The sequence below is a fragment of the Pseudomonas karstica genome, assembly GCF_009707515.1.
Lineage (GTDB): Bacteria > Pseudomonadota > Gammaproteobacteria > Pseudomonadales > Pseudomonadaceae > Aquipseudomonas > Aquipseudomonas karstica.
Map to the genome: position 1 here is coordinate 1 of NZ_WLYI01000007.1, position 57,671 is coordinate 57,671.

50 protein-coding genes and 2 pseudogenes (1 of these 52 running past the window's edge) are annotated in these 57,671 nt (G+C 59.5%); 29 read left to right on the top strand and 23 right to left on the bottom strand.

The genetic code is table 11. The annotated features are described in order from the left end of the window. Positions 1–39 precede the first annotated feature (39 nt). The 3 genes from GIR22_RS06885 to GIR22_RS06895 all read right to left on the bottom strand — a co-directional run bounded on the left by GIR22_RS06885 (position 40) and on the right by GIR22_RS06895 (position 2,200). Complete coding sequence (locus GIR22_RS06885) at positions 40–309, bottom strand: DUF1652 domain-containing protein (RefSeq protein ID WP_154742604.1); 270 nt, start codon at positions 307–309, stop codon at positions 40–42. A 10-nt stretch (positions 310–319) separates the two neighbouring features. Further along, positions 320–571: a CsbD family protein gene (locus tag GIR22_RS06890; protein ID WP_154742605.1), complete on the bottom strand. Its 252-nt coding sequence runs from the start codon at positions 569–571 to the stop codon at positions 320–322. Positions 572–703: 132 nt separating this feature from the next. Continuing rightward, the gene (locus GIR22_RS06895) at positions 704–2,200 is read right to left on the bottom strand and encodes a helix-turn-helix transcriptional regulator (protein WP_154742606.1); all 1,497 of its coding nucleotides are present in this window, start codon (positions 2,198–2,200) and stop codon (positions 704–706) included. 217 nt (positions 2,201–2,417) lie between these two features. Between GIR22_RS06895 and GIR22_RS06900 the strand changes: the two genes are divergently transcribed. Both GIR22_RS06900 and GIR22_RS06905 read left to right on the top strand, forming a co-directional pair. Continuing rightward, complete coding sequence (locus tag GIR22_RS06900) at positions 2,418–3,386, top strand: hypothetical protein (RefSeq protein WP_154742607.1); 969 nt, start codon at positions 2,418–2,420, stop codon at positions 3,384–3,386. 132 nt (positions 3,387–3,518) lie between these two features. Further along, positions 3,519–4,139, top strand: a complete 621-nt coding sequence (locus tag GIR22_RS06905) for a transglycosylase SLT domain-containing protein (protein WP_154742608.1) — start codon at positions 3,519–3,521, stop codon at positions 4,137–4,139. Positions 4,140–4,177: 38 nt separating this feature from the next. Here the strand turns inward: GIR22_RS06905 and GIR22_RS06910 are convergent. From GIR22_RS06910 to GIR22_RS06920, 3 genes and pseudogenes are all read right to left on the bottom strand, one after another. After that, positions 4,178–4,531, bottom strand: a pseudogene (locus tag GIR22_RS06910) (hypothetical protein); the annotation flags it as partial. A 39-nt stretch (positions 4,532–4,570) separates the two neighbouring features. Next, positions 4,571–5,278 (bottom strand): endonuclease NucS domain-containing protein, encoded by a 708-nt coding sequence (locus tag GIR22_RS06915; protein WP_178122138.1) that lies wholly within the window; start codon positions 5,276–5,278, stop codon positions 4,571–4,573. Between the two features lie 387 nt (positions 5,279–5,665). Then, positions 5,666–6,007 (bottom strand): DUF6124 family protein, encoded by a 342-nt coding sequence (locus tag GIR22_RS06920; RefSeq protein WP_154742609.1) that lies wholly within the window; start codon positions 6,005–6,007, stop codon positions 5,666–5,668. Between the two features lie 396 nt (positions 6,008–6,403). Between GIR22_RS06920 and GIR22_RS06925 the strand changes: the two genes are divergently transcribed. From GIR22_RS06925 to GIR22_RS06940, 4 genes are all read left to right on the top strand, one after another. Continuing rightward, positions 6,404–6,748 carry an FKBP-type peptidyl-prolyl cis-trans isomerase gene (locus GIR22_RS06925; RefSeq protein WP_154742610.1) on the top strand — a complete coding sequence of 115 codons (345 nt, stop codon included), beginning with the start codon at positions 6,404–6,406 and terminating at the stop codon, positions 6,746–6,748. A 74-nt stretch (positions 6,749–6,822) separates the two neighbouring features. Further along, on the top strand, positions 6,823–8,043 hold the full coding sequence (locus tag GIR22_RS06930) for a putative DNA modification/repair radical SAM protein (protein ID WP_154742611.1): 1,221 nt from the start codon (positions 6,823–6,825) through the stop codon (positions 8,041–8,043). Further along, on the top strand, positions 8,040–8,873 hold the full coding sequence (locus tag GIR22_RS06935; protein ID WP_154742612.1) for a TIGR03915 family putative DNA repair protein: 834 nt from the start codon (positions 8,040–8,042) through the stop codon (positions 8,871–8,873). Before GIR22_RS06930 ends, GIR22_RS06935 begins: the two co-directional genes overlap by 4 nt. 56 nt (positions 8,874–8,929) lie before the next feature. Next, a complete protein-coding gene (locus tag GIR22_RS06940) occupies positions 8,930–9,823 on the top strand; it encodes a GNAT family acetyltransferase (RefSeq protein ID WP_154742613.1) in 894 nt (297 codons plus the stop codon). A 79-nt stretch (positions 9,824–9,902) separates the two neighbouring features. Here the strand turns inward: GIR22_RS06940 and GIR22_RS06945 are convergent, their stop codons facing one another. From GIR22_RS06945 to GIR22_RS06965, 5 genes are all read right to left on the bottom strand, one after another. Beyond that, positions 9,903–10,922, bottom strand: a complete 1,020-nt coding sequence (locus GIR22_RS06945) for a branched-chain amino acid aminotransferase (protein ID WP_154742614.1) — start codon at positions 10,920–10,922, stop codon at positions 9,903–9,905. 216 nt (positions 10,923–11,138) lie between these two features. Further along, positions 11,139–12,515: a dihydrolipoyl dehydrogenase gene (lpdA, locus tag GIR22_RS06950; protein WP_154742615.1), complete on the bottom strand. Its 1,377-nt coding sequence runs from the start codon at positions 12,513–12,515 to the stop codon at positions 11,139–11,141. A gap of 3 nt (positions 12,516–12,518) precedes the next feature. Continuing rightward, complete coding sequence (locus GIR22_RS06955; protein WP_154742616.1) at positions 12,519–13,787, bottom strand: dihydrolipoamide acetyltransferase family protein; 1,269 nt, start codon at positions 13,785–13,787, stop codon at positions 12,519–12,521. Further along, a complete protein-coding gene (locus tag GIR22_RS06960) occupies positions 13,788–14,846 on the bottom strand; it encodes an alpha-ketoacid dehydrogenase subunit beta (protein WP_154742617.1) in 1,059 nt (352 codons plus the stop codon). It abuts the gene before it with no gap. Between the two features lies 1 nt (position 14,847). After that, positions 14,848–16,083, bottom strand: a complete 1,236-nt coding sequence (locus GIR22_RS06965) for a 3-methyl-2-oxobutanoate dehydrogenase (2-methylpropanoyl-transferring) subunit alpha (protein ID WP_154742618.1) — start codon at positions 16,081–16,083, stop codon at positions 14,848–14,850. Between the two features lie 195 nt (positions 16,084–16,278). On the opposite strand from GIR22_RS06965, the gene bkdR reads away from it, so the two are divergent. Then, the gene (gene bkdR, locus GIR22_RS06970) at positions 16,279–16,764 is read left to right on the top strand and encodes a Bkd operon transcriptional regulator BkdR (RefSeq protein ID WP_154742619.1); all 486 of its coding nucleotides are present in this window, start codon (positions 16,279–16,281) and stop codon (positions 16,762–16,764) included. A gap of 67 nt (positions 16,765–16,831) precedes the next feature. On the opposite strand, the gene GIR22_RS06975 is transcribed toward bkdR, so the two are convergent. After that, positions 16,832–17,695, bottom strand: coding sequence for an MBL fold metallo-hydrolase (locus GIR22_RS06975; RefSeq protein ID WP_154742620.1), 864 nt, complete (start codon positions 17,693–17,695; stop codon positions 16,832–16,834). A 95-nt stretch (positions 17,696–17,790) separates the two neighbouring features. Here GIR22_RS06975 and GIR22_RS06980 point away from each other — a divergent pair, with 95 nt between their 5' ends. The 3 genes from GIR22_RS06980 to GIR22_RS06990 are packed head-to-tail and all read left to right on the top strand — an operon-like array spanning position 17,791 to position 20,237. Then, the gene (locus tag GIR22_RS06980) at positions 17,791–18,126 is read left to right on the top strand and encodes an ArsR/SmtB family transcription factor (protein ID WP_010166774.1); all 336 of its coding nucleotides are present in this window, start codon (positions 17,791–17,793) and stop codon (positions 18,124–18,126) included. A gap of 50 nt (positions 18,127–18,176) precedes the next feature. Next, entirely contained in the window at positions 18,177–19,421 is a 1,245-nt protein-coding gene (locus GIR22_RS06985) for an NAD(P)/FAD-dependent oxidoreductase (RefSeq protein ID WP_154742621.1), read from the top strand. Positions 19,422–19,430: 9 nt separating this feature from the next. Further along, on the top strand, positions 19,431–20,237 hold the full coding sequence (locus GIR22_RS06990; RefSeq protein WP_154742622.1) for a sulfite exporter TauE/SafE family protein: 807 nt from the start codon (positions 19,431–19,433) through the stop codon (positions 20,235–20,237). 244 nt (positions 20,238–20,481) lie between these two features. On the opposite strand, the gene pvdO is transcribed toward GIR22_RS06990, so the two are convergent. The 3 genes from pvdO to pvdM all read right to left on the bottom strand — a co-directional run bounded on the left by pvdO (position 20,482) and on the right by pvdM (position 24,031). After that, a complete protein-coding gene (pvdO, locus tag GIR22_RS06995; protein WP_246208097.1) occupies positions 20,482–21,309 on the bottom strand; it encodes a dihydropyoverdine dehydrogenase in 828 nt (275 codons plus the stop codon). A gap of 74 nt (positions 21,310–21,383) precedes the next feature. Continuing rightward, positions 21,384–22,658, bottom strand: coding sequence for a pyoverdine-tailoring periplasmic protein PvdN (gene pvdN, locus GIR22_RS07000; protein ID WP_154742624.1), 1,275 nt, complete (start codon positions 22,656–22,658; stop codon positions 21,384–21,386). Between the two features lie 20 nt (positions 22,659–22,678). Next, a complete protein-coding gene (pvdM, locus tag GIR22_RS07005) occupies positions 22,679–24,031 on the bottom strand; it encodes a pyoverdine-tailoring dipeptidase-like protein PvdM (protein ID WP_154742625.1) in 1,353 nt (450 codons plus the stop codon). Between the two features lie 182 nt (positions 24,032–24,213). Between pvdM and pvdP the strand changes: the two genes are divergently transcribed. Continuing rightward, positions 24,214–25,818 carry a pyoverdine maturation tyrosinase PvdP gene (gene pvdP / locus GIR22_RS07010; protein WP_154742626.1) on the top strand — a complete coding sequence of 535 codons (1,605 nt, stop codon included), beginning with the start codon at positions 24,214–24,216 and terminating at the stop codon, positions 25,816–25,818. A gap of 87 nt (positions 25,819–25,905) precedes the next feature. Further along, on the top strand, positions 25,906–26,994 hold the full coding sequence (locus GIR22_RS07015; RefSeq protein WP_154742627.1) for a hypothetical protein: 1,089 nt from the start codon (positions 25,906–25,908) through the stop codon (positions 26,992–26,994). A 15-nt stretch (positions 26,995–27,009) separates the two neighbouring features. On the opposite strand, the gene GIR22_RS07020 is transcribed toward GIR22_RS07015, so the two are convergent. From GIR22_RS07020 to GIR22_RS07030, 3 genes are read right to left on the bottom strand one after another with little or no spacing between them, the layout of a single operon-like run. Continuing rightward, the gene (locus tag GIR22_RS07020) at positions 27,010–28,398 is read right to left on the bottom strand and encodes an efflux transporter outer membrane subunit (protein ID WP_154742734.1); all 1,389 of its coding nucleotides are present in this window, start codon (positions 28,396–28,398) and stop codon (positions 27,010–27,012) included. Positions 28,399–28,405: 7 nt separating this feature from the next. Further along, the gene (locus GIR22_RS07025) at positions 28,406–30,379 is read right to left on the bottom strand and encodes a MacB family efflux pump subunit (protein WP_154742628.1); all 1,974 of its coding nucleotides are present in this window, start codon (positions 30,377–30,379) and stop codon (positions 28,406–28,408) included. Next, a complete protein-coding gene (locus GIR22_RS07030) occupies positions 30,380–31,552 on the bottom strand; it encodes an efflux RND transporter periplasmic adaptor subunit (protein WP_154742629.1) in 1,173 nt (390 codons plus the stop codon). 269 nt (positions 31,553–31,821) lie between these two features. Between GIR22_RS07030 and GIR22_RS07035 the strand changes: the two genes are divergently transcribed. From GIR22_RS07035 to cobF, 8 genes are all read left to right on the top strand, one after another. Then, positions 31,822–32,304 (top strand): sigma-70 family RNA polymerase sigma factor, encoded by a 483-nt coding sequence (locus GIR22_RS07035; protein WP_154742735.1) that lies wholly within the window; start codon positions 31,822–31,824, stop codon positions 32,302–32,304. A gap of 173 nt (positions 32,305–32,477) precedes the next feature. Further along, on the top strand, positions 32,478–33,812 hold the full coding sequence (locus GIR22_RS07040; RefSeq protein WP_154742630.1) for a lysine N(6)-hydroxylase/L-ornithine N(5)-oxygenase family protein: 1,335 nt from the start codon (positions 32,478–32,480) through the stop codon (positions 33,810–33,812). A gap of 488 nt (positions 33,813–34,300) precedes the next feature. Further along, positions 34,301–35,017 (top strand): MgtC/SapB family protein, encoded by a 717-nt coding sequence (locus tag GIR22_RS07045; protein ID WP_154742631.1) that lies wholly within the window; start codon positions 34,301–34,303, stop codon positions 35,015–35,017. Positions 35,018–35,331: 314 nt separating this feature from the next. Next, on the top strand, positions 35,332–35,964 hold the full coding sequence (locus tag GIR22_RS07050; RefSeq protein WP_154742632.1) for a response regulator transcription factor: 633 nt from the start codon (positions 35,332–35,334) through the stop codon (positions 35,962–35,964). A 37-nt stretch (positions 35,965–36,001) separates the two neighbouring features. Continuing rightward, a complete protein-coding gene (locus GIR22_RS07055; RefSeq protein WP_154742736.1) occupies positions 36,002–39,616 on the top strand; it encodes a transporter substrate-binding domain-containing protein in 3,615 nt (1,204 codons plus the stop codon). 149 nt (positions 39,617–39,765) lie between these two features. After that, entirely contained in the window at positions 39,766–40,188 is a 423-nt protein-coding gene (locus GIR22_RS07060; RefSeq protein ID WP_154742633.1) for an ANTAR domain-containing protein, read from the top strand. Between the two features lie 128 nt (positions 40,189–40,316). Beyond that, the gene (locus GIR22_RS07065; protein ID WP_154742634.1) at positions 40,317–40,919 is read left to right on the top strand and encodes a histidine phosphatase family protein; all 603 of its coding nucleotides are present in this window, start codon (positions 40,317–40,319) and stop codon (positions 40,917–40,919) included. Between the two features lie 24 nt (positions 40,920–40,943). Next, entirely contained in the window at positions 40,944–41,702 is a 759-nt protein-coding gene (gene cobF / locus GIR22_RS07070) for a precorrin-6A synthase (deacetylating) (protein ID WP_154742635.1), read from the top strand. Positions 41,703–41,711: 9 nt separating this feature from the next. Here the strand turns inward: cobF and GIR22_RS07075 are convergent, their stop codons facing one another. Both GIR22_RS07075 and GIR22_RS07080 read right to left on the bottom strand, forming a co-directional pair. Continuing rightward, positions 41,712–42,305: a DcrB/PsbP domain-containing protein gene (locus tag GIR22_RS07075; RefSeq protein ID WP_154742636.1), complete on the bottom strand. Its 594-nt coding sequence runs from the start codon at positions 42,303–42,305 to the stop codon at positions 41,712–41,714. 72 nt (positions 42,306–42,377) lie between these two features. After that, complete coding sequence (locus GIR22_RS07080; protein WP_154742637.1) at positions 42,378–44,186, bottom strand: monovalent cation:proton antiporter-2 (CPA2) family protein; 1,809 nt, start codon at positions 44,184–44,186, stop codon at positions 42,378–42,380. A 233-nt stretch (positions 44,187–44,419) separates the two neighbouring features. Between GIR22_RS07080 and GIR22_RS07085 the strand changes: the two are divergent. The 3 genes and pseudogenes from GIR22_RS07085 to GIR22_RS07095 all read left to right on the top strand — a co-directional run. Further along, positions 44,420–44,587, top strand: a pseudogene (locus GIR22_RS07085) (transcriptional regulator); the annotation flags it as partial. Between the two features lie 120 nt (positions 44,588–44,707). Continuing rightward, positions 44,708–46,261 (top strand): DUF726 domain-containing protein, encoded by a 1,554-nt coding sequence (locus tag GIR22_RS07090; RefSeq protein WP_154742638.1) that lies wholly within the window; start codon positions 44,708–44,710, stop codon positions 46,259–46,261. A 41-nt stretch (positions 46,262–46,302) separates the two neighbouring features. Further along, positions 46,303–47,622, top strand: a complete 1,320-nt coding sequence (locus GIR22_RS07095; protein WP_178122139.1) for an Nramp family divalent metal transporter — start codon at positions 46,303–46,305, stop codon at positions 47,620–47,622. Between the two features lie 106 nt (positions 47,623–47,728). On the opposite strand, the gene GIR22_RS07100 is transcribed toward GIR22_RS07095, so the two are convergent. Beyond that, positions 47,729–48,634: a LysR substrate-binding domain-containing protein gene (locus GIR22_RS07100; protein ID WP_343039637.1), complete on the bottom strand. Its 906-nt coding sequence runs from the start codon at positions 48,632–48,634 to the stop codon at positions 47,729–47,731. Between the two features lie 109 nt (positions 48,635–48,743). On the opposite strand from GIR22_RS07100, the gene GIR22_RS07105 reads away from it, so the two are divergent. The 3 genes from GIR22_RS07105 to GIR22_RS07115 all read left to right on the top strand — a co-directional run bounded on the left by GIR22_RS07105 (position 48,744) and on the right by GIR22_RS07115 (position 50,976). Then, positions 48,744–49,610 (top strand): pirin family protein, encoded by an 867-nt coding sequence (locus GIR22_RS07105; protein WP_154742640.1) that lies wholly within the window; start codon positions 48,744–48,746, stop codon positions 49,608–49,610. Positions 49,611–49,741: 131 nt separating this feature from the next. Continuing rightward, positions 49,742–50,368: an isochorismate family cysteine hydrolase YcaC gene (ycaC, locus tag GIR22_RS07110; RefSeq protein ID WP_154742641.1), complete on the top strand. Its 627-nt coding sequence runs from the start codon at positions 49,742–49,744 to the stop codon at positions 50,366–50,368. Positions 50,369–50,538: 170 nt separating this feature from the next. Beyond that, the gene (locus tag GIR22_RS07115) at positions 50,539–50,976 is read left to right on the top strand and encodes a carboxymuconolactone decarboxylase family protein (protein ID WP_154742642.1); all 438 of its coding nucleotides are present in this window, start codon (positions 50,539–50,541) and stop codon (positions 50,974–50,976) included. A gap of 95 nt (positions 50,977–51,071) precedes the next feature. Here the strand turns inward: GIR22_RS07115 and GIR22_RS07120 are convergent, their stop codons facing one another. Then, the gene (locus GIR22_RS07120; protein ID WP_154742643.1) at positions 51,072–53,246 is read right to left on the bottom strand and encodes a TonB-dependent siderophore receptor; all 2,175 of its coding nucleotides are present in this window, start codon (positions 53,244–53,246) and stop codon (positions 51,072–51,074) included. Positions 53,247–53,344: 98 nt separating this feature from the next. Continuing rightward, positions 53,345–54,256 (bottom strand): helix-turn-helix domain-containing protein, encoded by a 912-nt coding sequence (locus GIR22_RS07125; protein WP_154742644.1) that lies wholly within the window; start codon positions 54,254–54,256, stop codon positions 53,345–53,347. 150 nt (positions 54,257–54,406) lie between these two features. On the opposite strand from GIR22_RS07125, the gene GIR22_RS07130 reads away from it, so the two are divergent. The 3 genes in view from GIR22_RS07130 to GIR22_RS07140 are tightly spaced (at most 57 nt apart) and all read left to right on the top strand, a layout consistent with a single transcriptional unit that may run on beyond the window. Continuing rightward, positions 54,407–55,765 carry a glutamine synthetase family protein gene (locus GIR22_RS07130; protein ID WP_154742645.1) on the top strand — a complete coding sequence of 453 codons (1,359 nt, stop codon included), beginning with the start codon at positions 54,407–54,409 and terminating at the stop codon, positions 55,763–55,765. A 57-nt stretch (positions 55,766–55,822) separates the two neighbouring features. Then, positions 55,823–56,911, top strand: a complete 1,089-nt coding sequence (locus GIR22_RS07135; RefSeq protein ID WP_154742646.1) for a polyamine ABC transporter substrate-binding protein — start codon at positions 55,823–55,825, stop codon at positions 56,909–56,911. Next, on the top strand, positions 56,908–57,671 hold the 5' portion of the coding sequence (locus GIR22_RS07140) for an NAD(P)/FAD-dependent oxidoreductase (RefSeq protein ID WP_154742647.1). 532 nt of this gene lie beyond the right edge of the window; 764 of the gene's 1,296 nt are visible here — the first part of the coding sequence; it begins with the start codon at positions 56,908–56,910; the stop codon falls past the right edge of the window. Before GIR22_RS07135 ends, GIR22_RS07140 begins: the two co-directional genes overlap by 4 nt.

Sequence of the window (57,671 nt, forward strand, 5' to 3'; positions counted from 1 at the left end):
GGCGACTGCTACGCAGCCGATCGCAGGCTGCGCCAGCGGCTACAGGAGGGGTTGGGGCAAGTCATCCAGATTGACTCGGCCCATGGTATTGCTGTGCAGTTCGTAGCGCAGTTCCTCAACCATGGTCTCGACGTCCTCGGGGGTTTTCAGTTTGTTGACACTGATCCCCGTCACTACCAGATCCACCCGGCCGGTTTCGGCATCAAAGACTTTCAGGGTCAACGATGCATCCCGGCACAGGGTGAATTCGCAGGTCAAGGGCCGCAGAGCTTCTTCGATGCAGTTGCGCAGTTGCGAGAGGCTAAACATGCACGGCCCCTTAACGACGGCGCAGCAACAGGCCCAGTAGCAGGCCGACACCGGCAACAACGGCCACGGTAGCCAGGGGCTTGTTCCTGGCAAAGTCACCGACGGTGTCCAGCGCATCACCATAGGTTTGCTGCAACTGGCCGACGGCCTGGCGGGCCACGCCTTCGGCTTGTAGCTGTTCGTCACCGGTCAAGTCACCGAGAAAATCCTGGGCCTTGCCCGTTACTTTTTCGACGGCGCCTTTGACGTGTTCGCTTTTCATGGTGAGCTCCTTGAAGGTTATAAAACCGTTATGGCGCAGGACCCAAGGCCCTGTGCCCACCCTTCAAGGTTAAGCAGTGTGTATTCACTGGATAAGGTGAATTTGCACTGTGCGCACTGGTGCATTTGCACTCTATTTTTTTGGTTTTAGCTGCTGCTCTCCGGCAAACAAGCCTCGCTCCCTGGCCCAGACTATGGCCGCGCTACGGCTGTGCACACCCAGCTTGGAATACACCGTTGCCACATGGTTACGTACGGTGTTCGGCGCCAGTTGCAGGCGCGAAGCTATCGCCTTGTCGGCCAGCCCTTCGCAGATCAAACCCAGCACATCGCGCTCGCGGGCGGTGAGGTCGGTGAAGGACACGTTGGGCAGGTTGGGGCGGTTGACGCTCTTGGCGTTGGCCAGTTTCTCGATCAGCGTCTGACTGAACCAGGAAGCGTCCTGCATGACTTCTTCGATGGCCGCCACCAACTCCAGCTCCGAGCGCTTGCGTTCGGTGATATTCATCAACACCAGCAGGTAACAGGGCACGTCTTGGATACTGACGGTGTCGGCCGACAACACGCAGTCGATCACCTCGTTACCTTTCTTGCGGATCTTCAGGTCCAGGCTGTCCACATTGCCGGCTTTTTCAAGGGCCGCGAACACTTGGGTGCAGTTTTGCGCACTGTCGATAAAGTCGATCTCGGCGACGGATTTGCCGATCAGCTCTTCACTGGTGTAGCCGGTGGTGCTCATGAAGGCTTCGTTGACATCCACCACCTGCTGGTTGTCGGCGCTGCATACCAGGGTTGGCACCGGCGTCAGGCGGAAGGACTTGGCGAACCGTTCCTCGCTCTGGCGCAAGGCAGTTTCTGCTTTGCGCCGGGGCTCAAGGTCGGTGAAGGAAAACAGCATGCAATCCTCCTCGTTCATGTCCAGCGGCTGGCCGGCGACAATCACCAGTTTGCTGCCACCTTCGGGCAGTTTCAGTTCGGCCTGCATCTGCGGGATGGTTGCGCCTTCTCCCAGGCGCTGGATCGCCAGGTCCTTGCGTTCGGCCTGCTCCAGCACGTCCAGTTCATACACCGAGCGCCCAATTACCTGGTCGCGGTTATAGCCGGTCATCTCCAGGAAACCTTGATTGACCTTGATATAACGCAGGTCGCTCAAGCGGCAAATCACGGCGGGCGCCGGGTTGGCATTGAAGGTCTTCTCGAAACGCTGCTCGGCGCTGGCCCAGTCGGTGGCGTCGCTGAGGATCAGCACCAGCAGCTCCGGTTCGCCGGCGGCATCGTTGAGCACCAGGCTGCGCAGGCGGTGGACCCAGGTTTTTCCCTCGTCGTCGGTGGGCGTGACCTCCACCACCACATTACTGAACTCCTCACCGTCCGCTACCCGGCTCAGAGGGTAACTCTCCAGTGGCAATGGGTGATTGTTGCGGTAGCGCAAGGCAAAACGTGCGGCGTACTCCTTGGTATTGGCACCCAGTGCTTCAACGTTGTCCACCCCGTGCATGGCCAGGGCGGCTTCGTTGGCCCAGAGCAGCGTTTGGTCGACCTCGGCGAGAATCACCCCGTCGGACAGCCCGGAGATGATCTGCTGCAGTTGGCGGCGGTTGGTTTCTTTGGCGAGGACGGCCTGGCTCATGGTTTCTCCGAAAGGGGACGATCCTGACATCCCCAGCCCCCTACAGGGAGGGGGCTGGGGCGCATAGCGAGTACGACATCAGGGCTTCAGGATAGTGCAGAGAGAGTCCCGGGCGCGGGGTGCGAATGTACCATTCGATCTGGTGCATTTGTACCGAGACCGCAGAGGTACCGTCCCGACACACTGAGTTGGTATGTACTCACTCAAAGGATCGATCATGACCACTGTCTATGAAACCAACCGTTCATTGTTTCGCGTGTCCTGGGGCTCGGTATTGGCTGGTAGCGCAATTGCCCTGGTGACGTATCTGGTATTGAGTGTGCTGGGCACCGCCATTGGCGCCAGTGCCGTCGACCCCATGGCGGCTGGTAACCCGTTAAGCGGTTTCGGTACCGGTGCCGGGATCTGGCTGTTTGTCTCCACACTGCTGGCCGTTGGTGTCGGTGCGTTTGTCGCAGGACGCACGGCGCCGGACCGTGGTGGCCTGCATGGTGTCCTGAGTTGGACCATCACCACCTTGCTCACCACCTGGCTGTTGGCGGCATTGGCCACCAGTGTGGTCGGTGCGGCGGGTAATGTGGTCGGCAAGGGCCTGTCGGCCGCCGGCAGCGGCATTGCTGCCGTAGCGCCGGGTATCGGTGACAGCGTCAAGCAGCAACTGGACGAACAGGGCATCAGCCTGGATTGGGACAGCCTGCAAGGCCAGTTGGATACCTTGCTCAAGCAAAGCGGCAAGCCTGAACTGGCCCCGGCCACCGTCGAGCACAAAACTGAGCAGGCGGCGGCAGATGGCAAGCAGTCGGCTACCGATGCAGCGACCAACCCGGCACAGGCCGCGCAAGAGCTGAAACAGTGGTTCGAGCGAGTCAAGGCGTCTGGTGAGCCTGCGTTGAATGCAGCGGACAAAGAGGCGTTGGTCAACATCGTCGCTGCCCGTACTGGCAAGAGCCAGGCCGAAGCCACCCGGATCGTCGACAACTATGCCCAAGCCTATCAACAGGCCGTGCAGAAGGTTGACCAACTGAAGAAGCAAGCCGAGCAAAAAGCCCGTGAAGCCGGTGAAGTGGCGGCCAAGCAATTGTCCCATGCCGCGTGGAGTACCTTGTTGATGCTGCTGCTGGGGGCGGCGCTGAGCTTCGGTATTGGCCGGATGGCGGTTTCTACCCGTCGGGTGCCGTTGGCCTGATTCACCACTGTGCAGGAGCAGGGTTATCGGCTCCTGCACAGCGGGCCAGGCAAGCTGATGCCATCTCGGCATCAACGCTCGTGAACGCGTAAACTGTCGACTTTTTTACGCGCATCACGCAAAGGTGAGCTTTTGAGCCCGGTAAAAACCATAGCCCTCTTGTTACTGACCACCCTATTGGCAGCGTGCGGTACCTCGCCGCCGCGTACCCCCAACGACATCTGCGGGATTTTCCGGGAAAAGGATGATTGGTACGACGCGGCCAAAGTCACCCAGAAACGCTGGGGTGTACCGATCCAGGTGCCGTTCGCCATCATGTATCAGGAGTCGGGCTTCCGGCATAACGCCAAGACCCCACGCAAATATCTGTTGTGGATCATCCCCTGGGGGCGCGTGTCCACTGCTTCCGGCTACGCCCAAGCCAAGGACGAAGTGTGGAGCGACTACCAGAAAAGTACCGGGCGCAACTGGGCCAGCCGCCAGGACTTCGACGACGCCATCGACTTCGTCGGTTGGTACATGGACAAGACCTACACCATCAACGGCGTGTACAAATACGACGCCTACGGCCAGTACCTGAATTACCACGAAGGCTGGGGCGGTTATCGCCAACGAACCTACGCCAGCAAGGCCTGGCTGCTGCCGGTTGCTGGTAAGGTCAAGGCGCGTTCCGACCTGTATGCGCAGCAATATGCGGGGTGTAAAGCGGACTTGGAGCGAGGCTTCTGGAGTCGGTTCTGGCATTGGCTTTGAGTGGCCGGACGGTCCGTGTCCGGCGCAAGAACAATGGCCTAGGCAGCCAACCAACCTACCAATGGCACCACCATCAAGGTACTCAATGCCATCGATACCACATTGGCGATATAAGGATGAAAGTGTGGCGGCAACCGGCCGGCAATCGCGCAGGCCAGCGGGGGCGCGATCAATGCCCCGAGCAGGGCGCTCGAGCCTATCACCGCCCAACTGCCGCCATGGGTCAACACTGCTGCGGGGACCACTGACACCAGCGGAATGTAGGTGGGGTACCAGCCACGCTTGATCCACTGACGCCGCCAGATCACTACGCCCAATGCTGAAGTCAGCGTCTGCGCCGCTATCAAGTGCAAGACCAGGCCGGATCCATAGGCAGGGCTGACAATCCCCAGGACAACGACGCTTTTATCGACTCTTGGAGGCTATTCTCTTTATCTAAAGTTAGCAGGCCTGATCTCGTTCAGGATGAAGCTGATGTGATACTCGAAGAGCGAAACGTTTGGCACCGCGACAACAGCATGTTTGAGGTTGAGGCTAATATCCTTCGCGACAATGACTCCCTTGACCTTCGTTCCTTCCGATTTATTCGTAATCAGCCATCCCATATAGCGGCTAATCTGCCCAATAGCTTTATCTGCTACGCGCCCCCGTTTCAGCTCAAAGACTACATACGCACCATCGCTATCTAGAGCCAAAATGTCTATAGGGCCTACTCCTGTTGGGTACTCAATGCCGTCCCGACCTTGGTCATCTACATATAGTTGCAGTGCTTTACCATCAACCTTGATCGACTCGATGTTATGAGCGATGAAGTCTCGTAGCTGGTACTCAAGCTCAAAAACTGTTTCACGCTCGCTGTCTGGCGTATCCAGGTCGTTTAAGTCAGGATTTTTTTCGCCAAGAGTCTCTAAGGCTGATTGGGCGGTGCCGGGTTTGAAGAAGCGCACCTGTGAGTCGGTTTCCTCCACAGTCCATCCCAGACGGTCAAATCCCCTCCGAAGAGCCTGTGAGTTTGCTTCATTGGGGTTTAGGGCTGGTGCTTCGGTTGGGTTGGCCCTGCACCAGTTCTTCATCGGGTGAAATTCAACGGTGCCTTCTGCATTGACTTCTACAACGAGATACTGCTTTGGCGAGCGCATGAGCTTCCCTATTGGGTGCGTATGGATGCTAGCGAATCTACCATGGCGAATTATTCTCTGGTGTCTTTGAGTCGCCTTCAAGTTTGTAGACACGTTGAACACACAGCCTCTCTGATGAAGCGTGTTGAGTTCAAGGTCGCCACAATGCCTACGGCTTACACATTCCAGCTCCATCTATTCGCTTCCTTGGCAGAGCAGGAGAGGGCACTCATTAGCCAACGCACCAGAGACGCGCTGATGGCTCTACAGCAGCGTACTGACGATGGATGTACATTGAGAAGTTGGAGCGCCGTTTCAGTGGCCTTGTACAGGCTAGAGCAGCCAAGAAGGGTGGTAATGTTCAGAAGTCATAACCTGCGACAAGGGGCTTAGCCCCTTGCCGAGTCCTTAGCGCGGTTGCAAACAATCCAGCGATCGATCCACCATCATCCGTGCCATATCTACCAGATGCTGCACCGAAATGACCAATGCGCGCGACGTTCCATCCAGATGATTACCCGCTTCCTGCGCCGTCACGGATGCACACTGCAACATGCTGCTGGCGTGGGCCAAGGCGTCCTCAAAACTGATATCTGTGCTGACGATGAATGGTGTGGGTACTTCTGGGGCGGGCGGCGGGGCAGGGTTGAGATAATGATCCAGCGCACGCTTGAATGCGGCGTGATTTTTAAAAGAACCTGAGGAGGTATCGTAGGTGGTGAGTGGCGGGTCCGGAACGATTTTTTCCATGTGTTCAACTCCTAATCAATATTAGAGAGCCACCACCATCGCTACCAAACGACTTCTAGGGTGGTGACCGTACGCAGGTTGGTAGACCGGTGATTAGGACCCGGTGCACCCGAAGGTGCCCTACGCACGGCCACCATAACGCAGGGCCGAAAAAAAGCGCCTTGCAAAAGGGGGCGCTAAGCGCCTAATCACATCGTGGTCTACCAAACCCGAGTCACTGAATTGGCAGTGACCGGCGAAGATTAGCCACGTGATCTGAGCAGCGCAAGCGCTCGAGATTCTCTAGGAAACGTCCTGCTAGGGAAAGGGAAATGTCATGGAGTTGACCCTCTTCATACTTGCCAAAGCTCGTCGATTTTGGGAAAAACCTTCCGTGTGTATTCAGCGAGATCTCCTATGAGCAGCAACGAACTACAAATCACCGACACCCGCCTGGGCGACGGCAAGGCCGTGGTCAAGGGCGCGCTGATCACCACGCAGTACACCGGCACCCTGGAAGATGGCACGGTGTTCGACTCTTCCTGGGCGCGGGGCAAGCCGTTCCAGTGTGTCATCGGTACCGGGCGAGTGATTGCGGGATGGGACCGTGGGCTGATTGGCATGAAGGTCGGCGGCATCCGCACGCTGCTTGTGCCGGCGCATCTGGCTTATGGCGAGCGCAGCATGGGCGCGCATATCAAGCCCAACAGTGATTTGCGCTTCGAGATTGAATTGTTGGAAGTGCTGACGCGGGATGATTGAAGGGGTAACAAATAAGGTTGAACCAACGATGATTTGACTGGTACTGTACAAAAAACCAGTACTGGTAGCCCTCCATGCAGTTGATTGAAAAGCTCAGCATCCTTGCCGACGCCGCCAAGTACGACGCGTCCTGCGCCAGCAGCGGGGCGCCCAAGCGCAGTTCCGAGGGTAAGGCCGGGCTGGGCTCCACGGACGGCATGGGTATCTGCCACAGCTATACGCCAGACGGGCGCTGTGTTTCGTTGCTCAAGGTGCTGCTGACTAACTTCTGCCTCTACGACTGTCAGTACTGTGTCAACCGCCGTTCCAGCGATGTGCCCCGTGCGCGGTTCAGCCCGGAGGAGGTGGTGACCCTGACCCTGGATTTTTATCGGCGCAATTGCGTCAGCGGGCTGTTTCTCAGTTCGGGGATCATCCGTTCGGCGGACTACACCATGGAGCAACTGGTACGGGTGGCCAAGCTGTTGCGCGAGGAACATGACTTTCGCGGCTATATCCACCTCAAGACCATTCCCGAAGCCGACCCGGCGCTGATTGCCGAGGCGGGGCGGTATGCCGATCGCTTGAGTGTGAATATCGAACTGCCCACCGACAAAAGCCTGCAAACCCTGGCGCCCGAAAAACAGATTGTCTCGATCAAGCAGGCCATGCAGACCATTTTCACGGGTGAGCAAACCGTACTGAATGAACCCCGTGCACCGCGATTCGCCCCGGCCGGGCAAAGTACCCAGATGATTGTCGGTGCCGACGATACCGATGACAGCACCATCCTGCACAGTGCCGAGGCGCTATACGGCAACTTCAAGTTGCGCCGGGTGTATTACTCGGCGTTCAGTCCCATTCCCAACAGCCCGAAAAGCGTGCCGATGGCGGCGCCGCCCTTGATGCGCGAGCACCGCTTGTACCAGGCGGATTTCCTGTTGCGCAGTTATGGTTTCAGTGCCAATGAACTGCTCAAGGGGCCAGGCGACCTGGCGCTGGATATCGATCCCAAACTGGCCTGGGCCCTGGAGCACCGTGAGGTGTTTCCCCTGGACCTGAACCGCGCCGAGCCCACGTTGATCGCCCGTATTCCCGGGATCGGCCTGCGCACTACCCAACGCCTGGTGGAGCTGCGTCGCCAGCGCAAGATTCGCTTTGAAGACCTGGCGCGGATGCGTTGCGTGTTGACCAAGGCCAAACCGTTTTTTATCACCAGCGATTACCACCCGCAGCAGGCCGAAAGCACCAGCGTGCTGTTGCGCGAACAACTGCGGGATCGCCCGCAACCCCAGCAAATGGGGCTGTGGGGATGATCAGCCTGGAGTGTGACAACCTGTTCAGCACCTGGCGCGAACAGGCACGCTGGCTGCTCAGTCATCAGGTTGATCCTTGCCGGGTAAGCTGGGGCGCAGAACAAGTGGCAGACCTGTTTGCCACTGACGAACAGCTTGCGACGCAGAATGGCCCGTTCCAGGCGCGCATCCCCAAGGCGTTGCTGGCGCTGTTGGAGAGTGCCGCCTGTTATCGCGGCGAACAGCGTTGGAGCTTGCTGTATGAGGTGTTGTGGCGGGTCAGTCATGGTGACCGTACGGCGATGCTGGCGGGGGACAAGTTGGGCAGTGAATTACAGCGGCGCATCAAGCAGGTGCAGCGCGAAGCCCATCATCTGCATGCCTTTGTGCGCTTTATTGCACTGCCTGCGACGGAGGGGTCGGAGCTGCCCGAATACGTGGCCTGGCATGAGCCGGCTCATGACATTCTGCACAGTGCCAGCCAGCATTTTGTCGGGCGCATGGGGCAGCATCGCTGGATGATCGCTACGCCTTTGGATGGGGTGTATTACGACGGCGAGCAACTGCTTCATCAGCGCCGCTGTCCGTTGGAGTGGCAACAATTGGCGCAGAATGTCGACGACCCGCACAGCGCCATGTGGCTGACTTACTACAGCCATACCTTCAATCCGGCGCGGCTGAACCCCAAGGTCATGGAAGGACATTTGCCCAGTCGGTTCTGGAAAAACTTGCCCGAGGGCAAGTTGATTCCGGGGTTGATCAGCGAGGCGCGCACAGGCAAGCAGCGCGATGGGCAGGCGAAGATGATTGCGGCGAAACCGGGCAAGCGGATCTCAGGCGGGCACTGTTAATGTGGAGGTACCTCGGCAGCGGCTACAATTGATCGATACTGGAGGAAGGAGAAACCATGCCCACTGAAGTTCGTCTTGCCCAGACTGCCGATGCCGAAAGTATCAGCCAGGTCATCCTGGCGGCCTTGCATGACAGCAATGCCCGGGATTATCCGGCCGATGTCATCGCCCGTGTGGCGAAGAATTTTACGCCTGATGCTGTGTTGGCGTTGCTCGAACGGCGCACCGTGCTGGTGGCGATCCAGGACGAAGTGACTGTCGCCACTGCAGCCCTTGATGGCAATGTGGTGCGTTCGGTATTCGTCAACCCGGTGCTGCAAGGGCAGGGCATCGGTCGCCTGCTGATGATTGAAATCGAGCTACGTGCCCGGGAAGCTGGCGTCACGGTACTCAATGTGCCGTCCTCGCTGACTGCCGAGCCGTTCTACACCAAGCTGGGCTTCCAAACGGTACGTGACGTCTACCACGGTAACGAACGAACTCTGGTGATGGAAAAGGCCCTGTCGTCACGCCATCCCATCGACCAGTATCGCGACCGTCAGCACCGTGCCCAAGTGGTTGCGTTGTGGCAGGCAGCATTTGGCTATGACACATCGCACAACCTGCCGGCCCTGGCCATTGATAAAAAACTGGCAGTCAACGATGGCTTGTTCTTTGTCGCCACGGACGAGAAAACCGTGATAGGTACCATCCTCGCCGGTTATGACGGCCACCGTGGCTGGCTGTATTCGGTGGCGGTGCATGCCGACTATCGTCGTCAGGGGCTGGGCGCCTCACTGGTACGGCACGCGGAACAGGCATTGAGTGCCCTGGGCTGCATGAAGGTCAACCTGCAGGTCACGGGCAATGATGCGGTGGTGGGGTTCTATGAGGCGCTGGGTTATGGGGTGGAGCCGAGGATCAGCATGGGCAAGAAGATGCTGGAAAATATCCCGACGGATAAAAGCTGAACTCGATTTCCCAAATACCGGAAACAAATGAGGGAGCAGGCAAGCCTGCTCCCTCATTTGTTTTGTTCAGCTGTGGGGCTCAGACCTTGACGATCCAACCCTCAGGCGCTTCAACGTCACCGGACTGCACGCCTGTCAGCTCTTTATAGAGCTTCTGGGTGACCGGGCCGACGTCTTTTTCGCTGTAGAACACATGCAGCTTGTCTTGGTACTCGATACCACCGATCGGCGTGATCACCGCGGCAGTACCGCAGGCACCGGCTTCCTTGAAGTCAGACAGCTTATCGACGAATACATCACCTTCAACCACTTCCAGGCCCAGGCGGGATTTCGCCAGCTCAATTAACGACAGGCGGGTGATGCCGGGTAGCACCGACGGCGAGTTCGGGGTGACGAACTTGTTGTCATGGGTGATACCAAAGAAGTTGGCCGAACCGACTTCCTCGATTTTCGAGTGGGTTTGCGGGTCCAGGTAGATGCAATCGGCGAAGTTGGCTTTTTTCGCCTGGGAGCCCGGCATCAGGCTTGCGGCGTAGTTGCCACCGACCTTGGCCGCGCCGGTACCGTTGGGTGCCGCACGGTCGTAGCCGGAGATCAGGAAGTTGTGCGGGGTCAGGCCGCCCTTGAAGTAGGCGCCGACCGGGATGCAGAAGATCGAGAAGATGAATTCCGGCGCCGTACGCACGCCGATGTTGTCACCGGTGCCGATGACGAACGGGCGCAGGTACAGCGCGCCGCCAGTGCCGTACGGCGGGATGAAGCGCTCGTTGGCACGGACCACTTCCTTGCAGGCTTCTATGAAGGCATCGGTAGGCACTTGCGGCATCAGCAGGCGCGCACAGCTGCGCTGCATGCGCAGGGCGTTCTGGTCTGGTCGGAACAGGTTGATCGAACCGTCCTTGCAGCGATAGGCCTTCATGCCTTCGAAGCACTGCTGGCCATAGTGCAGGGCGGTGGAGCCTTCGCTGATGTGCAGCACATTATCTTCGGTCAGGGTGCCTTTTTCCCACTCGCCATTACGCCAGTGTTGGAGAAAACGCTTGTCAGTCTTGATGTAGTCAAAACCCAGCTTGTCCCAATTGATGCTTTCGTTACCCATGACACCCTCTATTTCTTGTCAACCGCCTGGTCGAAGGCAGGCTTGTGATTTATTTCTGGATGGGCGCAACAATACTTCATTCCCTGGTGCCTTCGCACCCCCTTGTAGGAGCGAGCTTGCTCGCGAAGAATGCAAGGGCACCGCGTTTAACCAGGGTGCCTGGGTTATTGTTGACGACTTTCGCGAGCAAGCTCGCTCCTACAGGGGGATTAGCCATTACAGGTGCAAGGCATGCCCCAATGCACGCAATGCCGCTTCCTGCACTGCCTCACCGAGTGTCGGATGGGCGTGAATGGTGCCGGCCACATCTTCCAGCCGCGAGCCCATTTCCAGGCTCAGGCCAAACGCCGTCGACAGTTCCGACACGCCAGTCCCTACCGCCTGCCAGCCAACAATCAGGTGATTGTCACGCCGCGCCACCACTCGCACGAAGCCGGTTTTCGACTCCAGGGTCATGGCCCGGCCATTGGCAGCGAACGGGAAGCTGGACACGATGCAGTCCAGGCCGGCGGCCTTCGCTTCATCCGGGGTCTTGCCGACCACTACCAGTTCCGGGTCGGTAAAGCACACGGCGGGGATTGCCGCCGGGTTGAATTCGCGGGATTTGCCGCTGATCAGCTCCGCGACCATCTCGCCCTGGGCCATGGCCCGGTGCGCGAGCATAGGCTCGCCACTGAGGTCGCCGATGGCCCAGACATTGCGCATGCTGGTTTGGCAGCGGCTGTCGATCTTGATCGCCGAACCGTTCATGTCCAGGCCCAGTGCTTCCAGGTTCCAGCCCTGGGTGTTGGGTTTGCGGCCGACGGCCACCAGTACCTGATCGGTTTCCAGGGACAAGGTGTCACCGTTGGGGTCGCGCACTTGCAGCGTGTCGTTGTCAAAGCCGGTGACGCTGTGTTTCAGGTACAGCTTCACCCCCAGTTGCTTCAAGGACTCGGCCACCGGTTGTGTTAGTTCTCCGTCGTAGGCTGGCAGGATCCGATCCTGAGCCTCGACCACACTGACCTCGGCACCCAGCTTGCGATAGGCAATCCCCAGTTCCAGGCCGATATAGCCGCCACCCACCACGATCAGGCGCTTGGGCACGCTTTTGGGGGCCAAGGCTTCGGTGGAGGAGATGATCGCACCGCCAATCGGCAGCATCGGCAGGTTGACGCTCTTCGAACCGGTGGCCAGCAGCAGGTGTTCGCATTGGATACGCTGGTCGCCGACTTCCACGGTCTTGCCATCGATGACCTTGGCCCAGCCGTTGATCACCTGCACCTTATGTTTCTTCAGCAGCGCTGCAACACCGGTGGTCAGGCGATCAACGATACCGTCTTTCCATTCCACACTTTTGCGGATATCCAGTGTGGGCACGTCGACCTCAATCCCCAGGTTCGAACCCTGGCTGTGATGCACGGTCTGCTGGAATTGTTCGGCGACGTGAATCAATGCCTTGGAGGGAATGCAGCCGATATTCAGACAAGTACCGCCCAACGACTGGCCCTCCACCAGAATGGTCGGGATGCCCAGTTGACCGGCACGAATGGCCGCCACGTAGCCGCCAGGGCCGCCGCCAATAATCAGCAGCGTTGTATTTAAAGCTTGCATGGCTTACTCCAGAAACAGGCTGGCGGGTTGTTCGAGCAGGCCACGGATGGCCTGGATGAATTGCGCCGCGTCCATGCCGTCGACCACCCGATGATCGAAGGAGCTGGAGAGGTTCATCATCTTGCGGATCACGATCTGGCCCTTGATCACCATTGGCCGCTCAACGATACGGTTGACGCCGATGATGGCCACTTCCGGCAAATTCAGTACCGGCGTACTGACAATTCCTCCCAGCGCGCCAAGGCTGGTCAAGGTGATGGTTGAACCCGAGAGCTCATCGCGGCTGGCCTTGCCGGCGCGTGCTGCATTGGCCAGGCGGGTGATCTCTTCGGCTGTGCTCCACAGGCTGCGGGCTTCGGCGTGACGTACCACCGGTACCATCAGGCCGACATCGCTCTGGGTGGCAACGCCCACATGCACCGCACTGAGACGGGTGATGAGCTGGGCTTCGTCGTCGTAGCGCGCGTTGATTTGCGGGAAGTCCCGTACAGCCAGGACCATGGCCCGTACCAGGAACGGCAGCAAGGTCAGCTTGCCGCGCGTGGCACCGTGTTTTTCATTGAGGTGCACTCGTAACTCGTCGAGGGCAGTGACGTCGATTTCTTCCACATAGCTGAAGTGGGCGGCACGCTGGGTGGCGTCCTGCATGCGCTGGGCGATCTTGCGGCGCATGCCGATTACCGGGATCTGCTGTTCGTCATTGCGCTCGGTGTACGGGTTGGTCGAGGACGAACTGTTCGTTGGGCCTTGCTGGAAATAGGCCTCAAGGTCTTCATGCAACACTCGCCCAGCCGGGCCTGTGCCCTGCACCAGGCGCAACTGGATACCGGCATCCAGTGCATGCTTGCGCACGGCCGGGGAGGCCAGCGGGCGTTCATCGGCATTGCGCACTACAGGGGCCTGAGCCACAACCGGCTTGGCCGCGGGTTTGTTTTCAACCACTGGCGTCTTGGGGTCAGCTTTCGCTGCTGGCGCTGGTGCTGCTTCTTCTACCACGGCCGACAGCGCAGACTCCTTGGTGTTGCCGGGGCCTTCCACTTCAATGCTGATCAGAATGCTGCCGACCGCCATGACTTCACCCGGCTCGCCGCCCAGGGAAATCACCTTGCCGTGCACCGGTGACGGGATATCGACCATGGCTTTGTCGGTCATCACATCCGCCAGTACTTGATCCTCGACCACCAAGTCGCCGACCTTGACGTGCCATACCGACAATTCAACTTCCGCGATGCCTTCGCCAATGTCCGGCATCTTGATAACGTGCGTGCCCATTCAGACCTCCATGACCCGATGCAAAGCCGCGCCCACTCGGGACGGGCCAGGGAAATACGCCCACTCTTGCGCGTGGGGATACGGGGTATCCCAACCGGTGACGCGCTCGATCGGCGCTTCCAGGTAATGGAAGCAGTGCTCTTGCACCAGCGCCACCAACTCGGCACCGAAGCCGCACGTGCGAGTAGCCTCGTGGACGATCACGCAGCGGCGGGTTTTTTTCACGGAGTTGACGATGGTTTCCAGGTCCAGCGGCCACAGGCTACGCAGGTCGATGACTTCGGCGTCGATACCGGTCTCTTCGGCGGCCACTTGCGACACATACACCGTGGTGCCATAGGTGAGGATGGTCACGTCCTTGCCAGGACGGGTGATGGCTGCCACATCCAGCGGCACGGTGTAGTAACCGTCCGGCACTTGCGCGGCCGGGTGTTTCGACCACGGGGTCACCGGGCGGTCGTGGTGGCCGTCGAACGGGCCGTTGTACAGGCGCTTGGGCTCCAGAAAAATCACCGGGTCGTCGTTTTCGATGGAGGCGATCAGCAAGCCCTTGGCGTCATAAGGGTTGGACGGCATCACCGTGCGCAGGCCGCAGACCTGGGTGAACACCGCCTCGATACTCTGGCTGTGGGTCTGGCCACCGTAGATGCCGCCGCCGCAAGGCATGCGCATGGTCAGCGGGGCGGTGAACTGGCCGGCCGAGCGATAACGCAGGCGCGCCGCTTCGGAAATGATCTGGTCACTGGCCGGGTAGACGTAGTCAGCGAACTGGATTTCTGCCACCGGCCGCAGGCCATAGGCGCCCATGCCCACGGCTACGCCGATGATGCCGCTTTCGGAGATGGGCGCATCGAACACACGCGAAGTACCGTACTTGTTCTGCAAACCTTCGGTGCAACGGAACACGCCGCCGAAATACCCGACGTCCTGGCCGAACACCACCACATTGTCGTCGCGCTCAAGCATCACATCCATGGCCGAGCGCAAGGCCTGGATCATGGTCATGGTGGTGGTAGTCATGGCGGTTTCCAACTGGATATTGTTGTTGTGATCGTTCATGTCAGATCCCCAACTGCTGGCGTTGACGCTTGAGGTGCTCGGGCATTTCCTTGTACACATCCTCGAAGATCGAAGCGGCGCTCGGGATCTGGCCGCCGGCGAGGGTGCCGTACTGCTCGGCTTCTTTCTGGGCCTTGATGACGTCGGCTTCAAGCTCGGCACTGACTGCCGCGTGTTCCTCTTCGGACCATTGGCCGATACGGATCAGGTGCTGCTTGAGGCGAGCAATCGGGTCGCCCAACGGGAAGTGGCTCCAGTCGTCGGCGGGGCGGTACTTGGACGGATCATCGGAGGTGGAGTGCGGGCCTGCGCGGTAGGTGACCCACTCGATCAGGGTCGGCCCCAGGTTGCGCCGGGCACGCTCAGCGGCCCAGGCGGAAGCGGCGTACACCGCGACAAAGTCGTTGCCGTCCACGCGCAGGGAGGCAATCCCACACCCCACGCCGCGTCCGGCAAAGGTTGTGGCTTCACCGCCGGCAATGGCCTGGAAGGTGGAAATCGCCCACTGGTTGTTTACCACGTTGAGAATCACTGGTGCTCTATAGACATGGGCAAAGGTGAGGGCGGTATGGAAGTCTGATTCAGCTGTGGCTCCGTCACCGATCCAGGCCGAGGCGATCTTGGTATCGCCCTTGATCGCCGAAGCCATGCCCCAGCCCACGCCCTGTACGAACTGAGTCGCAAGGTTGCCGGAAATGGTGAAGAAGCCTGCGTCTTTGACCGAGTACATGATCGGCAACTGACGGCCCTTGAGCGGGTCGCGCTCGTTGGACAGCAGTTGGCAGATCAGGTCCACCAACGGTACTTCCCGGGCCATCAGGATGCTTTGCTGGCGGTAGGTGGGGAAGCACATGTCATCGATGTTCAAGGCCAGGGCCTGGGCGCTGCCGATGGCTTCTTCACCCAGGCTCTGCATGTAGAACGACATCTTTTTCTGACGTTGGGCGACCACCATGCGGTTGTCGAAGATTCGCGTCTTGAGCATGGCGCGCATGCCGGCGCGCAGGATTTCAACGGGTACACCTTCGGCCCAGGGGCCAAGGGCCTGGCCCTGATCATCGAGCACGCGAATCAGGCCTTTTGCCAGGTCGGCGGTGTCGGCGGGTTCTACATCAATTGGGGGTTTGCGCACCAAGCCGGCATCGGTCAGACGCAAGTAGGTAAAGTCTGTCTTGCAACCGGGACGGCCCGAGGGTTCGGGAACGTGCAGGCGCAGTGGTTCGTACGGCTGGTTCATGGCTTTCTACGCTCTATCTTGTGAATTTCTTGTAGTGGGCGCGCTAGCTGACAGTCAGTCTCCGGGTGGGAGAAATCTTGTCCTACAACAATCATAGGCTCGGCGTAGAAGAATATTTATCTCTGTTTGATTGCGTTCGAGATCATTTGGGGATAAAAAATCTGCATAAGCATAATAAATAGGTGATTTTGTCTCATGCGCAAATTGGACCGTATTGATATCGGCATTCTCAACAGTCTCCAGGAGAATGCCCGCATCACCAACGCCGATCTGGCCCGCTCGGTCAACCTGTCGCCTACCCCGTGCTTCAACCGGGTCAAGGCCATGGAGGAACTGGGGTTGATCCGCGACCAGGTGACGCTGCTGGACGCCGACCTGCTGGGGCTGCACGTCAATGTGTTCATCCATGTCAGCCTGGAAAAGCAGAACGAGCTGGCGTTGCAGCAGTTCGAGGGGGCGATTGCCGATCGCCCCGAAGTGATGGAGTGCTACCTGATGGCCGGTGACCCCGACTACTTGATTCGGGTGCTGGTGCCGACCATCCAGGCTTTGGAGCACTTCATGATGACCTTCCTGACCAAGGTGCCTGGCGTGGCCAATATCCGCTCAAGCTTTGCCCTCAAACAGGTGCGCTACAAGACGGCGTTGCCGTTGCCGGCCAATGGCCTCAACCTGGGCTGATGAAGTTGTAGCCGCTGCCGAGGTACGAGGTATTGATCGTTCCCACGCAGAGTGAGGGAACGATCAATCAAAGTTGGTTCAGCGGGATCTTCAGGTACACCACACCATTATCTTCCGCCGGCGGCATATGTCCGGCCCGCACGTTGACCTGAATCGCCGGCAGCAACAGGGTTGGCATGCCCAGCCCGGCATCGCGTTGGGTGCGCATCGCGACAAACGCCGCTTCATCCACTCCGTCATGCACATGAATATTGTCCGCCCGCTGTTGCGCCACGGTGGTCAGGCATTTGGCCGTACGGCCTACGGGTGGATAGTCGTGGCACACGTACAGTCGGGTTTCGGCCGGGAAGGCCAACAGCTTGCGCATCGAGGCATAGAGCTGGTGGGCGTCGCCGCCGGGGAAGTCGCAGCGGGCGGTGCCGACGTCGGGCATGAATAAGGTGTCGCCCACCAGGATCAGTTGCCCTTCGATCAGGTAGGCCATATCTGCCGGGGTGTGGCCGGGTACGTGCAGGGCCTGGGCCTTGAGGTTGCCGATATGAAACACCTCGTCGGGGGCAAACAGGTGGTCGAACTGCGAACCATCGACACGAAATTCCGGTTCCAGATTGAACAAGTGCTTGAAGACGTCTTGCACCTTGCTGATGGATTGGCCGATAGCGATCTTGCCGCCCAATTCTCGGCGTAAATACGGCGCGGCAGAAAGGTGATCAGCGTGGGCATGGGTTTCCAGCAGCCATTGCACCTGCAAGCGATGTTCGCGCACAAAGGCGATTACCCGGTCGGCCTGGGCGGTGTCGGTGCGCCCGGCGGCGGGGTCGTAGTTGAGCACCGAGTCGACAATGGCACATTGGCCGGCGTCTTCTTCATAGACCACATAGGTGTAAGTCGACGACGCCTCGTCCAGAAAGGATTGAATCAACGCTGGCATAGCGGCTGTCCCAGGTGGCGTAAATAAGTAGTTACAATCACTTTATGTTTACACATAATGTTTTGAGCTTAAGTGAGAGAGAGAGTCTGAAGCAAATGGAATCGAACCTGAGTGAAGGTGAAGTCGCCCAGTTGCGTGCGTCGGCGTCCAAGGCTTGCGCCTTGCTCAAGGCCCTGGCCAATGAGGACCGTCTACTGATTCTCTGCCAGTTGACCCAAGGTGAACGCAATGTCGGTGAGCTGGAAACCATGACCGGCGTGCGCCAACCCACATTGTCCCAACAGTTGGGTATCTTGCGTGACGAAGGGCTGGTGGCTACCCGCCGCGAAGGCAAATACATTTTCTACGGGTTGGCCAGCCATGAAGTGATCCAGGTAATGAAGACCTTGTCCGGCCTGTATTGCGGGGCGGTGATCAAAAGCTGGGCGTGACGCCATACGGCAGCGACCCTTGTGTGCATTCATAAGAAAGGCCAAAGACCATGAACGACCAACACTGGGGACCCACCATCAGTGGCGATATCGTTGTCATCGGTGGCGGCTCGGCAGGCATCGGCCTGTTGGCCAGCCTGCTCAAGCGCGACCCTGACCTGAACATCACATTGATCGAACCCAACGATACCCACTACTACCAGCCGGCCTGGACCCTGGTAGGCGGTGGTGCCTATGACGTAAAGAAGACCGCACGGCCGATGACCGATGTGTTGCCCAGCGGCGTCTCCTGGGTGCAAGCGACCGTCACCGAACTGCTGCCGGATGAACAGACACTGGTGCTTGACAGCGGCCAGCGCGTGACTTGGAACAACCTGATCGTTTGCCCCGGCTTGCGCCTGGCCTGGGAGAAAGTCGAGGGCTTGCAAGAAACCCTTGGTCAACATGGCGTTACCTCTAACTACAGCTACCAGCACGCCGCCTACACCTGGCAATTGGTTCAGCAGCTCAAGGGCGGCAAGGCGATCTTTACCCAGCCGGCCATGCCGATAAAATGCGCTGGCGCGCCGCAAAAGGCGATGTACCTGTCCTGCGATCACTGGCTCAAGCAGGGTGACCTGAAAAACATCGATGTTGAATTCAACCTGGCCGGCGCCGCGTTGTTTGGCGTGGCGCACTTTGTGCCACCCTTGATGAAGTACGTCGAGAAATACTCGGCGCGATTGGCTTTTAACGCCAATCTGGTCAAGGTCGACGGCCCGGCACGCAAGGCCTGGTTCGAGGTCAAGGATGCTGATGGCAACGTTAGTGTCGAGGAAAAGTCCTTCGACTTGCTGCACGTTGTGCCACCGCAAGTCTCCCCGGACTTTATCCGCCAGAGCCCACTGGCCGATGTCGCGGGCTGGTGCGAGGTGAATCCCCACAGCCTGCAACACGTGCGCTATTCCCACACCTTCGGCCTCGGAGACGTGTGCTCCACCACTAATGCCAAGACCGCCGCCGCAGTGCGCAAACAGATTGTGGTGGTGGCCGAAAACCTGCTGGCCCTGCGCAAACAGGCACCGCTGCCCCTCAAGTACGACGGCTACGGCTCCTGCCCGTTGACGGTGGAGAAGGGCAAGGTGGTACTGGCCGAGTTCGGTTATGCCGGCAAACTGCTGCCCACGTTTCCCCTCGACCCAACCGTTGCCCGGCGTTCGGCGTGGTTCCTCAAGGCGACGCTACTGCCGTGGTTCTACTGGAACGGCATGCTCAAGGGCCGCGAATGGCTGACCAAACTGTCCAGGGTGGATTGAGAAAACCCTATGTTACTGGCAAGTTTCTTGGGTGTACTCATGGGGTTGGTCATGGGCCTGACGGGGGCCGGCGGTGGCATCCTCGGTGTTCCGGCCCTGGTGTTGGGGTTGGGCTTGACCATGACTGAAGCGTCGCCGGTGTCGTTGTTCGCGGTGGGCGCGGCGGCGGCGGTTGGCGCGATTGATGGCTTGCGCCATGGCCTGGTGCGCTACCGGGCAGCGCTGCTGATCGCCTTGCTTGGCGCACTGTTTTCACCCCTGGGGGTGTTCTTCGCGCATCAATTACCGGACAAGATCCTGATGCTCTTGTTCAGCGCTCTGATGGTACTGGTGGCCTGGCGTATGTTGCAGCGTGAGAAGGTCGAGGTTGGGCCCAGTGACCATGGAGCGGCTTCATGGGGCCAGAAGAATTGCATGCTTGATCAACAGACCGGGCGCTTCTCGTGGACCGCCAAGTGCACCGCCACCCTGGCTGCGTTGGGGGCGGTGACCGGGGCGGTGTCGGGCTTGTTGGGGGTAGGCGGTGGGTTTCTGATTGTGCCGGCGTTCAAGCAACTGACGGACGTGCAGATGCGCGGGATTGTCGCGACCTCGTTGATGGTCATCAGTCTGATTTCCCTGATCGGTGTGGTCGGTGCGTTCCATGCCGGGGTGACCATCGACCGGATGGGTTGGGTGTTTATCGGCGCGAGCATTGTCGGGATGCTGGTGGGGCGCAGGCTGTGCTCGCTGATCCGGGCGCGCACCCTTCAAATCAGCTTTGCCACGCTGTGCCTGGGGGTGGCGGCCTGCATGCTGTTGACCGCGGTGATGTAGCCGCTGTCGAGGCACGAGGCTGCGATAAGGGCCGCAGAACCTTCAGCAATTTCAAACCCCAAACGACTGCTGCGCAGACGATCGCAGGCTACGCCAGCGGCTACAGGTGATCGGCGTGGTCTTTGCCGCTGCCGAGGCACGAGGCTGCGATAAGGGCCGCCGGACCTTCAACAATTTCAACCCCCAGACGACTGTTGCGCAGCTGCTCGTAGGCTGCGCCAGCGGCTACAAAGGGCGTTGGCGCTCAAAGCTCCCGCGCCACCCTGAACCCCAACCAATCCCCGCGCGTGGTCGCCGGTCGATCATTGCGATTGCCCGAGCGGGAGAAAATCGGTGCCTCGCCCCAGTCGTTGCCGCGGATATGGCGGGTTTCACAGTTCTTGTCCTGCCAGGCGCTGCCATCGGTGGGCGCACCGACATAGCTGTCGTGCCAGCAGTCGGCAACCCATTCATACACATTGCCATGCATGTCATACACGCCAAAGGCATTGGGCGAGTAGCTGCCAGCCGGGGAGCTGAAACTGTAGCCGTCCTTGGGCCCATAGGTATTGGCGTGCTGACTGATGCCGTACTCGGTGTCCGGGTCCATGGGGAACGGGAAGGGCCCGGTACTGCCCGCGCGGGCGGCGTATTCACGTTCGGCTTCGCTGAGCATCCGGTATGTTTGGCCGGTTTTTTTCGACAACCAGGCGACATAGTGTTCGACGTCCTGGAAATCCATGCACACCGCCGGCTGCTTGGGCCCCTGGGTGTACGTCGGCTTGCCGGCCTTGCACGCACGGCCGGGGCGGGTATCTCCGTCGGCGATCTTGACCCCGCTTTGGCGGATATAGGCGTCCCACTCGCTGGCCTGGATCTGGAAGCGGCTGATAGCAAACGGCTTGGCGAAGGTCACGCTGTGCAGCGGGCCTTCATCCGGCTGGCGGCCGGGTTCGTCCTCCGGTGTGCCCATGATAAAGCTGCCAGCCGGCAATACCACCAACTCCGGGCAGCCGTCCTTGCAATCCTTGAAGACGTTGCCGGGCGCAGAGGTTGCGGCATGGGCGCTGCCTGCTGCCAACGTGGCCAGCATGACCCCAAGGGACAGGCGATACAGTGCGGTTCGAGACATTAGTTACAGCCTTCTCGTCAGTGTCAGGAAAGGGTTCAGTATGTTTTCGTCAGCACGGCCATGGCCCGATCGATCTCCTGCTCGGTGTTGAGCAGGCCCGGCGCCATGCGTACCACTGGCCCGACATCACGGTCTACGGCATCGACGACGATGCGGTTCTGGTTCAGGTGGGAGGCGACCGCGTCGACGTCCTGGCCCTTGACCCGGAAGAAAGTGAAACCTGCGGAGTATTGCGGGCTGTCGGGCGTCACCAATTCGATATTGGCGTGTTCTTGCAGGCGTTGTTTGAGGTAGGTATTGAGCTGGTGGATACGTGCTTGTACATCGGCCTTGCCCAGTTGCAGGTGCAACTCGAACGCCTTGCCCAGGGCCCAGCGATGTTCAAAGGCGTGATAGCCGCCGGGCGTCATGATGGTACCGAAGTCCTTGTTTTCCGAGAACGTCGGGAACGTCGGCGTCAGGTTGCTCATCTGTTGCGAGGCGGCGCAGATGATTCCGGTGCCCCGTGGACCAAACATCCACTTATGGGTGCCGGCAATAAAGTAGTCGCACTTGAAGTCGGCGAAGTTCATGTCCTCGACACCGAAGCCATGCACGCCGTCGACCACATAGATAATCCGGTCCTTTTCATCGCGCTGGCGATTGTGCTCGCGCACCAGTTCGCCTATCTCACCCACCGGCAACTTGACCCCACTGCCCGATTGCACCCAGGTCATGCCCAGTACCCGGGTGTGTGGGCGGATATTGCGCGCGATATTGCCCAGCACTTCATCACTGGAGACGCTGCGCGGGTTCTTGAACAGGCTGATCTTGCGCACCTGGGTGCCTTCGCGCTTGACCCGGAAATTCAGGGTGTTGCGGGTGGAGTAGTGCTCGTGCTCGGTGGTGAGGATCTCCTGCTTGGCAGTGACGTGCAGCCCGCCGTAGATCATCACCAAGCCTTCGGTGGTGCTGCCGGTAAGGGCGATCTGCCGTGGCTTGACGTCCAGGTAGCGTGCCGCCCAATCCCGTACTTCGCCTTCGCGTTTCCATTCGGCCTGGGTTTCCCAATCGACCCATTTGGCCGGGTTGAGATCCAGTTCGGCACGGTAACGGTCGATGGCATCCTGCACGGGTTTGGGATGCGAAGTAATCAGGAAGTTGGCGAAGTGCGCGTAATTCGGGTCGAGTTTGAACAACTGGCGCAGGGCTTGCCATTTGTCCGCGGCGACGGTCGGCATGGCGGCCGCCGCGGGCACCAGATGGCTGCTCAAAGGCAAGCTGGCCGCAAGCACGCCTGCGGTTTTCAGAAAGGTACGGCGATCGGTCATCACAAGGCTTCGCTGCGGATTCAAGGTTGGGTGAGGGCGACAGGTTGGGCGGCTTTTTGCACCTGGTCCCAGACCCTGAGGAAATTGCCGCCCCACAGTTTGGCGATGTCCGCTTCGGAGTAGCCACGGGTGATCAGCTCGGCGGTCACGTTGCGGATTTCGCTGACGTCCTTGAAGCCTTTCACGCCGCCGCCTTCGTTGAAGTCCGAACTGATGCCGACGTGATCGATACCGATCTTCGTCACTGCGTAGTCGATGGCGTCGCCCAGGTCCTTGAGGCTGGCCTGGGGTTCTTCGTCGAGGATGTCGTACAGCGCGCTGGCGTACTGGCCGAACTTCTGCGAGGGCCAAGCGGCGATGATCGGGTCGCCGGGCATCAGCGCTACGTGCAAGTTGGGCAGGGGTGGCAGATCGAATTTGGCCCGTAGGCGGTTGAGCTTGTCCTGTGTGGCTTGGGTCAGCGGGCGCAGGTAGGCGGAAAACGCCACGATCTGCACTACGCCGCCGCTGTGCTTGATCAACTGCATTTCCTTGTCGCTGAGGTTGCGCGGAATGTCCACCAGGGCCCGAGGCACCGAGTGCGAAGCGACCATCGGCGTGCGGCTGAGCTGGGCCACTTGTTCCAGGCCCTTGGTGGACATCTGCGAGACGTCGATGATCACCCCCAGGTCGTTGAGCCGATGCACCGCGCGCTTGCCAAGGTCCGAGAGGCCATCGAAGGCGTCGGGTGTGTCATTGAAAAACGGCAGCGGTCGCGAGGAGTCGGCCCATGGGTTATTGCCCACGTAGCTGAAACCGAACATGCGCATGCCGCGCGCGGTCCACAGGTCCAGTTGGCTGATGTCTTGCCCCAGTGGGTAGGCGTTGAGCATGCTGATAAACACCGCGAACTTGCCTTCACCATGCAGGCGCCGGAAGTCGTCCGGGGTATAGGCGATACCCACTTGGTTGGGGAAATCACGGACCATCCCGGTGATGGCCTTGTAGCGCACTTCCTGTTGTTGGCGGGACTGGTCGACAAAAGCCGCCGTGGGTTTATGCGGGGCATTGGGGCCGTTCCACATTTCCGGCCAGCCAAAAATCGTCAGGGCCGCACCCGACAAGCGTCCTCGCCGGGCCTTGACCAGGTCGAACTTGTCCAGGCCGTCCTTATCTGCCTCATCACCTTCGCTGCCGAAGCGCAAGGGCAGGGTGATGTGGCTGTCGAAGGAAATGATCCGGTCCTGAAGCTCATCGGCCTGCTTCATGACTTTGATCGGGTAGCCCGCGTTATTGAACAGGTACTTCCAACTGAGAAAACCGCCGCCAGCGGCAATCGCCAGCGCCAGGGGCAGGCCGATCAATAGAGCTTTTTTCGAGCGCGGTGTGGTCATTGCCATCTCAGTGTCGCTTTCCAGGGAAGGTGCAGGGTTGAGGTACGGGCGAGGCCTTTGCTATCTGGGAAGAACGAGCACGGGAGGTGGAAATTTAGGGCCGCCCGGTGCCCTAAATTTGTTCGGTCAATGCTCGTTCTAGCTTGGATAAAGCCTGCTCCATGGCTGACACAGGTAGGGCAATGACGATTTCTCGACGAGGCTTCATCGCGGGCCTGGCACTGACCGGCGCGGCAGTGCCAGCCGCCTATTACGCCCACCGTCAATTGACGCTACCGGACGAGCCTATTACGCCGGGTGAGGCCACGGTGGAGCTGCCGGACACGGCTGGCCAGCAGATGGCCAATACCCTGCGGGGTGTCTGGGATATTCGTCTCGAAGGGCGCGATGCCGGGCTTGATGGTGTGCCTCTCGAGGGGTTGGAACTGCTGCTCGACGTGGCTGCGCGCGGGCGTGGAATACGTGGTTATCTGGACCATGCCGAGGTGCTGCGCTCAGGCACGGCGCCTCGCTATGAGGTGCTGGGCGACATGGCTGACGTCAAGCAAGGGCAAATCAGTTGGCGGCTGGTGGACAACCATGGCGCAATGACGCGTTATCAGTTTGTGGCGACCCTTGATGAAGTCTGGGCGGCCTTCGGCAATGCCGGCACCGCATCCCTCAGCGGTCGTGTGCTGCGTATGGATCGCGCCCTCGACTTGCCAGAGGAAGATCACCGCTTTGTGGCTATCAAGCGGTTGTTCCCCGAAGCTCGTGAGCGAGCGCCGCTCAACCCAACCCTGGAAACCTGGCTGGTTGCCCCGCAGCATCGGCTGTTTCACCAGCTGTGGCATGCCTCCCGGGACAAGTGGCACAAGCTGCCCGAAAACAAGCGTGACGCCCTGCGAGGTATCGGCTGGCAGCCGGGCCCTCGGGACCGTGAACGCGATGCTCGCGGGCCGCGCAAGGACCGCAATGGCTCGGGAGTCGATTTCTTTTTCATGCACCGGCATATGTTGAGGACGGCGCGTTCGATGCAGGATCTACCGTCCTGGCCGCGCTTTCCCTTGCCGCAGCCGGAACTTGCGCGCGATCGCTTGGGGTTTATTCGTTACTTCGATAATTACGACGGTTTTTCGGTGCCGCCGACCTGGGTTTCTTCCGGGGATGACACCTTTACCCAGTGGGTCAGCGATATCAAAAGTGCCGAGACGTATGGCAGCAACTTTCAGGTGTGGGAGTCGCAGTATCGGGATCCGGCTTATCTGTCGCGCATGACCTTGGGGCAGTTTGGCTCGGAAGTGGAGCTGGGGTTGCACGACTGGCTGCATATGCGCTGGGCTTCGGTTGCGCGAGATCCATCCAATGGCGCACCGGCACCATTGGCCCGTGATCCGGCGGACTTTGCCGGGCGCTGGTTTGGGCCGCAGAATGATTTTCTCGGGGACCCGTTTTCATCTCATGTGAACCCGGTGTTCTGGCATTTTCATGGGTGGATTGATGATCGGGTCGAGGATTGGTTTCGCGCCCATGAGCGGTTTCACTCCGGTGAGGTTCAGCGCCTTGAGGTGAATGGGGTGCCATGGTTTGCGCCAGGGCGCTGGGTGGAAGTGGGTGATCCGTGGTTGGGGCCGGACACCCATGGGTGCAGTACCACGCCGGGGTTGCAGGAGGGGCGCTCGATGGAGATGGACCCGGAGACGATGAAGTTGGCGTTGCGGATTACCTTTGGGGATGAAGAAACGGTCAAGAGTCTGTTTCGCAAGGTGCCACGGCGGCCGTGGTATGCGCGGCACTTGAAGGTTTAGGCGGTGGGGCCTGTTCGGTAAAACGTCTTTTGTCAGCCGTTGCCGTAGGTCGAGGTTAGTAGTTGGACTTTAAATAATGTAACAATGATGGGTTCAGATCTCTTTCATTATGGGCGCGAACTCAATTCGGCGTTATGGATTATGCTTTCGAATCAACTCCTCTACCTGTTGTATGGCGACAAGACGGTTTACCGGCACGAAGCAAAATTCAGCATTTTGTCGGCGCTGCGCCACAGGAAGGATCCCGCCAGTTTCACCATTACCGTGATGACGGATCAACCGGATGAGTTTCGTGGCTGGCCGGTGACCGTGCTGGCTCTTGATGCTGAAACGCTCGATGCCTGGCAAGGAAACGGTGGTTATCATCATCGACGTAAGGCCTGCGCTATCCAGGCCGGTGTTCAGTTGGCCAACAAGACCATATTCATCGATACCGACACTGTCTTCCTCAAGGACCCCTCCGAGCTTTTCGGGAGGGTCACCGATGCCCAGTTCCTGATGGATGAGCTTGAGTGGGACTGGGCTGAAGGCTCTCAGCGTTCGGAGTACCGCGCATTTGCCGAGGAAATGGTCCTCAGGAATCAGGCGCCGGCGCCATCCCTGAAGCTCTTCAACAGCGGGATCTGTGGGATGACCAAGGCCAACGCAGGCATTCTTGAAGGCGCTATTGGCCTGATTGACCAATGGGCTCACCATGGCGCAACACTGATAACCATTGAGCAAATTGCAATGTCCTTCATGCTGGACGGGAGAAAGGTCGTCGAAGCCAAGGACTGTATCAATCACTACTTTTCGGTGAAGCGCTTCCACCATGCAATGTTCAACGTGTTTTTTGACGAAAACGGTGAAGCCTATCGCGATGGCCTGCCACAAATGACGCATTCGGTTCCAAACTACCTTCCCAGGAACTCGATCTTTAACAGATTGCGCTTGAAGTGGACATTCAAGGATCAAAGCGAGGCCTCCCGAAAGGTTGCCAAGTTCTATCTTTTGGGCAAGCAAGCAAAACAGTGCGTCTACCTTAAAGCCTGCAGGCTGCTCTGGTGGGAGAAAGCGATTGAAGAGCTGAAGGTGTTGAAGCCCGCCGGCAAGACGCTTGTAAAGCTGCGTTCGCTGTGGCACGCAGACGCTGAATTCCTGAGCTTCGCAAAGGAGCAGGGCGCAGAGGTAGGGTGATTGCCCTGTGGCGAACTACAGCATTCGCCACCCACCCCCAAGTGCCTTGTACAAGGCAACGCTCGCCTGTATCCGCGCCAAGCGCAGTTGCACATTCAAATCTTGCGCTGCATACAAAGTCCGTTGTGTTTCCAGTACCGTCAGCCAATCCTCCGCCCCGGCTTCATAACGGCTTTGAGCTATCTCAAACGCGGCCTGTGCCTGCCGCAACTCCTCGCCTTGCCACTGGCGCTGCTGGTCCAGTCCGGTAATGCTGCTCAGTGCCTTCTCTACATCGGCAAACCCGTTAACAATCGACCCACGATAAACTTCGAGCAACTCTTCCTGCCGTGCTGTGGCTCGATCCCGCTCCGCGCCCAGGCGACCGTTATTGAAGACCGGCCCCACCAATCCCGAAGTGAGGGTGTAGAACGGGCTGCGCAACACATCCGCCACCGTGCTCGACCCTGTCCCCAACGACGCCCCCAGGGTCACTGTCGGCAACATCGCCGCCCGGGCCACGCTGACATCGGCTCGTGCCGCCGCCAGTTGCGCCTCGGCGCGGGCAATGTCGGGGCGACGGCGCAACAGTTCGCTGGGGACCCCGGCGTCGATGCTCGGCCAAGTCAGGGCCTGGAAACCCTCGGTACCCAGGTTCAGCGCCTGCACCGGCTGGCCCAGCAGGGCGGCCAGGGTGATTCGGGACTCCTCGGCCAATTGTTGAATCAGCGGCAGTTGCCGTTGCTGGCTGGCCACCAGGCTTTTCTGCTGGGCCAGTTCCAGGGCGGTGGCTGAGCCCGCGTCGTAGCGGGTTTGCACCAGGCCCAGGACGTTGCGTGCGTTGGCCAGGTTCAGTTCGGCAATCTGCCTGCGTTGTAGCGCCGACAAGGCCTGTGCATAGCGGTCGGCGACGTTGCTGAGCAAGGTCAGTTCTACTGTGGCTTGATCAAACTCACTGGCGCGCACGCTCTGCAGTGCGCTGTCGCGGGCGGCCGCGCGGCCACCCCAGAAGTCCACTTCATAGCTGGCCGTGAGATTGGCGCTGTAGCTGTTGAGGGTGCTGCTGGTGTCAGACGTATCGGAGGTGCTACTGCCGCTGATGCGTTTCTGGCGGTTGGCCTTGAGGTTCAAACCCAGCTCCGGCAACAGCGGCGCCCCGGCAATCACGGCGCTGGCCTGGGCCTGGCGCACCCGGGCCATGGCGGCCGCCACGTCGTAGCTGTCGCGGCGGGCCTGGTCGATCAGGCGGTTCAGTTGCAGGCTGCCAAACTGTGTCCACCATTGCGTGTTAGTGGACTGGTTTGCCTGGCGCTCGGCGAATTGCCAGGCTGCAGGCGGCGCGATGCTGGTCTCGGAAGACGGTGCGGTGCCGGTGCAGGCGTTGAGCAGTAGGCACAGGCTGAGCAGGGACAGGTGTGAGCTCATGGATCGTTTATTCACTGGTCAACGCCTTTACCGGATCAAGCTGGGCGGCTTTGCGGGCTGGCATGAAGCCGAACACCACGCCGGTGACCAGTGCACAGCAAAAGGCACCGAGCACTGCCGCCAGGGAAAATTGCACCGCCACTTCGGCGAGTATCAGTACACCGCCCACCATCATGGCCAGGGCGACACCACACAGGCCGCCGACCACCGAAAGCATCACGGCTTCGGTGAGGAACTGGCGCAGGATGTCCCGTTGACGAGCGCCGGTGGCCATGCGGATGCCGATTTCCCGGGTGCGTTCGCGTACGGTCATCAACATGATATTCATCACGCCGATCCCGCCCACCAGCAAGGAAATGGCGGCAATCGAGCCGAGCATCAGCGACAGGGTATTCTGCGTGCGGGCCTCGGCCTGGATCATTGCCGCGTAGTTGGTCACCACGAAATCTCGCCGGCCGCTGTGCAAGCTCAACATCAATTCGTCGATGGCCTGTTCGGTCTGTTTGACTTGAGAGGCGTCGGCGGCCGCGATGGCCACGTACTGCGGGTCCTGGCTGCCGAACAGGCGAATGCTGGCGGCGGAGTAGGGCACGGCAATCCGGTCGTCGCTGTCCTGGTCGCCGGAGCTGGCGCCTTTTTCCTGGAGCACGCCGATGACTTGGAACGGGACGTTCTCGATCAGGATGTATTGGCCGATAGGGTCGCTGAAATCCTTGAGCAACTTGTCCCGTACTTTCTTGCCGATCACCGCCACGGCGGTGGCGCTGTCTTCGTCAGTCTGGGTGAAGTAGCTGCCCTCGACCACGGGCCAATTGAAGATTTCCGGGAAATTGATGCCGTTGCCACCGACATAACTGGCGTGGTCGGCATTGCCAAAGCGCACCGTGGCCTGGGCACCATTGACCGGCATGATCATTTTGACCTGGGGCAACATGGCCACGGCGGCGACATCGGTCAGGCTGACGATACCCCGGGGCGCCCGCGGGCTGGGGGACTGGCCGCTGAGGTAGAGAATGTTCGAGCCAAACGCCCCCATCTGCGCCATGACCTGGCGTTTACTGCCTTCGCCGACGGCCAGCATCACCACCACCGAGGCCACGCCAATGACAATGCCCAGCAGCGTCAGCGCGGTACGGAAGCGGTTGATCCACATCACGCGCCAGGCCGCGTGTACGGCGTCCACCAACTCGCCTTTCCAGGCGCCGTTGTGCTCGCTGCCATCCGCCAGGCGCTGGCGCAGGTCGACGGCTTGCAGGGCGTCGGTGTTGGCGCTGTGTTGCACTTGTGGGTTGTTGGCCGCGGTGTCGCTGATGATCAGGCCGTCGCGAATCTCGATGACGCGCTTGGCCCGTGCCGCGACTTCGCGGTCGTGGGTAATCAGGATTACCACATGGCCTTGGGCAGCCAGTTCGTCCAGCAGCGCCATGACTTCGGCGCCGCTGTGGCTGTCGAGGGCCCCGGTGGGCTCGTCGGCAAGAATGATGTGGCCACCGTTCATCAAGGCGCGGGCAATCGACACCCGTTGTTGCTGGCCTCCGGACAATTGATGCGGGCGATTGCCGGTACGCTCGCCCAGGCCCAGGCGTTCCAGCAGGGCGGTGGCCCGGGCGTGGCGCTCGGCGACGGGAGTGCCGGCATAGATGGCCGGCATCTCGACGTTTTCCCGGGCCGACGCGGCAGGGATCAGGTGGTATCCCTGGAACACGAAGCCGAAGGCCTCGCGTCGTAGCCAGGCCAGTTCGTCACTGTCCAGTTGTGCGACGTTTTCCCCGGCAAACAGGTACTCGCCGCTGGTGGGTCGGTCGAGACAGCCGAGGATATTCATCAAGGTTGATTTGCCGGAACCGGAGGCCCCGACAATGGCGACAAACTCGCCCGCGTGGATCGACATATCAATCCCGCGCAGTACCTCCACCAGCGGCGCATCGCCACCGCCGTAGGACTTTCGAATGCCCGACAGGGTGATCAAGGGCGTTTGCATTCAACCTCCGCTATGGGCGGTGGGGCCGATCAGCAGGTGTTCGCCTTCGGCGAGCCCTTCAAGCACCTGGGTCCGCAGCCGATCGCTGAGGCCGGTGCGTACCTGACGCTGTTCGATATCGCCATTTCTGGCCACCACCCGTGCCTGTTGCCGGTCGACCCCAATAGCGCCCTTGAAGGCAGCGACCGGTGCGGTCAAGACGTTTTGCACACGGCCAGCGACGAAGAACACCTGAGTGGTCATTTCGGCCATCAGCGCGTGATCCGGGTTATCTACATCCAGCAGCACGGTGTACAGCACCACGCGCCCGCTCCCGCTTTTACTGCTGCTGGCGGGGCTGCCGCTGCCCTGGCTGGCCTCGTTGAGGGGCTTGGGCGGTACCGGCAGTATCTGCCGCACGGTGCTGGTCCAGCGTCGGGTTCCGCCACTGAGGGTGGTGAAGTAGGCGTGCATGCCGGGTTTGACGTGGCCAATATCGGCTTCGGACACCTCGGCCCAGACGGTCATCGGTGACAGCTTGGCGATGCGCAGGATCAAGGGAGTCTGTTGCTGGGCATTGAGGGTCTGGCCTTCCCGGGCATCCACCGCCACCACGGTACCGCTCATGGGCGCGTAAATGCGGGTGTAGCCAAGCTCTGCTTCATCGCTGCGCAAGCTGGCCCGGGCCTGGCGGATCTGCGCCTGGAACATGTCGACCCTGGCCCGGGTAGCGCTCAGTTCGGCCTTGGCGGTTTGCACGTCCTCTTCACGGGTAGCGTTTCGTGCCGCGAGCTTTTGCTGGCGCTGGTACTTCTGCCGTGCCAGTTCATGCTGGGCCCGCTGCTCCTGCAACTGGGCCTGCAGGTTTTCGATGGCGTAGCGGCTGGCGTCCAGTTTGGCCTTTTGGGTGGACGGGTCGATCTCCACCAGCAGTTGGCCTTCCTTGACCTCGTCGCCTGCCTCTACATGGATTTGCTGGATCTGCCCGGACGCCTGGGCACCGACGTCAACGTAGCGTCGCGGTTGCAGGGTACCCAGGGCGGTGACGCTGCTTTCGATATCGCCACGGGTCACGGTGACGGTCGCCAGGTTGTCCCGGCCCGGTGGCAGGACCTGCCAGGCGGCGAGGGCGATAACAGGGACCAGGCACGTAATGACAAGCAGGGCGCGTCGGGCGGGTCGAGGACGTTGCATGCTTAGGTTCCAGCCAGGAAAAATCGGGCCGCAGGTGCGGGAAGCTGCAAGGTAAACGAGAAAAATGCCCGGCGATTTAGGCTGTTACATATGTGGTTACAGGTGTCGCAGAGAAATAAATGGGCCGTTGATACAAGTCTTCTTTAAAACTAGATGAGAATTACTATAAATTACACGTATTCAAACTGCCATCATCGGGACGTGTCCTGGAATCGGTTGCGGTCTTTGCACTCAAAGAGGTAATGCCGCCCTGCAGGCGGTCGGGAGCCCTGTTGGAAAACTACTATCGCGAGCTGGTGTGTTTCCTTAACGCCAAGCTGGGCAACCGTCAGGTGGCCGAGGATGTGGTGCATGACGCTTATGTGCGAGTGCTGGAGCGTGCCAGCGATACACCGATTGAGCAGCCCCGGGCCTTCCTTTATCGCACAGCCCTGAACCTGGTGATCGACGGCCACCGGCGCAATGCACTGCGCCAAGTGGAACCCCTGGACGTGCTGGATAACGAGGAGCGCTTCTCCACGGTCTCCCCTCAGGCCTGCCTGGATCACGGCCAACGCCTGGATATGCTGGAGCGTGCCTTGGCGCAGTTGCCGGCGGCCTGTCGTGACAGTTTCCTGCTGCGCAAGCTGGAAGGCTTGTCTCACCAGGAAATCGCCGAGCGCCTGGGTATTTCCCGCAGCCTGGTGGAAAAGCACATCGTCAATGCCATGAAGCATTGTCGGGGGCGGATGCGTGAGTGGGACGCGCACTGATCGCCTTGCGGCTAAATTTTGTTTGGTTGTCCTCGTTTCCTATCAACACACGACCTGGTGTTCCAGTGTCCTGTCTCTTGAATGCGATCCTTTTTTGACGAGACAAGACACTCGCGGCAGGTCTCTGAGCTTTCCTGCCCCATTGCCACGGGGCTTATCCAGAGGACACTGGAATGACACAGGCTATTGCATCGCCCGCGGTTCACGACCTGATTGGTATCGGTTTCGGCCCCTCGAACCTGGCGCTGGCCATCGCCCTGCAAGAGCGTGAGAAGGCCCAAGGCAAACTGGATGTGCTGTTTCTCGACAAGCAGGTCGACTACCGCTGGCACGGCAATACCCTGGTCACCCAGAGTGAATTGCAGATTTCCTTTCTCAAGGATCTGGTCACCCTGCGCAACCCCACCAGCCCGTACTCCTTCGTCAACTACCTCAAGGCCCATGGTCGCCTGGTGGACTTCATCAACCTGGGCACCTTCTATCCCTGCCGCATGGAGTACAACGACTACCTGCGCTGGGTCAGCGGGCAGTTCCAGGCGCAAAGCCGCTACGGTGAGGAAGTGTTGGCCATCGAGCCGATCCTGCATCAGCAGCAGGTCGAGGCACTGCGGGTGATTTCCCGCAATACCCAGGGTGAGCAACTGGTGCGCACCGCCCGCTCGGTGGTAGTCAGCGCTGGCGGTACACCGCGTATTCCGCCTGCGTTCAAGGGCCTCAAGGACGATGGCCGAGTGTTCCATCACTCCCAGTACCTGGCTCGTATGAGCCAGCAGCCTTGTGTTGAAGGCCGGCCGATGCGCATCGCGATTATCGGCGCAGGCCAGAGCGCGGCCGAGGCTTTTATCGATCTCAATGACAGCTTCCCGTCAGTACAGGTCGATATGATCCTGCGGGGCTCGGCCCTCAAGCCCGCCGATGACAGCCCGTTCGTCAACGAAGTGTTCTCGCCGGAGTTCACCGACCTGGTGTTCCAGCAGGCCAACAGCGAGCGTGAACGCCTGGTCAACGAGTACCACAACACCAATTACTCAGTGGTAGACCTGGACTTGATCGAGCGTATCTACGGCATTTTCTATCGCCAGAAGGTCTCGGGTATCGCCCGTCACGCTTTCCGTACCCTGACCACGGTGGAGAAGGCTGGTGCCAGCGCCTTGGGTGTCGAGTTGACCCTACGCAATAACGCCACCGGGGAAACCAGCCTCAACCATTACGATGCAGTGGTATTGGCCACAGGGTACGAGCGGCAGATGCATCGCCAGTTGCTGGCGCCGCTGCAGGAATACCTGGGTGATTTCGACGTCAGCCGGGATTACCGGGTGGCGACGGATGAGCGCTGTAAGGCGGGCATCTACATGCAGGGCTTCAGCCAAGCCAGTCATGGCTTGAGCGATACCTTGTTGTCGATCCTGCCGATCCGGGCGGATGAGATCGCTGCGTCTTTGTATGAGCATGACCGCAACAGAGGGCAGGGCAGGACGGTACGGGATGTATTACTCGCTGCCAGTTGAGCAATTGTAGCTGCCGTCGGGGCCGCTTCGCAGCCCATCGCAGGCTCGTGCCTCGACAGCGGCTACGACTCATTATTTTTCTGTGTAAATTTTCCTACGGTTTACTCTCCATAAAACGGGGCGTAAGCTTCGCGCGTTTTCATCAATAGCGGAGACCCTCAGTGGGTACTTGTTGGAGTGACAGTTGTCGGCCGGTTTCGGTAACCGGCACCTACTTGGCAAGATAACGCGCATTTTTCCGTGCCGTTGTCTCGCCAAAAAGCGAGAAGCGGCATTCCTATCACGGCCAGTCCTGGCCTGTGTCCGTTGCCCTCTCATCGACGCTGAACAGTACGTGATGCCATGCATTGCGCTACTACATACACGCCTGTCGTTTGTGCCAGGCGGGCTTCTGCTGTCGTGCCTGCGACGCTCTTGAGTTTGTGCGAGCGAGAACTGGGTGCCCCTGGTTCTTACACTATTTGTTGCAGTGTTAAAAAGAGTTTTCCATGCAAGCAATCAACAACATCAACCTCAATTCCCTGGTCGACACTCTGGTCAGCCTCAGTGCCGCGTTCATCCTCGGCGGGCTGATCGGGTTTGAACGTCAATACCGCCAGCGTACTGCTGGGTTGCGCACCAACGTGCTGGTGGCGGTGGGAGCGGCGATTTTTGTCGACATGGCCAACCGCCTGGGCGGTGCGGAAGGTGCGGTACGGGTTATCGCCTATGTGGTCTCGGGTATCGGCTTTCTCGGTGCCGGCGTGATCATGCGTGAAGAAGGCAATGTGCGCGGCCTGAATACGGCCGCCACTCTGTGGGCCTCCGCGGCCGTGGGCGCCTGTGCCGGTGCCGACCTGATTCTCGAAGCGTTGTTGGGCACGCTGTTTATCCTGGCGGCCAATACCTTGTTGCGCCCGATCGTCAACAACATCAACCGCCAGCCGTTGGATGTGGTGTCTGCGGAGGTCACCAACATCCTCTACGTAATCGCTCACCGTACCCAGCAAAAGGCCGTACTGGCTTTGCTGGAGGCGGAGCTGGCGCGCTGCAACTACCCGGCCAGTGACGTCGACGTGCGGCCTTTCGGTAGCGATGAGGTGGAAATCGAGGCAGTCCTGGCCGTGACCTCGGTGGATGGTGACGAATTGGATGCCCTGGTTTCCCGTATCTCGACATCGCATCTAGTAGTGCAGGCCTTCTGGAGCCCGAGCACCACCGAATAATCCGTGATCCCTGCCATGCCTTAATGGGGATAAATCCTACGCTATCGTAGGAGTTCCCCTTCATCCGAAAGCTGCATCCATTGTTAATGTGGCGCGATTGAGCCTCGTCTGGGCTGGAAGCGGTGTGCTTTCAATAGGACAGGGCCGACCTGATCTGGTTTTCCTTGGCGCCAGGCAGCCCCGTTCGTTGGAACTGCCATTTCTCACAGATAGATAGGCTCTGTTTGATGTGTAAGGGGGTTGGCGCCTTGATGAAGTCATCAAGCCGTCAGTGATGGAATCAATAAGGTGTGGTGTCTTCCCAGGGGAGTCGCATGAGCAAAGCATTAATAGTTGATGATCATCCATTTATTCGCGCAACGGTCAGGTACTTGTTGAGGCAGGAAGGTTTCGACAAGAGCGACATTTTCGAAGCAGGCAATGGCGCTGATGCCATGCAGATAGCCAGGGAAAAACGACCAGACCTGATCATTCTCGACTTGACCATGCCGAAGCTGGGAGGCCTTGAGGTGATCAACCGAATCAAGGCAATGGGCTTGCCCTGCAAGATTCTGGTGCTGACATCCTATATGGCGGTGTTTTTTTCTACCCGCTGCATGCGCGCCGGTGCCATGGGGTTTGTGGCCAAGACCGGCGAATTGGATGAGCTGCAAAAAGCCATCAAGGCCGTCATGTCCAACTACAGTTGCTTTCCCAGCTTGCCTACCAGTTCGGTACGTCGGGACGATTTGCAATCCACCGAGATGGAGCTGGTGGCCGCGCTCTCGGATCGCGAACTGACGGTGCTGCAGAAACTGGCCCTGGGCCTGGGTAACAAAGAAATCGCCGAAGATATGCTGCTTAGCCACAAGACCATCAGTACTTATAAAACCCGATTGAAGGAGAAGCTGCGGATGTCATCCGTGGTGCACTTGTCCAAGTTCGCCCAGCGCAATCATCTGATCTGATCGAGTGAACATCTTGCGACGTAGGTGGCTGCCAGCGATGGTGTTGCTGGCTGCCCTGTGCACCGTGGGCCCGGCCTTGGCCGAGCCCACGACGTTGAAATTGTTGGGCCGGTCCAGTGTCGAGGATTACAAGGTCAACCTGGATGAGGCGGACTGGCGCTGGCTGAGAGAGAAAGATCGCCTGCAACTGGGTATTTCTTCTCCCGACTATGCGCCGTTCAATATCACCATCCAGGGCCGCTATGGCCTGGAGCTGGAAGGACTGACCGCCGATTATGCGGCCCTGGTGGGGCAGTTGTTACACCTTGATATTGTGGTGCTTTGCTACGACTCGCGCACCGAGTTGTTGCAAGCCTTGAAGAACGGCCAAGTTGACCTGGTGGGCACGGCCAACGGTTTTGAGGCGGCGGATCCGGAACTGGCGATGACCCAGGCCTATGCCCAGGACCAGCCGGTGTTGGCTGATCGCAACCTGGGGCCCAACGCGTTGATGCCGGGCCTGGCCGCAAAACGTATTGCGATGCTCTATCACTACCGACCTCCAGAGCAGGTGCGCAGGTTTTACCCCAAGGCGCACTTGCAGCTCTATCCTTCGACACTGAGTGCCTTGGGCGCAGTGGCGTTCGGTCAAGCGGATGTTTACCTGGGGGACTCCATCAGTGCCAACTATCTGATCAACAAGAACTACCTGAACAATGTGAAGATGGTTGATTTCTCTGAAATGGAACTCAACAGCTTTGGTTTTGCCGTAGCGGCCGGCGACCAGCCCTTACTGCGCATCGTCAACCGTGCCCTGGCCGCGATCCCGGAAAACGAACGGGTGGCTATTCTACGGCGCTGGAGTGCGGGCGGTGTCAGTATGGTGGGCACCCAGTCACTGCACTTCAGCAAGGCCGAACAGCACTGGATCAAGGCGCATCCCCAGATCAAAGTGGTGATCAACGAGGGTTATTTACCGCTGTCGTTTTTTGATGGAGAAGGGCGCTTCAGTGGTATCAGCGCTGATGTCCTGGCCAGGGTCAGCCTGCGTACCGGTTTGACATTCGATGTCCAGCAAGCAGAGTCGGTGGAGGAGATGGTCCAGCGGGTGGCCACCGGCAAAGCGGACATGGTAGCTGCCATCACCTCGAGCATGGAGCGCGAAGAGCAATTGCGTTTTGCCCGTCCCTACCTGACCAACCCCTTTGTGCTGATCAGTCGTAACACCCGCAGCAGCCCGGATACACTGGATGACATGACGGGTAAACGTCTGGCCCTGATCCAGGGCAACCGCTTGACTGACTACATCACCGACTATTTTCCGCATGTTCAATTGGTACCGGCACAGGATGCGGCACACGCCATGGCCCTGGTTGCCCATGGTGATGTGGATGCCGCCGTCAACTCGCTGATCAGTGCCCGGTACATGATCTCTCGTGAGTACCGAGACCGATTGCACATTACCAGCACTGTGGGTACGGAACCTGCGGGCATCTCTTTTGGCGTGGGGCGTGGGGCGCTGGAGTTATATTCGATTCTGGACAAGGCGCTGCTAAGCATTTCACCGGAAGAAATGGACGAGTTGACCAATCGTTGGCGCAGTGACGTGGTGGTTGAAGACAGCTATTGGCGGCGCTATCGGGCTACGATTATCCAGGGCTTCGCGTTGGCCGGGTTGCTCTTGGTGGTGACCCTGGGTTGGGCCATTTACCTGCGCAGCCTGATTCGCAAGCGTGCCCAGGCCGAGCGGGCATTGAGTGATCAGATGCGCTTTATGAGTGTGCTGATCGACGGCACGCCCCATCCGATTTATGTCCGTGATCGCCTGGGGCGGTTGATGGCGTGTAACAGCGCTTACCTGGATGTGTTCGGTTTCAAGCTCGAGGACGTGATCGGCAAGAGCGTGGTCGAGACGAATACCGGCAATCTTCCCCAGGCCCAGGCCTACCATGATGACTACCTGCGATTGATGGAAATAGGTGAGCCGCAGATATGTGATCGCGTGCTCAAGGCCCCTGGGGGCGTGACCCTGACTATTTACCACTGGATGCTGCCCTACCGTGACGGTGATGAAAACGTGGTGGGCATGATTGCTGGCTGGGTGGATGTCAGTGAACGGCAGCAATTGCTGGGCCAGCTGCAGGAAGCCAAGGAGGGGGCCGATGCGGCCAACCGAGCGAAGACAACCTTTCTGGCGACCATGAGCCATGAAATCCGCACGCCCATGAACGCGGTGATCGGCATGATTGAGTTGGCCTTGAAAAATGCCGAACAGGGGCGAGTCGACCGTGATGCGCTGGAAGTGGCCTCCGATGCATCGCGGGGCATGCTGGAGTTGATCGGCGACATCCTCGATATCGCTCGCATCGAATCCGGCCACCTGTCCTTGACCCTGGAACCTTCAAGCTTGCGGCAGTTGCTGGAGTCGGTGAGCCGGATTTTCGAGGGGCTGGCCCGCGCCAAGGGACTGCTGCTACGGGTGGACCTGGACACGCGAATTGATCGTCATGTACTGATTGATCCGATGCGTTTCAAACAGGTGGTGTCCAACCTGTTGAGCAACGCGATCAAGTTCACCGACACCGGCCAGGTACGGCTCAGGGCTGACGTAACGCCCGCCGCGAATAACGGCTACCTGAACCTGAGCCTGAGCGTTGAGGACACCGGGATTGGTATCTGCAGCGAGGATCAGTCCCGTTTGTTCAGCCCGTTTATCCAAGGCCGCAATACCGAGCAGTCGGCACGCAGCGGTTCCGGCCTGGGGTTGGTGATCAGCCGCAGCTTGTGCCAGATGATGGGCGGGCAATTGCAACTGAGCAGCGTGCTCGGGCAGGGCACGCGGGTTGATGTCAGGTTGTCCCTGGCCATTGCGGCATCCGCACCTGCCTCGGTCGCACAGGTAGCATTGGGCACGCCTGTGGCGCATGCGCTGAGTATTCTGATAGTGGACGATTATCCCGCCAATCGTCTGCTGCTGGCCCGGCAATTGAATTTTCTGGGGCACCGAATTACCACCGCCGAGGACGGGGCTGAGGGTTTTGAACGTTGGCAGGCGGGACCCTTTGATGTGGTCATCACCGATTGCAATATGCCACTTAAAGATGGTTATGAGTTGGCCCGGGAAATTCGTTGCCAAGAGCGGGAGAGGAACATGGCCCAGTGCCTGTTGCTGGGGTTTACTGCCAACGCTCAACCCGAAGAAACCGAGCGTTGCCTGCGGGCCGGAATGGACGGCTGCCTGTTTAAACCCACCGGTCTTGAAGACTTGCACGCTGCATTGGCAGGCCGTACCGCCAGCCCCTCCGTGGCTGAGCCTGGCATACCGGCAAACACGCCGGGCTTTTGCTTGAGCACGCTGATGAAACTCACAGGTGGCAATGCCGAGGAGATTGAAGAACTGTTGGCGCCGCTGCTCGATAGCCTTGCGGCAGACCGGGTGCAACTGGCAGCCCTGCAGTCCGAGGCTGAGTTTTCCAAGCTGCATGACCTGGCGCATAGAACCAAAGGGGGCGCGTGCATGGTCAAGGCTCAGGCACTGATTACCTGTTGTGAAGCATTGGAAGCCGTCTGCGAACGGCGATCCGGTGACGGGTTGGCTGCAGCTGTCGAAGGGGTGGGCGAGGCCATTGATCATCTGCGGTGCGCCTTATCCACTTATTGCAAGCAGGATTGACCGACGCTCGGCCATTGTCGACAGTTGTTCGGGATGTTTGGGATACGTCCTACGTCAAGATGGAAAAAAGGCTGATTTTGTCTTCTGGATATGTCTGGAGAATGGGGTGCTCTTTCTTTCACCAAGCGATGCTTGCTCAGGGGTTTGCAATGCCAAACAAAGCACTGACCATCCTGATTGCCGATAAACAGCATTTGTCACGGCGGCACATTGAAAAAAAACTCAACCATCTGGGCTATTACCGCATCGTCCCGGTGCAAACCTTTGAAGAAGTGTTGATTCTCACGGCCGTCCTTGCCGAACCATTCGACGTGTTGATTTTCAACGCCGACCTGGCAGCCGGTGATGACGAGATAATGACCCTCCAGCAGGTTCGTCATGTACTGGTCTACGACGATCAGGAGCTTAATGCCTGCGCCGCTGCAACATCTTCACTCGTCGTGCGATTGCCGGGCGCTCTGGACAGCGTCAACCTTGAACATTTCATGGATATTATCGACCCACCGTCGTCATTGGCTGGTTTGCGGGTGTTGCCGTGGCTGCGGGAGTTGGCCCGCAGCTCGGCCAACTAATCCCACTTCGGCGCGATGCCCTTGGGGTTGCTTTGCAGGTTAGGCAGGCACCCACGTCGAGGCGGCTGCAGGGCGCTACCTTCCTGTGTCAGGATGCTTCCTTTCCTCTGATCCCCAGGTAACTTTCGATGCAGGCCACGCGCTTGACCCTTATTTCCCACGCCAGCACCCAGGCCCAAAAGCAGGCACGGTTTGCGCTGGATGAGCCGCTGGAGAAGGAGTGGCAGCCGGCGATGTTGTCGCAGGCGACGGGTTTCAAGCGTGCACCTCGTTTACTGTGTGGCCCGGAGGCGCGAACCCGGCAAACGGCCGCACTGTTTGGCGAGGCCTCGCAGGTGGAAGAGGCTTTGCGTGACTGTGATTTCGGGCGTTGGCAAGGGATGGGCGTCGACGAGGTTCAGCAGCACGAACCTGAAGCCTTGCAGGCTTGGCTGACGGACATCTCGGCAGCGCCCCACGGCGGTGAATCCATAGCGCAGGTGTGCGAACGGGTAGGGCAATGGTTACGCTCCCTTGAGCAAACTCCAGGGCATGTACTGGCGGTCACTCACCCCTTTGTGATCCGTGCTGCATTGCTGTACGTCATGCAGTACCCGCCGGCGATGTTCAATCGGATCGATGTGGAGCCGCTGTCATCCACTGAGCTGCGTTTCAACGGTGTCTGGCGCCTGCGCCTGGAAACTCACGCCACCAACTTGTGTGAACATGGCAAAATCGGCCCTCCGCACTGAGAACTTCCCCATGAAGGCTTTCCCATGAAGAGCATCCTGATCATCGGCATTGGCGCCGGCAACCCCGACTACATCACCATGCAGGCGGTAAAGGCGCTCAACCGTACCGATGTGTTTTTCCTGATGGACAAGGGGCAGAGCAAGGACAAGCTGATCGACCTGCGCCGGGAAATCTGCGAGACCTATATCCAAGCCGGTCACGCTTACCGCTTTGTCGAGGCCGATTGCCCCGAGCGGGTACGTGGCGAGATCGACTACACCACCGCCGTCCAGGACCTCAACCGCGATAAGCAGCAGACCTTCGAGCACATGATCAACGAGCAGATGGCTGACGGTGAGTGCGGAGCGTTCCTGGCCTGGGGTGACCCGGCCCTGTACGACAGCACCATCCGTATTCTGCAGGCGATTCTTGACAGTGGCCGCTGTGTGTTCGAGTTTGAAGTCATTCCCGGCATTACCAGTGTCCAGGCCCTGGCGGCCCAGCATAAAGTGCCGTTGAACCGCATTGGTCGCTCCATCGAGATCACCACGGGGCGTCGTTTGGCAGCCGGGCAGGCCAGCGATGCCGATACGTTGGTGGTCATGCTGGATGCCGAAGATTCCTACCGCACCGTGGCCGATCAGGACATGCACATCTACTGGGGTGCCTACCTCGGTACGCCAGATGAAATCCTGATCAGCGGCAAGGTAGCCGAGGTGGCCGATGATATCGAGCGGGTGCGCAAGGCGGCGCGCCAGGCCAATGGTTGGATCATGGACACGTACTTATTGCGCAAGCCCTAGGGGTTGCTCTCAATTAGTTTTCCCATCACGTCCGGTAATCTGCTTCACCAACACCTCATGGCCTTTCACATCATCCGCCCGGGAAATCGCCTGGATCACCAGCAGGTGATTGCCTGAACCTGCGAGGAATGTGGAGTTCAAGGTCTTGCCGCCACCCATGGTCGCGGTGCTGTCTACCCGGCGCAGGCCCAGACCCTTGATAGTCAGTTTCTGCTCTGCCTGTTTCTTGAAGTCCGGCAGGGCGGCACCTTGTTCCTTGACGAAGCCGGCGACTGCGCCATCGAGGAACTGCGGGTCGTTGTCCTTGATCGTGATGCCATCGTTACGCACGGTCTCGGCCACGATCACCACGCTTTTTGTGGCCTGGTTGGCGTACAGCGTCCCGCGGGTACCCGCGGTGCCGTCGGCCTCATTGCCCGTTGGCAAGGCATCGGCGGTGTAAGCCTTGGGCAGGGTAAAGGTGAATTTTCCGTCCAGGGTGGAGATGCTGTGTGGAGTGGCTTTTTGCGCGGCCGCAGGGCTGGCGGCAAACAATTGGCTGGCGCCGAACCCGGCGGTCAACGCGAGAGCCAAGAGGGCTGCGGTCTTGCTGAGGGTGGCCATGAAACTCTCCGGGAAAGAACGAAATTGCGGAACATTCTGTCAGAAAAACCGCAAAATCTCTCAGGCCTATCCTCAACTCTTGTCGGATTCCTCTTCCAGTCGATCCATTTCAAACAAACGCGCCAGTTCCGTCCGGGCTTCCTGGGCGCTCTGCATGACCTTGGTCGCGTCGTCGTACACCGCATGTTGGGCGGCCAGTAGTTGCAGGTCGTGGTTTTTGAAGCGGGTGATCCGGGCATCCGCCTGGACCTGGCTCAACCCCAGGCCCAGCAAGGTACGACGGCTCATCTCCAGGCTGGAGTAGAAGGTTTCGCGCACCGCTTGGGCATCGAGGTCCACCAGGCGATGGACATGCTGGCGGTTACGGGCGCGGGCGATGATCTTCATGTGTGGGTACAGCTTGCGCACCAGTTCAGCGGTTTTGATGTTGATCTCGGGATCGTCCATGGCAATCACGAAAAACTCCGCCTGGTCGACCTTCGCTGCGTGGAGGATTTCCGGACGCTGCGGGTCGCCATAGAACACAGGCATGCCGCCGAAGCTGCGAGTCAGTTCGATGGTTTCCACCGAGGTGTCCAGGGCAATAAACGAGATGTTTTGCGCCCGCAGGATCCGCGCCACAATCTGTCCCATTCGGCCCATACCGGCGATTACCACTCGTGGCGCATCGCCCTCGATGGCGCGGTATTCTTCAGGTACCTGCACCGGCTTGTTCTTGGACTTGAACAGTTTCGGGCACAGCAGCAACAGCAGCGGCGTCAGCGCCATGGACAGGGTGATGGTCAGCACCAGGATGTCGTACAGGTGGGGTTCGAACAGGCCCTGGTCGCGGCCGATCTTGAATACTACGAAGGCAAACTCACCGCCTGCCGCCAGTACCACACCCAGGCGCAGGGCGCTTTCGCGGTTGAGGTCTGCGGCCAGCCGGCCCACGAAAAACAACAGCGGCAACTTGATAGCGATCAGCAGCAGCGTCAGGCCCAGTACGATTATCGGCGCGCTGAACAGCAGGCTGATATTGGCGCTCATGCCCACGCTGATAAAAAACAGCCCCAGCAGCAGGCCCTTGAACGGTTCGATTTGTGATTCCAGCTCATGTCGATATTCAGAATCCGCCAGCAGCAGGCCGGCGAGAAAGGCGCCCAAGGCCATGGACACGCCCACCAGTTCCATCAACCACGCGGTGCCGATCACTACCAGCAAGGCGGTGGCCGTGGACACTTCCCGCAAGCCGGTCTTGGCGACGATACGAAACACCGGCCGCAACAGATAGCGCCCGCCGATGATGACCACGACGATGCTGCCCAACACCTGCAAACCGTGGTTGAGGTCCTGGGCCCCAGTGGTGGCGTGACTACTGCCGGCCAGCAACGGCACCATGGCGATCAACGGGATGGCCGCGATGTCCTGGAACAACAGAATGGCAAAGGCCTGGCGCCCGTGGGGACTGTTCAGTTCCTTGCGCTCGGCCAGGCTTTGCAGGCCGAAGGCGGTGGAGGAAAGCGCGAGGCCGAGGCCCAGCACAATGGCGCTGTTCCACGACTGGCCAAAGCCCCATAGCGCCACTGCGCCAATGATGGTGCCGGTGAGCAGCACCTGGGCCAAGCCGACGCCAAACACCGCCTTGCGCATCACCCATAAACGTTTGGGCGACAGTTCCAGGCCGATGATAAACAACAGCAACACCACCCCCAGCTCGGAGAACTGCGCGACACTCTGTGGGTTACCCACCAACCCCAATACTGCCGGGCCGATGATCACCCCAGCCAGCAGATAGCCCAGCACCGCGCCCAGTTGCAGGCGTTTGGCCAGGGGTACCGTCAGCACCGCCGCGAACAGGAACACCACGGCTGCTTGTAACAGGTTGCCTTCATGGGGCATTGCGTACTCCAGAATTTTTTACCGAACCAACAGGACACTATTAGAGCGTTTTTTTACATTATGAAATCTGAATTTTTGCCGAGGCAAGGTTTTTGCAGCCAGCACTTGTGGGTGCATCCCTCTGCGATGGAGAGGTCGAGTGGCCGAATACCCTCTGAAGCTCATACAGTTATGCCCTTGAGCTTATATTCCACGAGTGGAGTATTTGCATGAGCTGGGACAGGGCCGTAACCATGGCTAAGGAATTTGCTGAACTTCAAGCTCGCATGACGCCCGAATCTTGCGCCGATGCCGAGCAAATTTTTCAGCATCACCTGAAAGAAATGCCGTTGCATGAGCTACGCAAGGCCCAGCAGATGAGCCAGGACAACCTGGCCAAGGCACTGAATATCAACCAGGCGCATCGCTGATGCAGGCATGACTATCCATAGGTATGGACCGTCTCGTCGGTCAGTTTTCACAATTTCCGCACGTGCCCTTTGTTACCATCGCTTCCCACCGTCACCAGGAGTCACTGCCCCATGCAACACCAGTGGGAGGAAATGCACCGCACACGCAAGCCCACGTTCGTCCTGTGTGGCGAACCCCAAGGGGAAGTGCTCAATCTCTACGTTCACGGTTATTCTGCGTTTTTCAATCAGCAACAGTTGGGGCATTTCGCGGCGCAGTTGGCGACCATCGAGGGCTCGACCAACCTGATGCTGTTCTGGCCGGCGGGGCATTTTCTGGAGAACCTGTTTGCGCCGTTCAAGGATGTGATCGCCTCGATGCTCGGCGGCGGCAACCTGGGGGCGGCAACGATCGGTTTGGGCAAGGCGATCGCCTATTTTCTCGACCATTACAAAAGCGTCGAGGCACGGGTCGACGAAGTGGCAAAAGGTCTGTTGCCCGAGTTGGCCAACTACCTGCACCACGAGTCCATCAAGGTTCAACAGATCAACCTGATCGGCCATTCCCTGGGGGCCCGGATTCTGGTCAAGAGCCTGCTGGCGAACCCCGAGTCGGCCCGTGAATTACCATTGAACAACCTGCTGCTGATGGGCGGCGCCATTTGTACCTCCAGCCCCTGGCACCAGGTTTCGGCACCGCTCAAAGGGCGGGTGATCAACTGTCATTCCAGCAAGGACTGGGCGTTGGCACTCAAACCTGACACCGAGCGCTGCATCGGGCGTTATGCGATCCCTATCACGCCGGCGCTCAAGAGCAAGGTGGCCAATGTGCACTTGGCTTCATTCGACCACGCCGCCTACTGGCCACAGTTGAAGACGGTGGTGCAATACACCGACCTGTTGCAGGAACGTCGCGGCATGATCCGCGCCGACCTGCGTAGCAGCGAGGTGCGGTTTGCCGAGGACGATGTCGACCTGTTCCCGCTGCTGGTGCAAGCACGGGCGCAAGAGTTGAAGTTCCTCGCGGAGCTGATAGCGCAAAAACACAGTGCGACCATCGACACCACGGTACGAGAACCACTGAAACTGGCCATCGAGCTGCAGCGCATGGGCGGCGATACCTTCATGAATCTGGCGCGAGGCCATGGTGTCAGCTACCGCGAAATGGCCCAGGATGTGGCCCGGCGGGTGGGGGTCAAGTTTGAGCAACCCATCGAGGCGGTCGCCCTGGCCGATCTGGAAGCCCAGGTTGCCGAGCGGTTGATCGAACAGTACAAGGACAAACTCAGCCTGGAGGACCGACAGGTATTCGAGGCAGAACTCAAGGCCGCCGCGCAAAAGGAGCAGGGCTTTTTCAATCGTTTCGATGTCGGGCGCACGGCGGCGACGGCCTTGAGTGGTACGGCGCTGGCGGGCTTGACCGGCTTTATCCTGCGCCGTGGCGCCGCCACCGCGATCCCGGTCGTGGGCCAGGCCTTGGCGGCAGCGATGTTGCTGGTGAGCGGCGTGCGGGCCTTTTCCGGGCCGGCGTATTCCATCACCACGTTGGCGGTGCTGGTGGTCGGGGTGATTCGCGAGCGCATGGAGCGTGAGGCGTTGAATCAGGAAATGGACCTGGTTGTGAAAGTGGTGGAGACGTTTGATTTACCTAGGGAGACGGTGATGCGCACGATCGCGTCGGGCTGATAAGCTGCAGCCTTGTCTTGTGCGTTTGCCGGGTACCCTGCGTGAAATTCAGCCTGCCGAAAATCGCTACCGCTCCGTTCTGTCCTCCGGAGGTGGCCGGCTCCATTGCCGTCGACCCCCGTGCATCGTTTTTCAAGCGGATCCTGGCATTCGCCGGTCCCGGCCTGCTGATCTCCATCGGCTACATGGACCCGGGCAATTGGGCCACCGCCATTGAGGCCGGCTCGCTCTACGGCTATAACCTATTGTTTGTGGTGCTGTTGGCCAGCCTGGCGGGGATGGCGGTGCAATGCCTTTGCTCGAGACTGGGCATCGCCACCGGCAAGGACCTGGCGCAATTGAGCCGCGAGCGCTACAGCAAACGCGCGTCGTTCACCCAATGGATATTGGCGGAAATCTCGATCATCGCCACCGACCTCGCCGAAGTCCTCGGTTGTGCCTTGGCTTTCCACCTGTTGCTTGGGGTGTCCCTGACCACAGGTATCGTCATCACCGCCTTCGACACACTGTTGATCCTGGCCCTGCAAAATCGCGGTTTCCGCCGGCTGGAAGCGATCATGCTGGCGCTGGTGGCGACCATTGGCGTGTGCTTCTTTATCGAACTGGTACTGATCAAGCCTTACTGGCCGGACGTGTTTCGCGGGTTCACACCGTCGCTGTCAGCCATCAGTGATGCCGCGCCGTTGTACCTGGCCATCGGCATTCTGGGGGCCACGGTGATGCCCCATAACCTGTACTTGCATACCTCCATCGTACAGACGCGGCTGTTCGGCAAAGACCTGGCCAGCCGCCAGGATGCGGTCAGGTTGGCGCGAATCGACACCATCGGCTCCCTGGCCCTGGCGCTGCTGGTCAATGCGGCGATTCTGGTGCTGGCCGCTGCAGCCTTTCACCAGAGCGGGCACACCAGCGTGGTGGAAATCCAGGACGCCTACCACCTGCTGGACCCCTTGGTAGGTGGCGCCTTCGCCAGCATCCTGTTCGGCATCGCCTTGCTGGCGTCCGGGCAGAGCTCCACCTTCACCGGCACCATCGCCGGCCAAGTGATCATGGAGGGCTACCTCAATCTGCGGATTCCCTGCTGGCAACGGCGCCTGATCACCCGTGGCCTGGCGCTGATCCCGGCGTTTCTCGGGGTGTGGCTGATGGGGGACGATGCCATTGGCAAGTTGCTGATCCTCAGCCAGGTGGTGCTCAGCCTGCAGTTACCGTTTGCGTTGTACCCGTTGATTCGCATGACGGGTGATAAAAAACTCATGGGACCGTTCGTGAATAGCCTGCCGACGCGGCTGTTGGCCTGGACACTGTTTGCGGTGATCAGCGGGGCGAATGCCTGGTTGATTGGGCAGTGGGTGTTCTGAATGGGAACTTTCAAATAAGCCCTTTAGCGGCTGTACTAAAATCGTCACTTTCGCAGTTTTTGGAGCCTGAGGTTTTTAAGGGCGGGAAGTCGAGGTTAGCTGGCGATCACGCCATATCGCTCTGGGCAAACTCCTCTGCGAGAAAATCAATCAACGTACGTACCGAGGGCAACAACCCACGACGCGAGGGGAAAACCCCATGGACAATCCCGGTCCTCGGTGACCAGCCAGGAATCAGGCTCACCAAGCGTCCTGCGCCAATGTCTTCACGCACCACCACGCTGGGCAAGTGCGCGATGCCCACCCCGGCGCACACCGCATGCCGTAGAGCCAGCAAGTCATCAGTGATCATTCGCGGAGAATGCCGGATCACCACGCTGGCACCGTTTTCGGAAAACAACTCCCATTGGTATTCCCGTTGCGCAGCCCCCCAATGCAGGCTCGGCAAGCCGTTCAGGTCCACCGGTGAGGGCGGGTTCGACAGGTGTGCCACAAACTGCGGGCTGCCCACCAGGCACTGGGTGCTGTTGCCCAGGACCTTCATTACCAGGTCAGTGTTTTCCAAGGGTGGAAAGCGAATCCGCAGGGCGATGTCAAAGCCTTCATGAATCACGTCCACTCGACGGTTGGTGCTCTCGATATGCAGTTCTACCAGCGGATATTGGAGCATATAGCGGGTGAGCATTGGCCCTACCCAGGAGTTGAGCAGGGCGGTGGGGCAGCTCAGGCGCACGATGCCTTGGGGTTCCGAGCGGTTGCGCTCGATCACCTCGGCGGCGCTTTCGGCTTCCACGCGCATTGCCAGGCAACGTTGGTAGTAGGCCTGGCCGATCTCGGTGAGGGAGCAATGGCGGCTGGTGCGATTGATCAGGCGCACGCCCAGGCGTTCTTCCAGTTCGCTGATACGTCGGCTGAGTTTGGACTTGGGCATGTCCAGCGCCCGCCCGGCGGCGGCGAAGCCACGGTGCTCGACCACCTGGGTGAAGTAGTAGAGGGTGTTGAGGTCTTCCACTATCGTTCTCCAAATAGAACGCTAAGGGTTATTTTTGCCGTCTAGTGCTGCAAAGGTAACGGATTTAAGGTGTGTCCATGAATTGGTTTCACCCATTTGGAGACACACCATGAAAAATATCATCGGTATCTACACCAGCCCACGAGGCCATTGGGTGGGCGACGGCTTCCCGGTTCGCACTCTGTTTTCCTACGACACCATGGGCAAACACATCAGCCCGTTCCTGCTGCTGGACCACGCCGGTCCCGCTGAATTCACCCCGACCGAACAACGTCGTGGTGTTGGACAGCACCCCCATCGCGGTTTTGAAACGGTGACCATCGTCTACAAGGGCGAAGTCGAGCACCGTGATTCTACCGGCGCTGGCGGCACCATCGGCCCGGGGGATGTGCAGTGGATGACCGCCGCCAAGGGGATTCTCCACGAGGAATTCCATTCCAAGGCTTTCGCCCGCCGTGGCGGTGCCCTGGAAATGGTCCAGCTGTGGGTCAACCTGCCGGCCAAGGACAAAATGACCGATGCCGGTTACCAGACTATTCTCGACAGCGACATTCCATCACTGGCCCTGGCCGATAACGCCGGCAGCCTGCGCCTGATTGCCGGGGAGTTTGCCGGCACCAAAGGCCCGGCACGCACCTTCACGCCGATTGACGTGTGGGATGTGCGGCTCAACGCTGGCAAGGCGGTGACCCTGGATCTGCGCGAAGGGCGTAACACTGCCCTGGTGGTGCTCAAGGGCACGGTGCAGGTCAACGGTGTGGAATTGGTTCGCGAAGGGCAGTTGGCATTGTTTGAGCGTGACGGTGACCAACTCAGCCTTGAGTCGAACAACGACGCCACGTTCCTGCTGCTCAGCGGCGATCCCATCGACGAACCTATTGTCGGTCACGGCCCGTTCGTGATGAACACCGAGCAGGAAATCCATCAGGCCTTTGCCGACTTCCAGTCCGGCCAGTTCGGCCAAATGCACGGATAAGCGTTCGCCTGGCCACGGATGGCCTCTACTCATGGATTACGTGCGCTTTTCCCTGGAAGGGCGGCACAGGCTGCACCCGATTGACCCACGCCGAACTGACTCGGCATACCTGAAGAAGCGAGGACTACCCCATGACTACTCCCTACAAACGTCTCGACAAGGACAACGCTGTCGTTCTGCTGGTTGATCATCAGGCTGGCCTGCTGTCGCTGGTACGTGACATCGAACCGGACAAGTTCAAGAACAATGTGTTGGCCCTGGCCGACCTGGCCAAGTACTTCAAACTGCCCACCATCCTCACCACCAGCTTCGAAACCGGCCCCAACGGCCCGCTGGTACCGGAACTCAAGGCGCTGTTCCCGGACGCGCCATACATCGCTCGCCCTGGCCAGATCAATGCCTGGGACAACGAGGATTTCGTCAAGGCGATCAAGGCTACCGGCAAGAAGCAACTGATCATCGCCGGGGTGGTCACCGAGGTGTGCGTGGCGTTTCCGGCGCTGTCGGCCATGGCGGAAGGTTTTGAAGTATTTGTGGTGACCGATGCTTCCGGCACGTTCAACCCCATCACCCGCGACGCCGCCTGGGACCGCATGTCGGCCAACGGCGCGCAATTGATGAACTGGTTCGGCGTGGCCTGTGAACTGCACCGCGACTGGCGCAATGATGTCGAAGGTTTGGGCGAGTTGTTCTCCAACCATATCCCCGACTACCGCAACCTGTTTACCAGCTACAACGCATTGACCGGCGCCAAATAAACCCACTGATTTAGGGGGAGGGCAGGGCTTGTATGGGGGCTTGCCGTGGTTGCACAACCGGGCCTGACGGCGAGGTATTGGCTACCTGTTCTTCCCTCGAATTGGCTATTTGTCCGGGGCAGTGGGGTGACTATGCTGGTCACCAATCCCTACTGACCTGGAGTATCACCATGCAAGCCCGTACCGACTTCTACACCGCGTCCCCTGATGCCATGAAAGCCATGCTTGCGCTGGAAGCGGCTGTCGGCAAACTGTCTATCGAGTTACCCCTGCTGGAATTGGTACGCCTGCGAGTGTCGCAAATCAATGGCTGTGCCTTTTGCCTGGACATGCACACCGCCGATGCCCGCAAGGGTGGCGAGACCGAGCGTCGTCTGTATACATTGTCGGCCTGGCGTGAAACGCCGTTCTTCACCCCTCGCGAGCGTGCCGCCCTGGCCTGGGCCGAGAGTTTGACGTTGATCAGCCAGACGCATGCCGGCGACGCGGATTATGCTTTGCTCAGTGCTGAATTCAGCCCGGCTGAACAAATCGACTTGAGCGTGGCGATTGCCGCCATCAACAGTTGGAACCGCCTGGCGGTGGGCTTTCGCAAGATGCCTAAATAGGACGTGGCGGGCTGGTAGCCGACCTGGCGGTTAGTTTTATTGAGTGCATACCCGTTACCGACGCAACGGATATGCACACAATCGATCAGCCCTCGTCAAAAGTTGACCGAAGCACTCAACCGCGCCGTCAACGGCGCGCCCTGGAACAGGTAATCATCCCCCAGGTACTCGCCCGCGTCGCGCCAGTAGCGCTTGTCGAACAGGTTATCGACGCTCAGGCGAAACACCGTTTCATAGCCATCGATGCGTGTGCTGTAACGGCTGCCGACGTTGAAGATCGCATAATCCCCCACCTCTACCTGGCCAGTGCGATTGGCGTATTTGCTGGCGCTGTATTGCACACCGCCGAGTACCGCCAGGCCATTGACCCAGGGCAGGGCGTAGTCGGCATACACACTGGCGCGCAATTTCGGCACATTGATCGCCTGATGGCCTTCGTATTCCTGTGTACCACTGTCGCTGACCCGGGCTCGAATGACGGCTGCACTGGCAGCGACCTGCAAGCGCGAAGTCACCCAGCCGTTGGCGGACAACTCCAGGCCAGTATTTTTCTGTTCGCCCTGTTGCACGTAGGTGTAGTCGCCGTTGGCCTCGGGTTTAGCGTACTGGTAGGCCTGGCGGGTCTGGAACACGGCGACGGCGAAGCTGATGCGGCGCCAGTCGTATTTCACGCCGGCTTCGATTTGGCGAGAGACGGTGGGAGCCAGGGTTTCAAAGCTGTTGAGGGCGAACCACGGGGCTGTGCCGCCCAGGGACAGGCCCTTGCTGTAGCGGGTATACAGCGACAGGTTCGCCAGCGGTTTGTAGATCAGCGCCGCCTGGGGCAAGAACACGTACTGCTGGGTGTGGCGTGCCGGATTGCCGTCTGTGTCGAAAGCGTGCTCGTCGAGGCGTACCTCGCGGCCACCCAATACGGCCTGCCATTGCTCATTGAAACTGATGAGGTCAGTCAGGAACAGCCCATACTGGCGGCTGTCGAGGCTGCGATGGCTGTCCTTGAGCTTGCCGTTATAGCGGGGGAAACTTTCCGGGTCTTGATCGATATTGCCGGTGCCGATGAATTCGTTGATCGGCTCTCGCAAGTCCACTACCCGGCGAAATGCACTCGTGCCAAACGTCAGCTCATGACCCAGGCCACCGGTATTGAACATCCCGGTCATCGCCGCCTGCACTTCGTCAGTGCGCCGAGTATCATCGGGGCTGCGGAAGTCGTAGATGTCGTAGTTACCTTCCGGGCTGAAATGGTTCGGCACCTTGGTCGACGCACAGCTTGGTGAACCGTAGCACCCCCACGCAAACGAACTGTAATCATCGATCACCACCTTGCTGCGCGAAGCACTGACACTGCCTTTCCACTGATCACTGAAGCGATACTCGAAGGTGCCATTGAGGTTCAGCGAATCAATGCTTACCTGATTGGCACCGCTTTGATGCCCAAGCAGTTTTTTCGGCGAAGCGTGATGCGGCAACTCAGTGCCGCCCAGCAATTGATAGCCCGGCACCGAACGCTGCTCTTTGTTCTGATACTCGGCATCCAGTTGCAGCACCGCATCCGGGCTGATGTTCCAGTCAAAGGCCAGGGACAGGAAATCCCGCTGGCCGTTGGCGTGTTCGACATAGGAATTCAGGTCTTCATGGGCCACGTTGGCTCGCAGGCCGAATTGCTGCTCGCTGCCAAACCAGCCGCCCACATCGGTGGCGATGTAGCCGCTGCCGCGATCATCGGTAGACACCGTCACCGAACGTACCTCTTCCGGGCGCTTGGTCACGTAGTTGATCACACCGCTGGGCTCGGAAATGCCGCTTTGCAGGCCCGATAATCCCTTGAGCAATTCCACCCGCTGCTTGTTTTCCAGGGCGACGTTTTGCTCGCCGGTGATGGTGCGGCCATTGATCTTGTAGCTGCTGGCTGCGTTCAGGGAGAAGCCGCGCACCACGAAGTTTTCGTAGTAGCCAATGGGCGCATAGCTTTCACCCACCGAGGCGTCGTTGCGCAGCACTTCACTGAGCAGGCGTGCTTGCTGGTCCTTGATCAGTGACTCGTTGATCACCGTGATCGAGGCCGGCGTATCGAGCAAAGGCGCTTCGTTGAAACCGCCTACCGAAGCGCTGTCGGATTGATAGCCTGAGGCGTCCAGGCCCTGGACCTTGACCGCTGGCAACTCGATGTCGGCGGCAACGCTCGTTGCGCCGCTACCCATGAGCAGGCCCAGGGCGAGCAGGTCGAAAGTAAAACGCGAGGCAACGGCGGGGCAAAAACGCAAAACCATGGGAAAAGGCCTGAAAGCGCAGAGCGGGGGGCGCATAAGCTAGGCATAACCGCGGGTTTTTACAAGTTATTGAGAATGGTTCCGTCAAGGCGTCGGTTTCAACGCAGCTTCTGATGGTGTTTCAGGGTCTCGCTGGGTAACTCCTGGAACAACGCCCAATAGCTATGGGAAAACCGCCCCAAATGCCAAAACGACCAATTCATCGCTACCTCGGCCACCGTCGTCTCTGCTGACGGTGGATTCAACAACTGCCGCCGCGCACCGTTCAATCGACGCAACCTCAACCACTGCGCCGGACTCATCCCGGTGTAGGTCTTGAAGCCATGTTGCAATTGGCGTAACGGCACGCCGGCAATCTGCGCCAGTTCCAGCAGGTTGGCCGTTTCATCCGGCACATCCGCCGCCCATTCGCCGATGCGGGCCATGAGGGTTCGCTCCTCGGTGCGCCGTTGTAACGACCCCGGGTCCAGGCACACGCAGGCGTTGTCGAGGATGAACAGGCAATCGTCCAGCAACTGTTGGGTCAGGGCTTCGCGACTGGGTGGGTCCGCGACGGCAGACAAGCGCGTCAACGTGCCGCTGAGCCAACGGCTGAACAGCGCATTTTGCAGCGAAGTGAGGGGGGCCATGAACAGCCCTTCCAGTTTTGCCACATCCAAGCCATGACGCTGGACGAACTGCGGGCCGAACACCACCGCCACTTCCCGATAGTTTTCCGGAGTGATCCAGGTGTTGCGGCTTTCGCCGTTGAGCACATACAGCGCGTTATCACTGCCGTCGAAGCAGAACACCAGGGAGCCGGGAGGCGCGTTGAAATGCTGCTCCACCCGAGTGTTCATGCATTCTTCATAGACCTCGACACCTTGCAGGTCGAGGTAGCGGATTTGGCCGGCAAAATGCCCAGGGGACATTTGCTGGTACTGCTGGACCCAACCCGGTGTGGCGCTGCATTGGGCGGCCACATCGCCGGTAGCGAAGGCCTGTACACGCAAGGGTGCTGCCTGTGTCATGGGAAACCTGATCGCACTCTATTGGTGCGTTATGGGTGGCGCAAAGTGGATAGATGCCGTCCAGCGGCACGCCCAAGATAGACCCCAATGCGCTGCGAGGGAAGCCTGCCCCAACGGCTGGCGCATTATCCAACCCATGACGAGGTCCTTATGAATGCTCCCTTCGATCAGCTGTCCGCCTGGCTGAAAGAACACAAGATTACCGAAGTCGAATGCGTGATCAGTGACCTGACTGGCATCGCCCGCGGCAAGATTGCGCCCACCAATAAGTTCCTGCATGAGCGAGGCATGCGCCTGCCGGAAAGTGTGTTGCTGCAAACGGTAACCGGGGGCTTTGTCGACGACGGTATCTACTATGACCTGCTGGACCCGGCCGACATCGACATGATCTGCCGCCCCGCAGCCAACGCCACTTATGTGGTGCCCTGGGCTATCGAGCCTACCGCCATCGTCATCCACGACACCTTCGACAAGCAGGGCAACCCCATCGAACTGTCGCCCCGCAACGTGTTGAAGAAAGTCTTGCAGCTTTACACCGAGCAGGGCTGGCAGCCGATTGTCGCCCCTGAAATGGAGTTCTACCTGACCCAGCGTTGCGAAGACCCTGACCTGCCGCTGAAGACCCCGCTGGGCCGTTCCGGGCGCGCCGAAAGTGGTCGCCAGTCGTTCTCCATCGACGCCGCCAACGAATTCGACCCCCTGTTCGAAGACGTCTATGACTGGTGCGAAGCCCAGGGCCTGGACCTCGACACGCTGATCCACGAAGACGGCCCGGCGCAGATGGAAATCAACTTCCGCCACGGCGATGCTCTGGACCTGGCCGACCAGATCACCGTCTTCAAGCGCACCCTGCGCGAAGCGGCGTTAAAGCACAACGTGGCCGCTACCTTCATGGCCAAGCCGGTGGCCGACGAGCCTGGCAGCGCCATGCACCTGCACCAGAGCGTGGTGGATATTGCCACCGGCGAACCGGTGTTTGTCGATGCCGATGGCAAGATGAGCCAACTGTTTTTGCAGCACATTGGTGGCCTGCAAAAGTACATCCCCAAGCTGCTGCCGATGTTTGCGCCGAACGTGAATTCGTTCCGCCGCTTCCTGCCGGACACCTCGGCACCGGTCAACGTCGAATGGGGCGTAGAAAACCGCACCGTGGGCCTGCGCGTCCCGACGTCCAGCCCCGATGCCATGCGCGTGGAAAACCGTTTGCCGGGGGCCGATGCCAACCCGTACCTGGCCATCGCCGCCAGCCTGCTGTGCGGCTACCTGGGCATGATCGAACAGATCGAACCGAGCGCCCCGGTGGAAGGCCGCGCCTATGAACGCCGCAACCTGCGCCTGCCCATCACCATCGAAGACGCCCTGGCGCAGATGGAAGCCTGCGAGACCGTGAAGCACTACCTGGGTGACAAATTTGTGCGTGGCTACGTGGCGGTCAAGCGCGCCGAACACGAAAACTTCAAGCGCGTGATCAGTTCCTGGGAGCGCGAGTTCCTGTTGTTGAGCGTGTAATCCCAAGATCACCGTCAGTGTCGGTCCATACAAAAAAACAAACAAAGGGGTGTCGATATGCGTCTTGTGAAAAAGCTTCTCCCGCTGGCCCTGGCAGTATTGTTCAGCACCACCAGCCAGGCTGAACAGGCGGTCAGTGTCTATAACTGGACCGACTATATCGGCGACACCACGTTGGCTGATTTCCAGGCCAAGACCGGGATTAACGTGGTCTACGACGTCTTTGACTCCAACGAAACCCTGGAAGGCAAGCTGTTGGCTGGACGCACCGGCTATGACGTGGTGGTACCGTCCAATCACTTCCTGGCGCGCCAGGTAAAGGCCGGGGCGTTCCTCAAGCTGGACCGTTCACAGTTGCCGAACCTCAAGCACCTCGACCCCAAACTGCTCAAGCTGCTGGAAAACAATGACCCGGGCAACGAGCACTCGGTGCCGTACCTGTGGGGCACCAACGGTATTGGCTACAACGTCGATAAGGTCAAGCAAGTGCTGGGCATCGACGTGATCGATTCCTGGGCAGTGCTGTTCGAGCCGCAGAACCTGGAAAAGCTTCACCAGTGCGGTGTGGCCTTCCTCGATTCGGCGGATGAAGCCTTCCCGGCCATTCTCAACTACCTGGGGCTTGACCCACGCAGTTCCAAACCTGGGGACTACGCGAAAGCCGAGGCCAAATTGCTGACCCTGCGGCCCTATATCACCTATTTCCACTCGTCCAAGTACATCTCGGACCTGGCCAACGGCAATATCTGCGTAGCCTTCGGTTACTCCGGCGACGTCTTCCAGGCCGCCAACCGCGCCAAGGAAGCCGGGAACGGGGTCAATATCGCCTACTCGATCCCCAAGGAAGGCAGCAACCTGTGGTTCGATTTGCTGGCCATTCCAGCGGACGCGAGCCACACAAAAGAGGCCTATGCCTTTATCAATTACCTGTTGGAGCCGGAGGTGATCGCCAAGGTCAGTACCTATGTCGGCTACGCCAACCCGAACCCGGCGGCCAAGGCTTTCATGGGGCCCGAACTGGTGAACAACCCCGAGGTGTACCCGCCCCAGGCAGTGCTCGACAAACTCTATATTTCCACCACACCCACCCCGGCCATCATGCGGGTAATGACGCGCGCCTGGAGCAAAGTGAAGTCCAACCAATGAACCCTGCGAATGAACACACCCGGTCCTATTACGCCGCCACGGCCAACGCGACGCCCAGGCGTCGGCCATTGATGGAAGACCTGAGTGCCGACGTCTGTGTGATCGGTGGTGGTTTCACCGGTGTTAATACTGCGATTGAACTGGCCCAGCGCGGCCTGTCGGTGATCCTGCTGGAGGCTCGGCGCATTGGCTGGGGTGCCAGCGGGCGCAACGGCGGGCAGTTGATTCGCGGCATTGGCCACGATGTATCGGGCTTTGCCCGTTACGTGGGCGAGGAGGGCGTGCGCTACCTGGAGCGGGCCGGGATCGACTCGGTGGCGTTGGTGGGGGAGCGTATTGGCGAACAGGGTATCGACTGCGATTTGCGCTGGGGCTTTTGCGAACTGGCCAACACCCCGGCGCATTTCGCGGCATTGCGGGGTGAACAGGAACACCTGGCGGCGCTGGGGTATACCCATGAAACCCGCTTGGTGAAACCTCAGGACCTGTCCCAGGTGGTGGGCTCCGGTGTCTATGCCGGTGGCCTGGTGGACATGGGCTCCGGGCATTTGCACCCGCTGAACCTGGTGCTGGGTGAGGCATGCGTTGCCGAGTCTCTTGGTGTGCGTATTTTCGAAGACAGCCCCGCGCTGGAACTGCGCCATGGCAGCACGGTGCAGGTGCGCTGTGCCACCGGCACCGTGCGGGCCGGCAGCCTGGTGTTGGCGTGCAATGCCCACCTTGAAGAGCTTGAGCCGCACTTGAGTGGCAAAGTGCTTCC

Coding starts and splice junctions, on each gene's coding strand:
- GIR22_RS06945 (WP_154742614.1), bottom strand. CDS start 10,922: ATGGGTAACGAAAGCATCAATTGGGACAAGCTGGGTTTTGACTACATC.
- GIR22_RS06900 (WP_154742607.1), top strand. CDS start 2,418: ATGACCACTGTCTATGAAACCAACCGTTCATTGTTTCGCGTGTCCTGG.
- GIR22_RS06955 (WP_154742616.1), bottom strand. CDS start 13,787: ATGGGCACGCACGTTATCAAGATGCCGGACATTGGCGAAGGCATCGCG.
- GIR22_RS07025 (WP_154742628.1), bottom strand. CDS start 30,379: ATGCAAACGCCCTTGATCACCCTGTCGGGCATTCGAAAGTCCTACGGC.
- GIR22_RS07080 (WP_154742637.1), bottom strand. CDS start 44,186: ATGCCCCATGAAGGCAACCTGTTACAAGCAGCCGTGGTGTTCCTGTTC.
- bkdR (WP_154742619.1), top strand. CDS start 16,279: ATGCGCAAATTGGACCGTATTGATATCGGCATTCTCAACAGTCTCCAG.
- GIR22_RS07135 (WP_154742646.1), top strand. CDS start 55,823: ATGCGTCTTGTGAAAAAGCTTCTCCCGCTGGCCCTGGCAGTATTGTTC.
- GIR22_RS07015 (WP_154742627.1), top strand. CDS start 25,906: ATGGGTTCAGATCTCTTTCATTATGGGCGCGAACTCAATTCGGCGTTA.
- GIR22_RS07020 (WP_154742734.1), bottom strand. CDS start 28,398: ATGAGCTCACACCTGTCCCTGCTCAGCCTGTGCCTACTGCTCAACGCC.
- GIR22_RS06895 (WP_154742606.1), bottom strand. CDS start 2,200: ATGAGCCAGGCCGTCCTCGCCAAAGAAACCAACCGCCGCCAACTGCAG.
- GIR22_RS07130 (WP_154742645.1), top strand. CDS start 54,407: ATGAATGCTCCCTTCGATCAGCTGTCCGCCTGGCTGAAAGAACACAAG.
- GIR22_RS06925 (WP_154742610.1), top strand. CDS start 6,404: ATGAGCAGCAACGAACTACAAATCACCGACACCCGCCTGGGCGACGGC.
- GIR22_RS07120 (WP_154742643.1), bottom strand. CDS start 53,246: ATGGTTTTGCGTTTTTGCCCCGCCGTTGCCTCGCGTTTTACTTTCGAC.
- GIR22_RS07075 (WP_154742636.1), bottom strand. CDS start 42,305: ATGGCCACCCTCAGCAAGACCGCAGCCCTCTTGGCTCTCGCGTTGACC.
- GIR22_RS07060 (WP_154742633.1), top strand. CDS start 39,766: ATGCCAAACAAAGCACTGACCATCCTGATTGCCGATAAACAGCATTTG.
- GIR22_RS06960 (WP_154742617.1), bottom strand. CDS start 14,846: ATGAACGATCACAACAACAATATCCAGTTGGAAACCGCCATGACTACC.
- GIR22_RS06935 (WP_154742612.1), top strand. CDS start 8,040: ATGATCAGCCTGGAGTGTGACAACCTGTTCAGCACCTGGCGCGAACAG.
- pvdP (WP_154742626.1), top strand. CDS start 24,214: ATGACGATTTCTCGACGAGGCTTCATCGCGGGCCTGGCACTGACCGGC.
- GIR22_RS06965 (WP_154742618.1), bottom strand. CDS start 16,083: ATGAACCAGCCGTACGAACCACTGCGCCTGCACGTTCCCGAACCCTCG.
- GIR22_RS06915 (WP_178122138.1), bottom strand. CDS start 5,278: ATGCGCTCGCCAAAGCAGTATCTCGTTGTAGAAGTCAATGCAGAAGGC.
- GIR22_RS07065 (WP_154742634.1), top strand. CDS start 40,317: ATGCAGGCCACGCGCTTGACCCTTATTTCCCACGCCAGCACCCAGGCC.
- GIR22_RS06975 (WP_154742620.1), bottom strand. CDS start 17,695: ATGCCAGCGTTGATTCAATCCTTTCTGGACGAGGCGTCGTCGACTTAC.
- GIR22_RS07055 (WP_154742736.1), top strand. CDS start 36,002: ATGGTGTTGCTGGCTGCCCTGTGCACCGTGGGCCCGGCCTTGGCCGAG.
- GIR22_RS06920 (WP_154742609.1), bottom strand. CDS start 6,007: ATGGAAAAAATCGTTCCGGACCCGCCACTCACCACCTACGATACCTCC.
- GIR22_RS06985 (WP_154742621.1), top strand. CDS start 18,177: ATGAACGACCAACACTGGGGACCCACCATCAGTGGCGATATCGTTGTC.
- pvdN (WP_154742624.1), bottom strand. CDS start 22,658: ATGACCGATCGCCGTACCTTTCTGAAAACCGCAGGCGTGCTTGCGGCC.
- GIR22_RS07030 (WP_154742629.1), bottom strand. CDS start 31,552: ATGCAACGTCCTCGACCCGCCCGACGCGCCCTGCTTGTCATTACGTGC.
- pvdM (WP_154742625.1), bottom strand. CDS start 24,031: ATGACCACACCGCGCTCGAAAAAAGCTCTATTGATCGGCCTGCCCCTG.
- GIR22_RS06980 (WP_010166774.1), top strand. CDS start 17,791: ATGGAATCGAACCTGAGTGAAGGTGAAGTCGCCCAGTTGCGTGCGTCG.
- GIR22_RS07040 (WP_154742630.1), top strand. CDS start 32,478: ATGACACAGGCTATTGCATCGCCCGCGGTTCACGACCTGATTGGTATC.
- cobF (WP_154742635.1), top strand. CDS start 40,944: ATGAAGAGCATCCTGATCATCGGCATTGGCGCCGGCAACCCCGACTAC.
- GIR22_RS06940 (WP_154742613.1), top strand. CDS start 8,930: ATGCCCACTGAAGTTCGTCTTGCCCAGACTGCCGATGCCGAAAGTATC.
- GIR22_RS07105 (WP_154742640.1), top strand. CDS start 48,744: ATGAAAAATATCATCGGTATCTACACCAGCCCACGAGGCCATTGGGTG.
- GIR22_RS06890 (WP_154742605.1), bottom strand. CDS start 571: ATGAAAAGCGAACACGTCAAAGGCGCCGTCGAAAAAGTAACGGGCAAG.
- GIR22_RS07115 (WP_154742642.1), top strand. CDS start 50,539: ATGCAAGCCCGTACCGACTTCTACACCGCGTCCCCTGATGCCATGAAA.
- GIR22_RS06990 (WP_154742622.1), top strand. CDS start 19,431: ATGTTACTGGCAAGTTTCTTGGGTGTACTCATGGGGTTGGTCATGGGC.
- pvdO (WP_246208097.1), bottom strand. CDS start 21,309: ATGCTGGCCACGTTGGCAGCAGGCAGCGCCCATGCCGCAACCTCTGCG.
- GIR22_RS07090 (WP_154742638.1), top strand. CDS start 44,708: ATGCAACACCAGTGGGAGGAAATGCACCGCACACGCAAGCCCACGTTC.
- GIR22_RS06930 (WP_154742611.1), top strand. CDS start 6,823: ATGCAGTTGATTGAAAAGCTCAGCATCCTTGCCGACGCCGCCAAGTAC.
- GIR22_RS06885 (WP_154742604.1), bottom strand. CDS start 309: ATGTTTAGCCTCTCGCAACTGCGCAACTGCATCGAAGAAGCTCTGCGG.
- GIR22_RS07050 (WP_154742632.1), top strand. CDS start 35,332: ATGAGCAAAGCATTAATAGTTGATGATCATCCATTTATTCGCGCAACG.
- GIR22_RS07045 (WP_154742631.1), top strand. CDS start 34,301: ATGCAAGCAATCAACAACATCAACCTCAATTCCCTGGTCGACACTCTG.
- ycaC (WP_154742641.1), top strand. CDS start 49,742: ATGACTACTCCCTACAAACGTCTCGACAAGGACAACGCTGTCGTTCTG.
- GIR22_RS07125 (WP_154742644.1), bottom strand. CDS start 54,256: ATGACACAGGCAGCACCCTTGCGTGTACAGGCCTTCGCTACCGGCGAT.
- lpdA (WP_154742615.1), bottom strand. CDS start 12,515: ATGCAAGCTTTAAATACAACGCTGCTGATTATTGGCGGCGGCCCTGGC.